A 55,440-nucleotide genomic window follows, 5' to 3' on the forward strand; every position below is an offset into this window, starting at 1 on the left:
CCGCGACAGTGTCAGCCCGTCCGCGACCGTGAGCAGCACGCTGTCCATCCGCCCGTCGGCGAGCACGTGGTCGTTGAACTCCCTGATGGCCGCCGCTCCCCCGGTGGCGTGCGGGTCCACGACCCCGCCGTGGAAGAGGGTGTTGTCGGTGGCGATCAGGCCGCCCGGCCGCATCCGGGGGACCAGCTCCTCCCAGTACGCGATGTAGCCGCCCTTGTCCGCGTCCAGGTAGGCGAAGTCGATGTGCGGCTCCTCGGGCAGGGCGCGCAGGGTGTCGAGCGCGGGTGCGATGCGCAGGTCGATGCGGTCCGCGACCCCCGCCTTCTCCCAGGCGGCCCTGGCGTACGCCGTCCACTCCTCCGAGACGTCGCAGGCGATCAGCCGCCCGTCCGGCGCCAGCGCCCGCGCCATCGACAGGGCCCCGAAGCCGGTGAAGGTACCGACCTCCACCACGAGCCGGGCTTCGGTCAGCCGTACCAGGAAGGCGAGCAGGGGGCCCTGTTCCTGGGCCGACTGCATGCCCGCGCGGTCCGGGAGTTCGGCGTAGGTGGTCGCGACGAGTTCGCGCTGGACGGGGTTGAGCGGCGGGTTGTGCGCGAGTACGTACGCGTACAGCTCGTCCGTCATACGGGTTTCGTTGCCCTTGGTCATCGTGCGCAACTCCTGGGGCCGGTGGGTGGTGCGGCGTCGTGCCGTTCGGGCCCAGCCTGCCCAATGGCCTCCTGGTTGCCCAAGACCCTTCTCGTCAGCCGCGCGTCGCTGCCAGGAACCTGCGCAGGATCTCCTCCCCGGCGAGGACGCCCTGCTCCTGGAGGGCGACGACGCCGCCGGTGTGCCAGCCGGTGTCGGCGAGTTCGCCGTGGCCGGGGCGCCAGGCGAGGTCGGTGCTGAGCAGCAGGTCGGCGTCGAGGAGGGAGTCGCCCGCGGAGAGGGTGAGTCCGGCCCCGGCGCGGCGGGCGACCTCGCGGACGGCCGCGCTCTTGGTGAGCGGCCGGGGTACCGCGTAGATCTTGCGGCCCTGGAGGGAGACGGTCCAGCCGCGCGGGTCGGCCCAGTCGACGAGCTCCTTCACCCAGCCGTCGGGGAGCCGGGAGCGTTCGACGACGAGGTAGGCGAAGAGGTCCTCGGCGACCCGGTCCTTCAGCAGCCAGGCGGGGTCGGAGACGGCGGCGAGGTGGGCGCGGACCTCGGCGAGCGGGGCGCACTCGGCGGCGATGCGCTCAAGGACCCCGGCGTGCCAGTCGGGGTCGGACTCGCCGTCCACGAGGATGTGCCCGCCGTTGGCGACGACGGCGTACGCCGGTGCCGGGCCGGGGAGGCTGATGCGGTGGTACTGCTCGCGGGTGCGGGTCGTCGTCGGTACGAAGACCGTGGTGCGGCCCAGCTCCTCCAGCAGGGCGCCGGCGGTCTCCGTGACGTAGGAGAGCGGCTTGCTGTCGTACGTCTCCACGCAGAGCAGCCGGGGTGCGTCGGCGTCCGGCATGGCGAGCTGGAGGGCGTTGGTGGAGTAGATGAGGGTGCGGTCGAGATCGCTGGCGACCAGCGCCACGGGGTTCGTCCCCGGTGCGGTCACTGTTCCGTCACCGCCTTGCCGTCGGCACCGGTCGCGCCCCGCGTGTACTTCGGGTGGATCAGTCCGACACAGCTGTACGGGAGTCCGTCGACCTCCTCGACGGGCACCCCGCGCTGCTCCGCGAGGAGCCGTACGTGGTCGAGGTCGGCGCCGGCGCCTCGGTCGGCGAGGATCTTCCAGGGGACGCGGCGGAGCAGCACGCGGGTGGTCTCGCCGACGCCGGGCTTGACGAGGTTGACGTCGTGGATGCCGTACTCCTCGCTGATGCGCTCGACGGCGGCCCAGCCCTCCCAGGTGGGGGCGCGGTCGGCGGCGAGCAGGGCCTTGGCCTCCTCGTCCACCTCGTCGGCGACCTCGTCGAAGCGGCCGGCGACGGTCTCCAGGAAGTCGAGGGAGACGTCCGAACCGGCCAGCTCGCGGTAGAACTTGGCGCCGTGGAAGTCGTCCGGGCCGACCAGGTCGGCGCGGAGCACGGTGCGCGAAATCAGGCCGGACACCGTGGAGTTGAGGCAGGCGGAGGGGATGAGGAAGTCCTCGCGGGTGCCGTAGGTGCGGACGCAGCCGCCGGGGTCGGCGAGGACCGCGATCTCGGGGTTGAACCCTTCGAACTCCTCCAGGGCGACGGCGAGTTCGCGGGTGATGGCGCCCTTGCCGGTCCAGCCGTCGACGAACACCACGTCGGCGGGGTCGTGGTGGGCGGCCAGCCAGCGCAGGGCGTTGGCGTCGATGCCCCGGCCCCGCACGATGGAGACGGCGTAGTGCGGGAGGTCGAGTCCGTGGCGGTGCTGGGCCCAGCGGCGCATCAGGACGCCGACGGGGGTTCCGGCGCGGGCGAGCGAGACCAGCACGGGCCGGGGTCCGCGTTCTTCGAGGACCGTCTCGGTGACGGTGCCGACGGCGCGGGCGATGCGGGCGGCGGAGGTCTCCAGGGCTGCCTGGAAGAGTGCCTGGTAGGCGGGGCTGGGCTGGTACTCCACGGGGAGCGATTCGGCGTAGTGCGCGCCACCGCTCTGTATCGCCTCCTCGCGTTCCTCCGTGGGGGCCTCCAGCTCGGTGTCCGAGAGGTCCTGGAGCAGCCAGCCGACGTCCTCGGCGGCGTACGAGGAGAATGCGGGGCCTCTGAGGGGCTCGGGCAGCATCGTGAATTCCTGCCGTTCGGGGGTGTACGAGGGAATGACCGCGAGGAGCACCTGGCCGGCATGGGCGGCGAGGCGGGCCAGCAGCCCTTCGGGGGCATGGAGTTCGGGTGTGTCGGCGTGCGAGTCGACCACCACGACGACGGCGTCGAAGCCGGCTCCGGCGACGTTGTACGTGTACCGGTCGCCGGGGCCGTCCGCCGGGGCGTCGTGGGCCGGGAAGACCAGCCGGCTGCGTATCGCGTAGCCGGGGTCGTCGACGGCGAGGACGGGTGAGCGGGTGGTGGTGGAGTAGCGGACCTCGGTGTCCGTCACGTCGTGGAGCTGTTCCAGGGCGGTGCCGAGGCGCAGCGGGGCGTACATGAGTTCCTCGAAGCCGAGGACGAGGACACGGCGGGGGCCGGCACCGCTTTCGGGGGCGCCGGAGCCGGAGGCGGCACCGCCGTACGGGTCGTGGAGGGCCGCCGCGATCCGGGCGGCCATGGCGGGGAGGGCGTGTTCCAGGGTGGCGCGGTGGGCGGGGGTGAAGCCGTGCCGGCCGCCGTCCGGCAGCCCCTCGGGCCAGCCGAGGTCGACCCGGACGGCCCGGGCGGCGGCAACCTCATCGGTCGCTGCGGACTCTGCTGCCTTCGCGGCCTCTGCGGCCTTCGCCGCCTCCACCGCCTCCTGTACGGCCACCAGGGCCTGTCCGCGTTCCAGTACCCCTTCGGGCAGCACGACCGTGCCGGTGCCGCGGGCGACCAGGTCGACGCGGGCGCCGATCCCGGCGGCGAACTCCGTGAGCCGCCCCCGGTCCTCGGCCGACCGCATGTCGGCGAGGGCGACGATGACGTACCGCTCGCGGGGGTAGAGGTCGTGCAGCGCGCGGATGGTGTTGAGGACGGTGTTGCCGGTGGAGAACTCGTCGTCGACGAGGACCAGCGTCCCGGGGCGGGCGAGCAGGGCCGGGTCCTCGGGGAGCAGCAGGTGGGAGGTGGCGTGCGAGTGGGATTCCTCGAAGCCGCCGGCGCGGACCACGCCGGGGACCGGGCGGCGGGTGGAGTGGAGGTAGGGCGCGGAGCCGATGCCGTCGGCGACCGAATGGCCGAGTCCGGTGGCGGTCTCGGCGTATCCGAGGACGATCGCCCGGTCGGCCTCGGGCCCGAGCAGGTCGCGAACCCGGCGGCCGAGGTCGACCCCGGCGCCGTGGACGACGGAGGGGAGCTGGGGCACGTGCTTGCCGAGGACGTGGGAGACCAGCAGATGGGCCCGCCGGGGGTTGCGCCGCAGGGCGAGCCCCAGCATGTCCCTGATCTCCTGGTCACCGGCGAGAGCGACTCCCAGCCGCTCGGCCACCCAGCTGCCCGACCACACCACGTCCACCGTCTCTTTCTCCGTCGCCCGCCCGCTCATCGGTACGCGCTCATTTCGCTCCGGCCGCGGCCAGCAGGTCCACGAAGCCGATGTCCTCGCGTGCGACGCCGAAGACCTCGGCACGCAGGAGGGTCCGTTCGGCCCACGCCCGGTGCGGTTTCACTTCATTCATCTTGTTCGTATACGCGGAACGCAGCACTCCGCCACCGCCGCGCTCGGGGCGCAGGATGTCCTGGGCGTCGCTGAATTCCTCGTGGCTGACGACGGACAGCGCGTGCACGGGGTCCACGTGCGAGGGGTGGATGCAGGTCTTCCCGAGGAGGCCGTTGGCCCGGTCGAGTTCGATCTCGCGGAGCAGCCCGTCCAGGTCGTGCTCGATGAGCGCGGTGCGCAGTTTCTCCGCCCGGCCCTCCTGGAAGGGGCTGCGGCGCAGCTGCGGCTTGAACATGCGTTCCTGGTTGCGGAAGTACTCCCATACGGGGCCGGTGATCGTGAATCCGGTGCCGTCGGCGCGGCCGAGGACGTTGACGACGTCGGCGATGACGGCACTGACGATCTGCACGTCGTACGCGGTCATGTCGGAGGATCTCCGCAGCCCGTAGGCGGAGCAGAAGTCGGTGACGCCGAGCCGCAGCGCGAGAATGTGCTCGCGGTGGGTCGCGACGACACGCGCGATTCCCTGGAGCGTTTCGGTACGGGTTTCCAGATGGAGGAGTTCCGGCGATTCGAGCACCGGCATGGCGAACAGCCGGTGTCCGCAGGCGGATTCCGCCTGACTGAGGGCCGCCAGGAAAAGCTCTCCGCGCTGTTCGGTGAATTTCGGCAGGACGAAGCCGGAGAGCAGCCGGACCGTGGCGCCGAGGCGGTCGACCAGGTCGGTGATCTGCTCGGGCTCACGCACCCGGATGAAGAGGAGCGGAATCGCCGCTTCGCGTTCGGCGAGGTCCGCGAACTGTTCGACCAGGTTCCTCTCGGCGCCTTCCACCTCGGTGTCGGCGATCGAGTCCTCCAGGCAGAGAACCATGGAGACGACGCCGCGCGCGGCCTGTTTGACGACGTCGTCCGCGAGCCGGGGGCGGGTGGCCGGAGCGTAGAGCGTGGCGCCCAGCGCGGCCGAGAGCACGCGGGCAGGAGCGTTCGCGTCGAATTCGCATGGTTCCTGGAAGAACAGTCCCTGCCGGGCAGCAGGCGAGATGTGCCCGAAATGACGCATGATTTTCCCCCGTACCGCCTGATCGATCGAACAACGCATGGCCGGTAATAGTACGTATGGACGGGTGTCCACAGTTCCCCGCATATGTGAACTTCGGGTAACTCGCCCGTGTCGGAGGACCCCGGCACGGTAGGGTGCTGCAGCTCAGCTCTACCGCCGGATACCGGTTCACGGCCCCCGCGTTGTCCGGGGGAGCCGCCAGCAGGCAGGATGACGGGCATGACGCAAGGGATGCTGAAGGGTTCGAACGTCCCCCTCGATGCCACGGCCGTAAGGGCCGTGCTGCGCTGGACTCCTGGGACGGGCGTCCCGGACGTGGACGCCTCCGCCCTGCTGCTCGGTTCCTCGGGCCGGGTGCGCTTCGACGAGGACTTCGTCTTCTACAACCAGCCCCGGCATCCCTCCGGCCATGTGCGCCGGCTGCCGAAGCGGAGCGTCGGCGACGGGCTGACGGACACGGTCGAGGCGGACCTGGCGGCGCTGGACTCCTCGGTGGACCAGGTGGTGATCGCCGCCTCCTCGGACGGCGCGAGCTTCGGGAGCGTCCACGACCTGCGGATATCGCTCTACGACGCGGCGGCCCCGGACGGCGCCCCGCTGGCCGTGTTCGAGGTCCGGCCCGAGACCGGTGAGGAGACCGCCATCATCTGCGGCGAGCTCTACCGGCGCGGTGACGGCTGGAAGTTCCGTGCGGTCGGCCAGGGCTATCCGTCCGGGCTGATCGGGCTCGCGACGGCCTTCGGCATCTCGGTGGACGACGGCGAGCAGCAGCCCGGGCCGTCCTCCGAGGGGCTGCCCGAGGCGCTGCCCGAACAGTCCGGGGCCGACGGAGAGCCGGAGAGCGCCCAGGCACCCGCGCCCGGCCGTCCCGCGCCGGAGCACGCCTCGGACCTCACCATTCCCCAGCCGCAGTCCGGGTACGGCTACCCGCCGCCGCCCGCGGCCCCGCCGGCGCCGGAGGGCGGGTACGGCTACCCGCAGCCCGCCACCACCGCTCCCGCGTACGGCTACCCGCAGCCCGCCGCCGCACCGGCCTACGGCTACCCGCAGCCCGAGACCAGCGCGCCCGCGTACGGGTATCCGCAGCCCGCCGCAGCCGCCGCGCCCGCACCGGACCCGCATTTCGTCCTGCCTCCGCAGGGCCCGCAGTTCGTCCGGTGATGAGCGCTCAGGCACGTGACTTGTAGCCGCGGCCCCACTGCATGCCGAAGCCGTAGAGCCGGTCGAGCTCGGACTGGAACCCGTAGACGAACTTGACCTCTCGGCGCACGATCAGCTCCTCCTTGACGTTCTCCACGGTGAACACGGCGCAGGAGCGGGCCTCGGGCGCGCGCTCGTCCAGCTCGATCTCGATCCGCGGGCCGTTGCCCGGGTACAGCGTGACCATGGCGTGCGTACGGTCGAACGCCGGCGTCTGGTCGTAGATGTAGACGAAGAAGAGCAGTCGTTTGATCTTGTCGCGGTGGTCCATGTTGACGTAGACCGTCTCCCCCGAGGGGGCGCCGAAGCGGTCGTCGCCGCTGAGCCGGATGTACGGCGGTTCGTTCAGGTCCCCGATGAGGTTGCCGAGGGGCTGCACCACGCCCTTGCTGCCGTCCATGAGCTCGTACATGCACCCGAGGTCGAGGTCGACGTTGACCATGCCCTGGGTGTGGGCCTGCACGACCTCGGGCTGGAAGAGCTTCAGCGGGTTGCGGAACAGGCTTCCCTGCCCCGAGCGGCCCTCTATGTCGGAGCTCCGCATCCGCCAGGAGAGGTTGACCCGAAGGTTCCCGGTGAGCGCTCCCTGTTTGGTCAGCGAGACCGTCGCGTTCCGCCGTGAGAGCTGAATCGAGTTCGACGCCGCGTTGCCCGACTCGAACTGTGCCGTACGTGCCGGCCACAGGCCGTCGAAGAAGCCCATCCCCCCACCCCACCCATCTGTCCGTGCGCCCTCGCGGGGCCGGGGTTCCGGCCCGCTCTCGCGCGTCCCGCACACCAGTGCGGGGCGGCCGGCGGACCGGCCCGGGTCTTTCCGGAGCCGTACCGCGCGGACCGCCCCGCAGAGAGCGTTCCCTCTTTGCTTACCGGGTCACACACCCGGCGGAGGAGACTTCTGGCCAGAACTTCAGCGGACTCCGCCGTCGCCCGCGTCGACCAGCGTGCTGCCGCCGTCGCCCGCCTCGGCGAGCGCCTTGTTCCGCCGGACCGACGACCAGAACGACCAGGCGATCAGCACCACGCCGACCAGGCCGGTGATGATCTCGTTGATCTCGTACTGGATGGTCACGAGGAGGATGACGGAGAGGGCGCCGATGGCGTAGTGGGCGCCGTGCTCCAGGTAGACGTAGTCGTCCAGGGTGCCCTGGCGGACCAGGTAGACCGTGAGCGAACGGACGTACATGGCGCCGATGCCGAGGCCGAGGGCCATCAGCACGATCTCGTTGGTGATGGCGAAGGCGCCGATGACACCGTCGAACGAGAAGGACGCGTCCAGGACCTCCAGGTAGAGGAACATGAAGAAGGCGGCCTTGCCGGCCAGCACGACCGGCGCGACGGCCTTGCCGCTCTTCTTGGCCTCTTCCTCGGCCTCGTGCTCGCGCTCCTCCTCCTCTTCGAGCTTGTTCTCGAAGAAGCCCGAGAGCCCGCCGACGACGAGGTACGTGATCAGACCCGCGACACCCGCGAGCAGCACCGTGGACGTCTTGTCCGCGTGCGCGCCCCCGTGCTGGTGGGCGTGGGTCGCGAAGGTCAGGGCGGAGACGAGCAGGACGATCAGCGCGACGCAGACCGACAGCATGTCGACCTTGCCGAGCTTGGCGAGCGGGCGCTCGATCCACCGGAGCCACTGGATGTCCCGGTCCTCGAAGATGAAGTCGAGGAAGATCATGAGCAGGAACATGCCGCCGAAGGCCGCGATCGACGGGTGCGCGTCGGTGACCAGCTGCTGGTACCGGTCCGGGTCGTTGAACGAGAGGTCGATGGCCTCGATGGGACCGAGTTTGGCGCTGATCGCCACGATCACGACGGGGAAGACCAGCCGCATACCGAAGACCGCGATGAGCACGCCGACCGTGAGGAAGATCTTCTGCCAGAAGGCGTTCATCTTCTTCAGGATTCCGGCGTTGATCACCGCGTTGTCGAAGGACAGCGAGATCTCCAGGACCGTCAGGATCGCGACGACGCCGAGAGCCTGCCACCCCCCGTAGAACACCGCTGCGACCAGGCCGAGCGCGGTAATCGCGAACGACCAGCCGAAGGTTTTCAGAAGCACTGGCTACCCCATCGTGTAAGTAACGGGTCTCCCCCGTAGTACGGGGCTCCCCCGCGCCGAGCGCGGCTTTACGAAACGTTGACCCCGAAGTCTAGAGCGATGCCGCGCAGTCCCGACGCGTACCCCTGTCCCACAGCGCGGAACTTCCATTCGCCGTTGTAGCGGTAGAGCTCACCGAAGATCATCGCCGTCTCGGACGAGGCGTCCTCGCTGAGGTCGTAGCGGGCGAGTTCCTGGCCGTCGGCCTGGTTCACGACCCGGATGAAGGCATTGCTGACCTGGCCGAAAGCCTGCCCCCGATTGTCCGCTTCATGAATCGAGACGGGAAAGACAATCTTGTCGCAGTGCGCCGGCACCTGGTCCAGGTGGACGATGACGGACTCGTCGTCACCATCACCCGCGCCGGTGAGGTTGTCCCCGGTGTGTTCGACCGAGCCGTCGGGGCTGGTGAGGTTGTTGTAGAAGATGAACCAGTCGTCCCCGAGCACCCGGCCGGACTGGCAGAGCAGCGCGCTGGCGTCCAGGTCGAAGTCGGCGCCGGTGGTGGACCGCGCGTCCCAGCCGAGGCCGACGAGCACCTGGGTGAGGTTGGGTGCGGCCTTGGAGAGGGAGACATTGCCTCCCTTGGCGAGCGTGACGCCCATGATGTGTCCTCCCCGATTCGTGATGCGTGTGCGGATTCTGTCCCGTCCGTGCGGTGCGAACCGTCCGGCGCGGGGTGTGCGGTACGGGCCGCCTGGCGGGCAAAGCACGCCCGGCGCCGCACGAGAGGTGCGGCGCCGGGCGCTCTGCTGCTGGTCCGGGCCCCTCGGGCCGGCCCGGCGGGTGGTGTCCGGCGGACACCACCCGGGTCTGACGTCGGCGTTGGACGTTGACGTCAGACGTTGACGCCGAAGTCCTGCGCGATGCCCCGCAGGCCGGAGGCGTACCCCTGGCCGATGGCGCGGAACTTCCACTCGCCGGCGTTGCGGTAGAGCTCGCCGAAGACCATGGCGGTCTCGGTGGAGGCGTCCTCGCTGAGGTCGTAGCGGGCCAGCTCGGAGTTGTCGGCCTGGTTGACCACGCGGATGTACGCGTTGCGGACCTGGCCGAAGCTCTGCTGCCGGCTCTCGGCCTCGTAGATCGAGACCGGGAAGACGATCTTGTCGACATCGGCCGGAACGGCGGCGAGGTTGACCTTGATGACCTCGTCGTCGCCCTCGCCCTCACCGGTGAGGTTGTCACCGGTGTGCTCGACGGAGCCGTCGGGGCTCTTGAGGTTGTTGAAGAAGACGAAATTGCCGTCGCTGCCGACCTTGCCCTCGGCGTTCGCCAGCAGCGCGCTGGCGTCGAGGTCGAAGTCGCCGCCGGTGGTCGTCCGGGCGTCCCAGCCCAGGCCGACGATGACAGCGGTCAGGTTGGGCGCGGCCTTGGTCAGCGAGACGTTGCCGCCCTTGCTGAGGCTGACTCCCACGAGTCCTCCCATAGGTATGTAGGGGCCGGCAGACACCAGCGTCCCCGTCTTGCATGTACCGGATCAACGAATGGATCCTAGTGACCGGTTCCCGGCCAAAGAAGGCTTTTGGGCGGGTGGGGCGGGTGTTCTCCGCGAGCGGAGGGCTCCCGGGCGGCGGCCGCCCGGCGTCCGGGGCCGGGAGCCCGGCCGCACCACCGCCCGGAGGGGACTCAGAGGGCTTCGAGCGCCTTGACGTACTCCTTCAGGTCCCGCGCGTCGGGCAGGCCGTTGACGACGCTCCAGCGCACCACGCCCTCCTTGTCGATGATGAAGGTGCCGCGCACCGCGCAGCCCTTGTCCTCGTCGAAGACGCCGTAGGCGCGCGAGACCTCGCCGTGCGGCCAGAAGTCGGAGAGCAGCGGGTACTCCAGGCCCTCCTGCTCGGCGAAGACCCGCAGGGTGTGGATGGAGTCGTTGGAGACGGCGAGGAGCTGGGTGTCGGCGTTCTCGAAGCGGGGCAGCTCGTCGCGGAGCGCGCAGAGCTCGCCGGTGCAGACGCCGGTGAAGGCGAACGGGTAGAAGAGCAGCACGACGTTCTTCTCGCCGCGGAACTCGGACAGCGTGACCGTCCGGCCGTGGTTGTCCTTGAGCTCGAACGCGGGGGCCTGGGAGCCGACCTCGATCGCCATGGGGTGTCCCTTCGCTTGCGTCACCGCCCCGGGCCGGTCCGCCGGGAGCCTCGGCCCAGCCTACGCAGCACCTCCCGGGGACGTACGAAGGCCCCCGGCGGCGCGATGCCGTCGGGGGCCTTCAGGGTGCTACGGGGTGGTGCGGGAGGAGCTCAGCGCTTGGCCTTGGCGGCCTTGGGCGTGACCAGACGGCTGCCCGTCCAGTCCTTGCCCGCGCTGATGCTCTTGGTCTGGGAGAGACCGGCGGTCTGAGCGGCATCGCTGATGTCGCTGGGTTCGACGTATCCGTCACGGCCGGTCTTCGGCGTCATCAGCCAGACCGTACCGCCGTCCTCGATCAGGCCGATGGCATCCACCAGCGCGTCCGTAAGGTCGCCGTCCTCGTCACGGAACCACAGCACGACGACGTCTGCGACGTCGTCGTAGTCCTCGTCGACGAGTTCCCCACCGATGGTGGCCTCAATACCCTCACGGAGCTCCAGCTCGACGTCGTCGTCGTAGCCGATCTCCTGGACCACCTGACCGGGTTCGAACCCCAGCCGTTCAGCCAGGTTGGTCCGCTCCTCCGCGTGGTCCGCGGTCGCGCTCACGGGTTGCCTCCTGATCATGTTTCGGAAAATGCTTCAGCCACGCGCGTACGCGCGGCGCTGGCCGTAGTCCACACGGGCTCGGCGAATCGCGCAAGTACCCGGCGCCCCAGACCGCCTAAACGGTGACGTTCCCTGCCACGTCGCCGCAACTTCCGGCCGGTCCGCGCCGGGGTGCCGATGGCACCGGTCCGTGTACGTCCTTCCTCAGCTTATGCCGTTTCGCTCCGGCATTCGCCGCCGTACAGCGTTTGGGAACGCTTGGACGGCTTGGGCGTATGGTTGCGATTTGGTCCGGCGCCCCTGTTCCGCCTTACGGCTACTGCCCCGGACAGGTGTCCGGTAACCCGCTGGTTACCGTGCGGTAGAGGTGACGTACGGGTCCCGGCGGTACACGATGGAAGGTGGCGATTCCGCGGACGTCGGAGACGCCGCGAGGTTGCGCGCCCCGACGGATCGGCCTCGCAGCAGACCCCGTAGCAGCACCGAACAGCGAAGGAACAGTGTGGCTTCCGGATCCGATCGCAACCCGATCATCATTGGCGGCCTTCCCAGCCAGGTCCCGGATTTCGATCCCGAGGAGACCCAGGAATGGCTGGACTCGCTCGACGCCGCAGTGGACGAGCGCGGCCACGAGCGGGCCCGCTATCTGATGCTCCGCCTCATCGAACGGGCGCGCGAGAAGCGTGTGGCCGTTCCGGAGATGCGCAGTACCGACTACGTCAACACGATCGCCACGAAGGACGAACCCTTCTTCCCCGGCGACGAGGAGATCGAGCGCAAGGTCCTCAACGCGACCCGCTGGAACGCGGCCGTGATGGTCTCGCGGGCCCAGCGCCCCGGGATCGGTGTCGGTGGTCACATCGCCACGTTCGCCTCCTCCGCCTCGCTCTACGACGTGGGCTTCAACCACTTCTTCCGGGGCAAGGACGAGGGCGACGGCGGCGACCAGATCTTCTTCCAGGGGCACGCCTCGCCGGGCATCTACGCCCGCGCGTTCCTGCTGGACCGGCTGAGCGAGGCGCAGCTCGACGCGTTCCGCCAGGAGAAGTCGAAGGCGCCGAACGGGCTCTCCAGCTACCCGCACCCGCGGCTCATGCCGGACTTCTGGGAGTTCCCGACGGTGTCGATGGGTCTCGGCCCGCTCGGCGCGATCTACCAGGCGCGGATGAACCGCTACCTGGAGGCGCGCGGCATCGCCGACACCTCGAAGTCGCACGTCTGGGCCTATCTGGGTGACGGCGAGATGGACGAGCCGGAGTCGCTCGGCCAGCTGTCCATCGCCGCCCGCGAGGGCCTGGACAACCTCACCTTCGTCGTCAACTGCAACCTCCAGCGGCTCGACGGCCCGGTGCGCGGCAACGGCAAGATCATCCAGGAGCTGGAGTCCCAGTTCCGGGGGGCCGGCTGGAACGTGATCAAGCTGGTCTGGGACCGCACCTGGGACCCGCTGCTCGCGCAGGACCGCACGGGCATCCTGGTCAACAAGCTGAACACCACGCCGGACGGCCAGTTCCAGACGTACGCCACCGAGACCGGCGCGTACATCCGCGAGCACTTCTTCGGCGGCGACCAGCGGCTGCGGGACATGGTCAAGGACATGTCCGACGAGCAGATCCTGCACCTGGGGCGCGGCGGGCACGACCACCGGAAGGTCTACGCGGCGTACGCTGCGGCCAAGGCGCACCAGGGCCAGCCGACTGTGATCCTGGCGCAGACGGTCAAGGGCTGGACGCTGGGGCCGAACTTCGAGGGCCGCAACGCGACCCACCAGATGAAGAAGCTCACGGTCGAGGACCTGAAGCGGTTCCGCGACCGGCTGCGCATCCCGATCACGGACAAGCAGCTGGACGAGGGGTACCCGCCCTACTACCACCCGGGCCGGGACTCCGAGGAGATCCAGTACATGCACGACCGGCGGGCGGCCCTGGGCGGTTACGTGCCGACCCGGGTGGTGCGCGCGAAGCCGCTGGCGCTGCCGGAGGAGAAGACCTACGCGGCTGCGAAGAAGGGCTCGGGCCAGCAGTCGATCGCCACCACGATGGCGTTCGTCCGCATCCTGAAGGACCTCATGCGGGACAAGGAGATCGGCAGGCGTTTCGTGCTGATCGCACCCGACGAGTACCGCACCTTCGGCATGGACGCGTTCTTCCCGAGCGCGAAGATCTACAACCCGCTGGGGCAGCAGTACGAAGCGGTGGACCGCGAACTCCTGCTCGCCTACAAGGAGTCGCCGACCGGGCAGATGCTGCACGACGGCATCTCCGAGGCGGGCTGCACGGCCTCGCTGATCGCGGCGGGCTCCTCCTACGCCACGCACGGCGAGCCGCTGATCCCGGTCTACGTCTTCTACTCGATGTTCGGGTTCCAGCGCACCGGTGACCAGTTCTGGCAGATGGCCGACCAGCTCGCGCGCGGTTTCGTACTGGGTGCGACCGCAGGGCGTACGACCCTGACCGGTGAGGGGCTCCAGCACGCGGACGGCCACTCGCAGCTGCTCGCCTCGACCAACCCGGCGTGCGTGGCCTACGACCCGGCGTACGGGTTCGAGATCGCGCACATCGTGAAGGACGGGCTGCGTCGGATGTACGGCGAGAACAGCGAGGACGTCTTCTACTACCTCACCGTCTACAACGAGCCGATCCAGCACCCGGCCGAGCCCGCCGACGTGGACGTGGAGGGCATCCTCGCGGGTGTCCACCGCTTCCGGCGCGGTGAGCGGGGGCAGATCCCGGCGCAGATCCTGGCGTCCGGTGTGGCGGTCCCGTGGGCGCTGGAGGCGCAGCGCGTCCTCGCCGAGGAGTGGAACGTCCGGGCGGACGTCTGGTCGGCGACCAGCTGGAACGAGCTGCGCCGCGAGGCCGTGGAGACGGAGCGGTACAACCTGCTCCACCCGGAGGAGGAGCAGCGCGTCCCGTACGTGACGCGGAAGCTCTCCGGGTCCGAAGGGCCGTTCGTGGCCGTTTCGGACTGGATGCGATCGGTTCCGGACCAGATTTCCCGCTGGGTGCCGGGCGCGTACCAGTCGCTGGGCGCGGACGGTTTCGGTTTCGCGGACACCCGCGGGGCCGCCCGCCGCTTCTTCCACATCGACGCGCAGTCGATCGTGCTGGCGGTCCTCACGGAGCTGGCCAAGGAGGGGCGGATCGACCGTTCGGCGCTGAAGACGGCGGTCGACCGGTACGAGCTGCTGGACGTGGCGGCGGCCGACCCGGGCGCGGCGGGCGGCGACGCCTGAGGCGGCTCCGGACACACCTGTGCCGGCCGGTCCCGGGTAGGCCCGGGGCCGGCCGGCGGTGTTCGCGGGGTCAGGCCCGCGGGTCTTTCCGTGGGGCTTTCCGTGCGTCTTTCCGTGGGTCTTTCCGTGGGCGCGCGGAGCAGACGGCGAGCTGCTCAGGCGGTGGGCTCAGGCGATCCGCTGCTCAGGCGGTGGGCTGCTGTTCCTTCCACTCCGCCTGGGCGTCGTTCAGCTCACCGGCCATCTTGTCGAGGAACGCCTTGGCCGAGGTCCGGCCGAGCAGGACCTTCTGCAGCTCGGGCTCGTTGTCGGCCTTGCTGATGCCGTTCCAGTCCGGCAGGTAGTACGGCAGCTGCACGGTGACGGTCGAGCCGTCGGTGAGGGCCTTCGCCGCGAGGGCGGTGGGCTCGGCGCGGGAGACCCAGGGGTCCTTGGCGGCCTCGTTGTTGGCCGGAATCAGTCCCGCCTGCTCGTTGAACTTCGAGTTGGCCGCGTGGGAGGCGGCGTACTCGATGAACTTCCAGGCGGCGGCCTTGTGTTCGGAGCTCTTGAAGAGGCCGAGTCCGTCGACGGGGTTGGAGACCTGGACCCGCTTGCCGCCCGCGCCGATCGGCTGCGGGATGCCCCGGAACTTGTCCGTACCGAGGGCGGTCACATGGTCCTGGTACGAGCCGAGGTTGTGGTTGACCATGCCGATGGTGCCGGAGTCGTACTGGGCGACCATCTTGATGAAGTCGTTGTTGAGGTCGGCGGAGGGCGTGACCTTCTTGTAGAGGGCCGCGTACTTCTCCAGGGCGGCCACGTTCCGGGGGTCGTTGAGGGTGGTCTTCTCGCCCTTGGCGTCCCAGAAGGACGTGATGCCGGACTGCCCGTACATGGCGTCCATGGCCTGGGCGATGGAGCCTGCGCCGCCCCGGATGGTGTAGCCGAAACGATTCTTCTTGGGGTCGCTCAGCTTGTCGGCCGCCTTGTAGAAGTCGTCCCAGGTGACCGGCGCGGCCAGGCCGGCCTTCTTGAAGAGGTCGGTGCGGTAGTAGAGCACCCCGTTGTTGGCGGAGATCGGGACGTTGTAGGTGTGCTCCTCGGAGCCGCCCGCCGCCTTCATCGCCTCGACCATGCCCGGGTTGAGCGCGCCGTCCAGCGAGGAGTCCGCGCTCCGGTCCTCCAGGGGCTCCAGCGAGCCCTGGGCCGCGAGCCCGGCGAGCATCGCCGCGCCGACCCCGCCGACGTCCGGAAGTCCGCCGCCCTGGATGGCGTTGTCGTACTTGGTCTGGATCTCGGTGGCCGCCACCCCGACGTACTGGACCTCGATGCCGGGGTTCTCCTTCTCGAAGTCGGCGATGATCGCCTTCCATATGTCGGTGCGCACACCGCCGTTGTTGTCCCAGAAGACGATCTTTCCCTTGCCGTCGCCCTCGGCGCCGCCGCCGCCGGCGAACCCGCTGCCGTCGTCACCGCAGCCGGTGACGGTCAGGGCGAGGACCGCCGTGAGGGACATCGCCGCCGCCGCGCGTGCCCTGTGCGTCTTCGAGATCTTCATCGTCGGCTCCACTCTCTCGGTACTTCGGTAGCGGTGTGACTCGGCATTGCGGAGAAGGCAGGGAAATCGGGAAAGGGGGTCAGCCCGTGGTCACGGGGCTCGGAACGGTGTGCGCGCCGGCGGGTTCGCCGGCCGGGAAGGCGCGGCGGACGAAGGACGCGATGTGGTCGTGGAGGGCGGCGGCCGCCCCGGCCGCGTCGGCGGCCAGCGCGAGCCGCAGGATCTCCCGGTGCTCGGCCGCCTCGCGCTCCCAGGACGGATCGGCCGCCCAGGCCACGGTGGAGACGAGCGCCGCCTGGTCGCGGACCTCGTCGAGCAGCCGGCCCAGCAGCGGGTTGCCGCAGGAGAGGTAGAGAGCGCGGTGGAAGTCCCGGTTGGCCAGTGAGCGTTCGGCCTTGTCAGGTGCCGAATCTGCTCGCTCCAGAGCCTCTTGGGCCGCTTCCAGGGAGGCCCGGCAGGTGATCGTGCGGCGCAGCGCCTCCGGTTCGAGCAGCAGCCGCACGTCGTAGACCTCACGCGCCATTTCGGCGTCCACCAGCCGGACGGTGGCACCCTTGTACTGGCTCATGACGACGAGCCCGGTGCCGGCGAGCGTTTTCAGTGCTTCGCGTACCGGCGTCTTCGACACCCCGAACTGCGCGGCGAGTTCGGTCTCGACGAGCGCCTGCCCCGGCCGCAGCCGGGCCGTCAGGATCGCGTGTTTGATCGCTTCCAGCACGAACTGCGTTCTGGACGGGATCGGGGTGGGCGCAAACGTCATGAAGGGCTCTCGCATCTCGCGTATCGCGTCTCATATATGACGTACGAAGTACGACGCGATGAAGCTAGATGTACCCCGAAGATTTCGTCAACGCATCTGACAGAACAACTTCGCAGAGCTACCGGGCAGATGGCCGGATCGCCGGGACCTCGGGCGCAGTCCTCGACCCCCGGTGACCGTGCGTCACGCAGGGGCTCCGGAGGGCGGCGGCAGCGTACGCCCCCGCCCTCCGGCCGAGTGCCGGGTCAGCCGGCCGGTCCGGCGCCCGCCCCGTGCAGTCAGCCCTCCCAGATCTTGAACGCCCGTACCTGGTAGGGGGAGCGCGGGACCCAGGTGCCCGGTCCGGGATAGGTCTCGAACTCCCCTGTCTCACCGCACTCGGCCGACTGGTACAGGGTGACGTTGCGGCCGGTGCGGTTGGCGAAGGACTGCGCGTCGCTTCCGGCGGGCAGCGGGACGCAGCTCTCGATGTCGACGGCGGACAGGTCCCTGTTCAGCCGCCCGCCGGTGAAGTCCGGCTTCTTCCAGAGACAGAGCTGGCCGGCCGCGCACTCCCCGAGCCGGACCCCCGAGGCCCTGCCGGGCGCGGCCGCGGCGGTGCCGGCGGCCCGGGCGGTGCCGGTGGTCGTCACGGTGGTGTACGTACCCCTGGACACGCCGGGTGTGGCGGCCGGGGCGACGGCCGAGGCGGCGGGAACGAGAGCGGTGGCGGCCAGGACGGCCGCGATGACGGTCTTGCGCATGGTGGATCAACCCCGTGGTCGTGCGGTTCTCTTGGCCCGACCTTGACCTGCCGCAACCTGCCCCGGGAAGAGGTTGGGAGCGGGACCACCCGGATAGGCGACAGCCCCGCCGGTTTGGACCGACGGGGCTCTGTGGGCGCGGTGTTGACGCGGTTGCGCCGGGGGCGGGAGGGGTCAGATGTGGCCGACTCCGGCACCGGCCTCGGCGTTGTCGCCGCGCTTGGTGAAGAGGGCGACCACCGCGGCGATGACCGCGACGCAGCCGGCCACCAGGAAAGCGGTGCTCATGCCTGACACGAAAGTGTCATGCGCGACCGCGGTGATCTTCGCGGCGATCTCCGGCGGGGTGTTCGGGGCGATGGGCGGCATGCCGACCTCGATGGCCGAGGACGCCTGCGAGAGCTGCTCCGCGGAGCTCTTCGGGAGACCGGCGTCCGCCCAGTTGCCCGGCAGCAGGGAGTCGACCCTGGCCGCCATCACGGCACCGAGGACGGCCGTGCCGAGGCTGCCGCCGACCTGCATGCCCGCCTGCTGGAGGCCACCGGCGACACCGGACAGCTCCATCGGGGCGTTGCCGACGATGACCTCGGTGGCACCGACCATGACGGGGGCGAGCCCGAGGCCGAGCAGCGCGAACCAGATCGACATGGTCAGCGTGCCCGTACCGATGGTCAGCTGCGACATGCCGAAACAGGCGACGGCGGTGCACACCATGCCGCCGACCAGCGGGACCCGCGGGCCGAACTTGGTGATCAGGGCACCGGCGAGCGGCGAGGCGACGATCATCATGGCGGTCAGCGGGAGCAGGTGGAGACCGCTGTCGACCGGGCTCATGCCGTGCACGTTCTGGAGGTAGAACGTGACGAAGAACAGGCCGCCCATGAAGGCGAAGGCCATCAGCACCATCAGGATCGCGCCCGCCGACAGCGGGATGGACCTGAACATCGCGAGCGGGATCAGCGGCTCGCGTACACGCGTCTGGACGAGCGCGAAGGCCACGAAGAGAACGACCGCCGCCACGAGGAAGCCGATCGTCTTGACGTCGCCCCAGCCCCACGCGGCACCCTTGATGAGCGCCCAGATGAGACTGAACATCGCCAGCGAGAGCAGGACGATGCCGCCGATGTCGAAGGAGCGGGGCGCGTTCTCGGCACGGTGGTCCTTGAGGATCACCACGCCGAGCAGGAGGGCGACGACGCCGACCGGCACGTTGATGAAGAAGACGGACTGCCAGCTGACGTGCTCGACGAGCACGCCGCCGAGGATCGGGCCGCCCGCGGTGGAGGCGCCGATGACCATGCCCCAGATACCGATGGCCATGTTGAGCTTCTCGGCGGGGAAGGTGGCGCGCAGCAGGCCGAGCGCGGCGGGCATCAGCAGGGCGCCGAACAGGCCCTGGAGCACCCGGAAGACGATCACGAACGTGACGCTGGAGGAGAGGCCGATGGCCCCGGAGGCGGCGGCGAAGCCGACGACGCCGATGAGGAACGTCTGGCGGTGGCCGAAGCGGTCACCGAGCTTGCCCGCGGTGATCAGCGAGACCGCGAGCGCCAGCATGTAGCCGTTCGTGATCCACTGGACGTCCGCGAGGGAGGCGTTGAGGTCCTTCTGGATGGCGGGGTTGGCGATGGCGACGATCGTGCCGTCGAGCGCGACCATCATCACGCCGATGGCCACGGCGAACAGCGTCAGCCATGGATGGCCACGAAGTCCCTTGGTGGGAGCGGGAACTGATATGTCCGCGGGCTCCCGCGAAGCCTTCTCGACGGAGGTCTGACTAGTCATGCCCGGCAGAATAGTGACAGCGACTGACAGTTGACCAACCAATTCACCAACCGGTAACTGTCAGGTGGCTCACAACGGAGCCGGTACGAGCGGGGCGACGGGAGAGGGACAGCACGTGACAGAAGGTCCGGCGAAGCGCCGACGGGTCGGGGCGCCGCGCGAGAACGCGCAGGCCACGGCGGTGACGCGCGAACAGCGCGGCAGGGCGGCCGGGTTGCTCCGTCGCCCGGAGTGCGCGGTCGGGTTGCGGGAGCGCAAGAAGCAGCGCACCCGGGACGCGCTGCTCCACGCCGCGCTCGAACTCTTCACCACCCAGGGGTACGAACGGACCACGGTGGACGGGATCGTGGAGGCGGTCAAGGTCTCCCAGCGCACGTTCTTCCGGTACTTCGCGAGCAAGGAGGACGTCGTCTTCGCCACCCAGGACCTGGTGGAGGCGCGTTTCCTCGCGGAGTTGCGGCAGCGTCCGGCCCAGGAGCCGCCACTCGAAGCGATGCGGCAGGCCGTGTTCCGCGCCTGGGACGCGCTGGAACGGTCCGACCCGTCCGAGGCCACGGTGGAGCTGCACGTACGGACGTTCCGGATGATCGAGTCCCAGCCGACGCTGCTGGCCACGCACATGCGCCGGTGCGTCGTCATGGAGGAGGAGGTCGCCGCGGTGATCGCCGGACGGGAGGGCCTGGACGTGGACGCCGACCCGCGGCCCCGGGTGGCGGTCGCCGCGTTCTCCGGGACGATGCGGGTCACCGGGCAGCTGTGGGGCCGCTCCGGCGACGGCACCCTGGCCTCGCTGCGCGCCATGGCCGAACGCCATCTGGACATGCTCGGTCCGACGCTCGCCGCCGGCTGGCGCGCGCCCGGCCCGGGGGACGGCAGCGTGCCCGGCCGCGCGTCCGCGGCCCCCGCACCCCTCGTACCCCCCGCGCCCCTCGTACCACCCGTACCCCTCGTACCCCCACCGCCGCTCACGGCCCCGGCGCCGCTCGTGGCCGTCGGTACGGTCCCGTCGGGGCGGTCCCGTCGGGGCGGCACGTGAGCGGGCGGCACGTGAGCGGGCGGCACGTGAGCGGGCGGCACGTGAGCGGGCGGTGACGCGGACCTCCCCGCCGGACGACTGCCGGGCAGAATCCGCCCCGCGCACCACCCTCGCGCACCGCCGAGGCGCACTACCGGAGCGCACCGACCCCGCGCCGATCCCGTGCACCACCAGAGCGCACGACCCGGCGCCCGATCCACGCTGCGCGCCCTCCGTGACTACGGAACGTCAGAAAATCGGTCTACAAACTCCTCCACCGAGTGAGGTATGTCACCCGGGCTCCGCTGCCCGGCACCCGTCTCCTAGGGTGTCCCGCAGTGAATCCCTCCTTCGACACCTCCCCCACTCTGACCGCATGGCGCGCACTGCTCGCCATAGCCGTCGTGTTCGTGATGCTGGCGACCACCGGGTGGACCGCCGTACGCCATCAGCCCTCCGACGAGCCACGCGAGCGGGCGTTGGCCGCTTGGGCGCACGCCCGGGCGAGAGGCCGGCCCGTTCCGGCGCTGGACGCGCCGGTGGCGGTGATCGCCCGTTTCTTCGCCTCGCTGTCCGCCGCGGACCAGCTCTCGCTGGCCGATCACCATCCCCTGGTGGTCGGCAATCTCAACGGAGTACCGGTCGCTCTGCGTTACCGCGCGAACCGGCACGCACTGCGGGACGCCGAGGCGGTGGAGCAGCGCCGGACGCACGATCCCGGGCTCTCCATCGACGGGCGTACCGGGGCGCGGCTGCGGCTGGAACGCTTCCGCGCGATGCTCTCCGGCGACCGGCAGATCCTCTCCTTCGACCCCTCGGGGCGGGGCCGCGCGGCCGAGGTCTTCGGCGATCTCGACCGGGCCCGGCGGGTCTCCGTCGTGGTCCCGGGCGTGGACACCCAGCTGACCACGCTGGAGCGGGAGAACCGCCCGTACAGCGCGCCGGTGGGTATGGCGAAGTCCCTGTACGCCGCGGAGCGGGACGCCCGGCCCGACGCGCGTACCGCGGTCATCGCCTGGGCCGACTACACCGCCCCGGCCGGGATCGGCATGGACGCCGTCCTCGGCGGGCTCGCCACCCAGGGCGCGCTGCGGCTGAACGCGCTGGTGGCCGCCCTGCCGGGGAAGGCCACCGTCTCGCTGGTCTGCCACAGCTACGGTTCCGTGGTGTGCGGGGTCGCGGCGCACCACCTGCCGTCCCGGGTCACCGACATCGCCGTGGCCGGGAGTCCCGGTATGCGGTCCGCGAGCGCGGCGGCGCTGGGCACGCGGGCCCGGGTGTGGGCGATGCGCGACGAGGACGACTGGATCGCGGACGTGCCCAACCTGGAGGTCGGCGGGTTGGGGCACGGTGCCGATCCGGTGGACCCGGAGTTCGGGGCGCGGATCGTCTCGGCGGGCGACGCGGTGGGCCACAGCGGTTACTTCGAGCCGGGTACGGAGAGTCTGCGCAACTTCGCGGCGATCGGAGTCGGCTCATATACGACGGTCGGCTGCGCATCGGCGGATCGCGCCTGTCTCAGCGGTATTTCCGGTGGAACAGGTGTCTGACGCGCGTAGATCATGCGGAAGCCCGGTGAATCGGGGCTGACACGAAGGGGCGACGTACGAGCGAGGGCCGCATACGATGAGGCGCATGGGTGATGTGCTGGCCGGAATTCATGCCACCTGGGAGTTCGACACCGACTCCGTGCTCATCCGCTTCGAACGGGGCATCCGTACGCCGAAGCTCTTCCAGAGCCTGCGGGAGCGACGCATTCCGTATGCGGCGCTGTCGGCGGTCGGTCTGTCTCCGGGCAAGCGGGGCACGGTGGTTCTGCACGCCTCGCCGAGACCGGGGGCCGACCCGCTGATGGAGGCGGCGGCCGGGCAGTTGAAGGACGGCTGCGATCCGTACCGCCTGGTCCTGCCCGCAGACCGGGAGACCCTCGCGGAGTACTACCGCGACGAGATGCGCGCCCTGCTCGGCCCCGAGGCCGGGGAGCCGGCGGACCGCTTCCTGGTCGCGGCACCCCAGGGGCCGCTGCAGTTCAAGGCGTACGACGGGCGGGCCAGTTTCGACGGGGAGCGGGTCTCCTTCCGCTGGTCGTGGACGGGTGCGTCCAGCGCCAAGTGGCGGGCGGGCGACCAGACGTTCCCGGTGGAGCGGGTGACCGGGGTGGAGTGGCGGTCCCCGGAGGCCTTCGAGGGGTATCTGCGGCTGCTGACGCGGCCGTCCGATACGGCGACGGCCGCCCCGGCGCAGCCGTGCGTCACCTCCCCCGGCCGCTCGGGGATCGGCGAGGTGCCCGGCGGCGCGGTCCCGGAGCGGCCCACGCAGGCGGACCAGGACCCGGCGGCCGTCCTCTTCGGCCTGGGGTACGGCCCGGTGCACGAGTCGCTGCCGTTCGCGGCGGCGGTTTTGGAGTCGGCGCGCCGCAGACCCTCCGTACCCGTACCGACCTCGCTGGTGCCGGTCGGCGCGGTGCGGAGCGATCCGGCGGACATCGCGGAGCGCATCCGGCACCTGGGCGAGCTGCATCAGGCGGGGCTGGTGACGGACGTGGAGTTCAGCGCCAAGAAGGCGGAGCTGCTGGCGGAGTTGTAGGTGCGGAACCTCGGGGCGGGGTCACGCCTCCGCCCCGGGGCCGGGGTGGGGTCATGCCTCCGCCCCGAGGCCTTGGGTCAGGTCACGCCTCCGCCCCGAGGTCGCCCTCCCGTACGGTCCGGGGGATCGGGGGCCGCCCGAAGAGGCCGAGGATCTCGTTGGCGAGGTCCACGACCGGCGGCAGGTCCGGCTGGTACCGCACCATGATCGCGGCGGCGAGGAGGCCGCGCGGTACGGCTCCGGCGTCGAGCAGGACGCGCCAGTCCGCAGGCCCCAGCTCCAGGAACTCCAGCGCGGTCAGCCCGGCGATCTCCAGCGGGTCGGCGAGCGTACCGGCGTAGGCGCTGAGGGTACGGAGCCGGGGCAGCCCGGCGACGGGGACGAGGGAGACCGGATCGTCGTCCTCCCGCACCCCGATGCTCAGGACCTCCAGCAGGGAGTGGGCGGCGGTCTCGACGTCCGGGAGGGCGGACCGGTTGACGTACGCGACGGCCGGTGTCGCGCGATCGCGGCGGCGGTTGGGCCGTTCCTCCCGGTGCCGGCCGCTCACCCAGTCGGTGAGGGAGTCGGCGAGCAGCTCCGCCCCGATGTTCTCCTCGTGGCCGATCATGATGATCTGACCGGCGTATCCGCGCGGTCCCGGGGTCAGGTCCACCGCGATACGGTCGCCGCCGCCGTTGTCGCCGAACACGATCCAGCCCGGTGAGCCCACGATGCCCTGGACGCGCGCGTCGGGCCCGGTGACGGCCGCTTCCATGGCGGCGAACTCCCAGCGGCACGGGCGGGAGGCCACGTCGGCGAGGTGGAGGCCGTCCAGGGGGAAGAGCTCGCAGTCGACCGCATCGAAGACGCGGTCCGCCGCCTCCGGGTCGTCCTTCCAGTCGTCCCAGCGCGCCCGCGTCACCCGGTAGAGCGCCTTGAGTTCGTCGGGCAGGGCCGTCCCGAGCCGCGCCTCGGCCGCGGCGATCTCCTCCTCCGTGGCGCCGACGGCGTCGGGCAGCGCCGTGCGGAGCGTGCGCTCCAGCAGTGCGGGATCGGCGGTCGGGGCCGGTACGGCGTCCGGTACCGGGTCGGGGAGTTTGTGCCAGGGGGCGGCCAAGGCGCCTTCCACCAGGAGCAGTTCTCCCGGGTAGGGCCCGCCGATGCCTGGCTCGGCGGCACCGCCGGGACCGAACAGGTCGAGCGTCGCCCGCCCGTCCGGGCCGACCCGCACCGCGAACGCGACGCTCTCCGCGCCGGACTCGGCGAGCGCGTCCCGTACCCGGTCCACGGCGTCGAACTCCGCCCGCATGTCATCGGCCCGTGCCGCCCAGCCGGGCTGGGCGGGCCGCCGCCGCAGGGGCAGGCTCCAGCTGCCGCGCCCGATCTGCCCGGCCACCTGGCCGCCCCCGGCGAGGGTCTCCGCGTTGCTCTCCTTCAGCAGCCTCAGTACGGGCACCCAGGTGGCGAAGTCGTGTATCGGGGACACCCGTCGGCCTCCAGTCGATCGGCGCGGGCTCCGCGCCCGTCGCGAGGACGATAGCGCCGCCGCCCGCCCGGCCCCGCCCCGGGGCGCGGCACCCCCTACCCCGGTACGACACGGCCCGCCGCACTCCGACACCCCGGTATGACGCCTGCGGGGCGGTCGGCTGCCTACGCTGGCCGGGCCATGTCCGAAACCCCTGAAACTCCCGGATCCCCGGGATCTCCCGATTCCCCCCGCCCGCCTGACGCCGGGACGCCGCCCGCGTCGCGCGCGGCCCGGAACCGTTTGCGCGCGCTCGTCGACCGGCTGTCGGCGCCTTCGCATCCGGCCACCCCGCTGCTGGCGGAGGCGCCGAGGCGCTGGCAGCGGATGATCCCGTACGTGGCCGTGCTCGCCCTGACCGCGGCGCTCCTGCCGATCACCGTCAACGTGCTCGCCCACGACCGGGGGCTGCCGGGCGCGCTCGCCGCCACCCTCGCGGTGGCCCAGACGCTGCCCCTGCTGTTCCTCGCCCACCGGCCCCTCCAGGTCTGGTGGGTCACCTTCCTCGCGTCGGTCGCCGGGGCACTGGCACTGCTGGCCGAGCCCCCGGGCCCGTACACCGTCTGGCCATGGCCGCCGACCGTCATCGTCGGCCAGCTCTTCGTGCTGCTCGCGCTGGGGCTGCGGGAGACCCGCCGGACCCTGGTGGCGGTGTGGCTGGCGACGGGCGCGGCGGGGCTGGTGCTGTACTCGCTGGCGCCGGACCGGGGGAACGCGAGCGCGCTGCTGCTCTCCGTCCTCGGTGCGGTGGTGCTGATGGCAGGAGCGGCCGTACGGGAACGGGGGGTTGCGCAACGGCGGCTGGTCGAGCAGGAGACCATCAGCGCGGAGGAGCGGGCCCGGCGCACGCTGCTGGAGGAACGCGCGCGGATCGCCCGGGAGTTGCACGACGTGGTCGCGCACCACATGTCGGTGATCACCGTGCAGGCGGACTCCGCGCCGTACCGGGTGGCCGGGCTTTCGGAGGAGACCCGGGAGGAGTTCGCGTCGATCGCGGCGAGCGCCCGGGAGTCGCTGGCGGAGATGCGGCGGCTGCTCACGGTACTGCGCGGCGACGGCACGTCGGGCGAGCGTGCCCCGCAGCCCGGCCTGGACCGGTTGCAGCAGCTGGTGGAGGCGACCGTACGCACGGGCCTGCCGGTGGAGTTGGCGCTCGCGGCGGACCTGGGCGAGGTGCCGCCGGCCGTGGACCTGTCCGCGTACCGGATCGCGCAGGAGGCACTGGCCAACGTGGTCCGGCACGCACCGGGCGCCCCGACCCGGGTGTCCGTACGGGCCGATGGCGGACATCTGACGGTGCTGGTGGTCAACTCACCTCCCCCGAAACCCGGTTCTCCGCTGGAGACCTCCGGGACGGGGCACGGCCTGGTCGGGATGCGGGAGCGGGTACGCCTGACCGGCGGCACCCTGGACACCGGCCCGCTGCCGGACGGCGGATTCCGGGTCGCGGCCCGGCTCCCGCTGGGGCCGGCCGCCCCCGGTTCCCCTCCCGCCGCCGGTTCCCCTCCCGCCGCCGCCCGCCCCGACCCGAAGCCGCCCACCGCCCCGGAGGATTCCCCGTGACCATCCGCGTGATCATCGTCGACGACCAGGCCATGGTGCGGGCCGGGTTCGCGGCCCTGCTGTCGGCACAGAGCGACATCGACGTGGTGGGCGAGGCACCGGACGGCCGCCAGGGCATCGAGGTCAGCCGCAGCCGGCGTCCCGACGTGGTCCTGATGGACGTCAGGATGCCCGAGATGGACGGACTCGCCGCCGCCCGCGCCCTGTTGGACCCGCCGATCGGCGTGGTGCACCGCCCGAAGGTCCTGATGCTCACCACGTTCGACGTGGACGACTACGTGTACGAGGCGCTGCGCGCCGGGGCGTCCGGGTTCCTCCTGAAGGACGCGCCCCCGGCCGATCTGATCGCGGCGGTACGGGTGGTGGCGGCGGGCGACGCACTGCTCGCGCCGTCCGTGACCCGGCGGCTGATCGCGGACTTCGCCGCCCAGCGCCCGTCCGGCGCCTCCCGCAGCGGCCAGGCGCTGCGGCTGAACGGGCTGACGCCCCGGGAGACCGAGGTCCTGGAGCTGATCGCGCGCGGGCTCTCCAACCAGGAGATCGCGGGCCGCCTGGTACTCGCCGAACAGACGGTGAAGACCCACATCGGGCGGGTCCTCGCCAAGCTGGACCTGCGGGACCGCGCACAGGCCGTGATCTTCGCGTACGAGTCGGGGCTCGTGACGCCGGGCAGTTGAGGCGGGCCGTCGCGCGGGCGGTGAGTGAGGCGTCCCGTGGGCCGCACCTGCTTACCGGCTCTGGGTCCAGCGCGGGGCCTCGTCGTCGGGGACGTGCGGGCTCGCGAAGTGGAAGGGTACGGAGAGGTGCGCGGCCAGGGCTCCGCCGAACCGTTCCGCGGCGGCTGCCGAGGGCTGGGCGTGCCCCTCTCCGATGAGCCGTACCGCCGTGGAGCGGTGGATGGTGGCCAGCCGGCGGTCACCGGCGGGGTCGGTGGTGATGGCCCGGAGCTCCACGAACCAGCCGTGGAAGGTGTCTCCGTCCCACAGGGCCTCGATCGCCACGATCCGCCCGTCGCACCCGGCGGCAAGGGCGGTCAGGGACTCCAGGTCGAGCGGGTCGTCGGGGGTGCGGGCGATCCGGTCGCCGTGGTGCAGGAAACGCCCGGAGACCACCGCCTGGGCCTCGCCGAGCCCGAGCCCCTGGGTGCGACCGGACTGCCAGACGGTGCGGATCGCCCGCATCGGGGCGTCCTGCAGGACGTATCCGTCGACCTGTTCGCGGACACCCGCCGGAAGCAGGTCCCACCACTCGCCCGCCGACCTCCCGGCCATGCCCGCCCTCCCCGTCCCGTGTGCCCGGCCGCCGCCGCGCGACCGGAGTGTACGCCGACGGCACGCGCGGCTCCGGCACCCCCGGGCGGCAGAATGCCCCCGTGACAGACACCGAGGACCCGCGTCCCACCCGTATACCCGGGTACGAGAGCGACGCGCTCACCCACCCCACCGACCTCCTCGACGACACGCTCTTCTGGCTGGGGCACCTCAACTCCTGTCCGGGGAACGAGGAGACGGAGGAGTTGCTGTTCGGCGCGGACCACGACGCTGCGCTCGTCTACGCGGAACAGCTGTGGAAGTACGCGGACTGGCCGACGTTCACCGTCCCCCTCGCCTCCGGCCACCGCCTCCACGTCGTCTACCGCACCTTCGCCGACGATCCCGGGGTCGACTATCTCCTCCACCACCCCGACTGGGAGCACGCGGAGCATCTCGCTTCGGACGAGGGGCACTTCATGGGTCCGGGCCTGTCCTGGCCGGAGCTGGTGGCGGCGGCCGACAGCGGGCTGCCCGGCGGCAGCACCACCGACCCGCACGCCCGACTGCTGCTCCTGCTGCCCGCGTTCGGCGACGAGGACGTGCCCGAGGACGCCGCCGAGCGGCTGACGGTGGCCCTGCGCGCCCGCACCGGGGTTGACGATCCCGAGGCGCTCGCGGTGGCGCTGCTGGACGACCAGGGTCCGTTCGGACCGGTGAACTGGCGGACCGGCCGTGACGGCGTCCGGGTCGATGACGGCACGCACTCCTACCGCAACCCCGCCAACCCCTTCGCACTGCCGCCGGACCGGATGGCCCGGGTGTCGGCCGCGCTGAGGCCCTGAAGCGGCCGGAGGGCCGGACGACTTCGGGCTCAGGGCGTATGGAGTTCGCATTCCTGGGCCGTGCTGTGGTCGCAGCGGCTCGGCGGCACCAGGGAGGCCAGGCCCCACAGCCCCAGCGCCAGCGCGCCCAGGACGACGAGGGCGGCGCCGGTCCGGAGGACGACGGCCCCCTTGGTCCCGCCGTCCGAACACTTCACGGCCAGGTACAGGGCCGCCGGTATCCATATCAACATGGCGGACATGACCAGGACGAACCATCCGTGGTAGCTCACCTCCGGACGATGCCCCCGTCGGCAAGCCCCAAAGCCCGGCGGTGGTTGGGGAACACGTCCCTCCGGCCCCTCCCGGACCACCCTCCGCAAGACTCCCTCCGTGCGCAGCCCCGCCCCCCCCCGGAGTCGGCCTCGGGTCCGGCCGTCGGAACCCTCGGAAAATACCGTGGCCGCCGCGCCGATCCCCTCTACGGTGGCCGGATGACGACTCAGGTGATCGTGTTGAACGGCGGCTCCAGCTCCGGCAAGTCCGGCATCGTCCGGTGTCTCCAGGCGGTGCTGGCGGAGCCGTGGCTCGCGGCCGCCATCGACACCCTGGTGGACTCGATGCCCGCGTCGATGCAGACGTCCGACGGCGGAATCGAGTTCACCGCGGACGGCGGGGTGAATGTGGGCGGGGAGTTCCGGCGGCTGGAGGCGGCCTGGATGGAGGGGGTCGCCGCGACGGCGCGTGCGGGCGCCCGGGTGATCGTGGACGACGTCTTCCTCGGCGGCGCGGAGTCCCAGGCGCATTGGCAGAAGGCCCTGGTGGGTCTGGACGTGCTGTGGGTCGGGGTCCGGTGCGCGAGCGAGGTCGCCTCGGGGCGGGAGATCGCGCGCGGCGACCGCACCCGGGGGATGGCGGCGGCTCAGGCGGAGTCGGTCCACGAGGGCGTGGTCTACGACCTGGAGGTGGACACCACGCGCACGGAGTCGCTGGAGTGCGCCCGGACCATCGCCGCCCGCGCCGAACCGACCGTCGCCGCAGCCGAACGCCCCTGATCCCCGCGGCGAACGGCCCTGTTCCCGTACACCCCCTACCCCGGTAGCACTTCGCACTTGGCTCTCCGGTGTGACGCCCGCCGGGGTGTCCCCTTCCTACCTTCTGCTCCGTCGCGCCGTCCGGGGCGGCGGAGCGGAAGGAGGGGCGGATGCGTCGGTACGCGAGGACCCTGGTGGCGGTCGCGCTGGCGGCCACCGTGGCGGCGGGGACCGCCGGCTGGGCGTCGGGGAGTGCGCAGCGGGCCGTGAGCGGGCCGCCGCCGGGAAGCGCGTCCTGGCGCGCCGACGAGGCGATGGGGCACCCCCTGCCCGATCCCGCGAGCGCCACGCCCGACCAGGTGGCGGCGTTCTTCGCCGCGTTGAGCCCCGCACAGCGTCAAGCACTGGTGGTGCGGCACCCGTCCGTCGTCGGCAACCTCGACGGGGTACCGCTGGAGCTGCGCTACCGGGCCAACTCCCTCTCGCTGAGGGCGAGTACCGATCCCCGGTACCGGCTGCTCGCCGAACAGGGGCGCCGGATACTCGCGTTCGACCCGCGCGGCCGCGGTCTGGTGGCCGAGGTGTTCGGCGATCTGCGGGCGGCCCGGCACGTGGCGGTCGTGGTGCCCGGGTCCGACATCGACGCGGGGACGTACGACCGGGACAGCGACCCGTACGGCGCTCCGGCCGGGATGGCCCGGTCGCTCCGGGACGCGACGGGTCCCGACACCGCCGTGATCGCCTGGGCCGGGTACACCACCCCGGTCGGGGTCGGGTGGGACGCGGCCACCGGCGAGCTCGCGGAGGTGGGCGCGGACCGGCTGACCCGGTTCACGGACGGGCTGGCGGCGGACGGCCTTCCGGCGCCCGCCGTGTTCTGCCACAGCTACGGCTCGGTGGTCTGCGGTCTCGCCGCGCACCGGCTGCACGTCGGCGACCTGGTGGTGCTCGGCTCCCCCGGGATGCGCGCCGACAGCGTCGCCGCGCTGCGCACCTCCGCCCGGGTGTGGGCGGCGAAGGATCCCACCGACTGGATCGACGACGTGCCGAACGTCGAGTTCGCGGGGGTCGGCCACGGCACCGACCCGACGGACCCCGGTTTCGGCGCCCGCCGGGTGCCGGCCCGACGGGCCGTGGGCCACACCGGCTACTTCGCCCCCGGCACCGACTCGCTCCGGACCTTCGCCGCCATCGCCGAGGGAATCGCGGGAGAGGGGGCGCTCCGATGAGTCTCGCCACCCTCGCCGCCCGGATCGAGTCCCGCACCCCGGCCCACCGCGACCGCGCGATCGACGGGATGCGCGCCCTCGCGCTGCTCGCCGTGCCGACCGGGCACTGGCTGCTCGGCGGGTTCATCCGCGACGGCGACGGCGCCCTGCACAACGCGAGCCCGCTCGCCACGTTCGGGGCGCTCGCCCCGGCGAGCTGGGTGCTCCAGATGCTGGGGGTGTTCTTCCTGGTCGGCGGGTACGTCTCCGCCCTCTCCTACCGGCGCCGCGCGTCCACCGCCCGCGCCTGGCTGGGCGGGCGGCTCGCCCGGCTGGGCCGTCCCGTCCTCGGGGTGACCGCCGTGTGGGCGGTGCTCGCTCCGGCGCTGCATCTCCTCGGGGTGCCGTGGACCACTCTGCGGACCGGGGCGACGCTGGTGGTCCAGCCGCTCTGGTTCGTCGGGGTCTACCTGGTGGTCACCGCGCTGACCCCTGTCTGCGTGCGGCTGGCCGAACGGCTCGGCGGATGGGCCGCCGCGCCGCTGCTGGGGGCGGTCGCCCTGGTCGACTTCCTGCGGTACGGGCCGTACGCGGACGCCGTGCCGTCCTGGCTGAGCCTGCTGAACATCCTGCCGGGGTGGCTCTTCGCGTACCAGCTCGGCGCGAGCTGGGGCGTGGGCCGGATCGGGCGGCGCGGTGCGCGGTTCCTGCTGGTGGGCGGCACGGTGCTCTTCGCCGCGCTGCTGCTGGTCTGGCACTACCCGGCGTCGATGGTCGGCGTACCGGGCGTGGCGCGCACCAACTCGCATCCGCCGTCGCTGCTGGTGCTGGCGCTGGCCGCCGCGCAGAGCGGCGCGGCGATCCTGCTGCGCGACCGGATCGGCCGGCTGCTGCGCCGCCCCGCGCTCTGGGCGCCGGTGGTGGTCGTCAACCTGTCGGCGATGACGATCCTGTGCTGGCACCAGACCGCGCTGCTGGCCGCCGCCGTCCCTGCGTCCCTCGTCGGAGGCGGGGCCGTACCGGGCCTGACCACGGCTCCCGACAGCGTCGGCTGGATCGTGGCGCGGGTGCTCTGGCTGCCGGTGTGCGCCGCCCTGCTGGTGCTGATCGCCCGCTTCACCCGCCGCTTCGAGGCCCCGTGGCGCCGTGGCACTCGTACCGCCCGGGCGCGCAACGCGGTGGTGGGGGTGCTCGCGGCGGGGTTCGCGGTGTTCGCCCTGGGGCTGGCGTGAGGCAGGTGGGACGGGCGCCCGTACGGCGTACGTACGGGCGCCCGTGACGTGCGGGGCCTACTTCTCCCGAGCCGTCGCCGTGTTGCTCATGTCCGGGTAGCGGTCGCCCGCCACCTTGCCGGCGATCGGCTCCAGCTCGGCCAGTTCCTCGGCGGTGAGGACGATCCGGGCCGCGCCGACGTTCTCCAGCAGCCGGGTGGGCTTGCGGGTGCCGGGGATCGGTACGACGGTGAGGCCGTGCACCTGGGCGCGCTGGTGCACCCAGGCGAGCGCCACCTGCGCGGGGGTCGCCCCGTGCGCCTCGGCGATCCGGCGGACCGGCTCCAGCAGGGCCGCGTTGTTCTTCGCGTTGTCGCCGGTGAAGCGGGGCTGGTACTGCCGGAAGTCGTCCTTGCCGAGGTCCTTCCCGGCGTCCGCGAACGCGCCGGTCAGGAAGCCGCGGCCGAGCGGCGAGTACGGCACCAGCGTGACGCCCAGTTCGGCCGCCGCCGGTACGGCGCTGTGCTCCAGGTCCCGGCTGAAGAGCGACCACTCCGACTGGAGGGCGGCGATCGGGTGCACCGCGTGCGCCTCACGCAGCTCCGGCCCGGTCACCTCGCTCAGCCCGAGCTGCTTGACCTTGCCCTCCTTGATCAGTTCCGCCATCGTGCCGACCGATTCGGCGAACGGGATCTGCGGGTCGCGGCGGTGCATGTAGTAGAGGTCGATCACGTCAGTGCCGAGGCGGGTCAGGCTCGCCTCCACCGCCTGCCTGATGTAGGCGGCGTCGTTGCGTACGCCCCGGTAGGCCGGGTCGTCGGTCCGCTCGATGGCGAACTTGGTGGCCAGCGTGATCCGGTCGCGGTTGGTCCCGACGAACGAGGCGAGGAACTCCTCGTTGGCGCCGCGCCCGTAGATGTCGGCGGTGTCGAAGAGGGTGACGCCCGCGTCCAGAGCGGTGTGCAGGGTGTCGTGGGCGGCCATTTCGTCGGTCGCGCCGTAGAACTCGCTCATGCCCATGCAGCCGAGTCCCTGCACGCCGACCTGCGGTCCGTCCGCCCCGAGCTGCACGGTGGGAAGAGTGTTCTCCGTCATCAGCCACACGGCCTTTCCGGCGCCCGTCGGGCGCTCGCGTAGAAGTCGATCTTGTAATCGAGGACGGTGAGCGTGTCGTGGAGCTCCGCGATCCGCGCCCGTACGTCGCGGCGGGTCGCCTCCAGCAGCTCCTGCCTCTGGTCGAAGGTGTGCTCGCCCTCGCGCAGCAGTTCCGCGTACCGGACCATGTCGGCCACCGGCATCCCGGTCAGCCGGAGCTTGCCGACGAAGGCCAGCCAGTCGAGGTCCTTGTCGGTGAACCGCCGCTGGCCGGTCTGCGACCGGTCGACGTGCGGCATCAGGCCGATCCGCTCGTACCAGCGCAGGGTGTGCGCGGTGAGCCCGGTGCGGGCCACCACTTCACTGATCGTGTACCGGACCGTCCGGCCCGGCGGGGAGACCTGCTGGGGTACGAGCCGTACCGGCGTGCTGTGCGTCACCGTCATGACCTCCACGTTAGATCGTTGGAGTGCACTCGAAGCAAGAGGAACCCGCGGGTGACGTCCGGCGGGTCCCGGCCGCGCCGCCGTATCAATGCCGCGTATGCGCTGTATCAGTGATCCGTCAAGTTCCCCGCGGGCGGACGCTGTTCCCGCCGTACGGGGCCGAAGCTGGGACCACAGGTTCCTTCGAGTTCTGCGAGGCATGTCATGAGGTCCGGCCTGCGGGACGTGGTCGCCGTGCTGTCCGGGGTACTGGCCCCGCTGCTCCTGGCGCTGGTCCTCATTCCCGTCCGTACCGATATCACCAACACGAACGCGGCGCTGCTCCTCGTCGTCGTGGTCGGGGCCGTGGCGGCGCTCGGGAACCGCCTCGCGGGTGCCGTCGCCGCGCTGTCGTCCGCCGCGTGGTTCGACTTCTTCCACGCCGAGCCGTTCCAGAGTTTCGACATCAACGACGGGTCCGACATCGCGACGGCGGTGCTGCTCCTGGTGGTCGGGCTGGTCGTGTCGCAGCTGGCCGCCCGGACCCTCGTCCTGCGGCGGTTCGCCTTCACCGAGGCCTCCCACCTGGACCGGCTGCACCGTACGACGGGGCTGGTCAGGACCGGCGCGTCCGCCGACGACGTGATGGACCGCGTCCGGCAGGAGCTGGTGGACGTCCTGGAGCTGAGCGGGTGCCGCTTCGAGTACGGCGCCGAACGCGCCGTCGAGCGCGACGTCGCGCACGGCCTCTCGGACGGTCTGGCCCATGACTTCGCGCACGACTTCGCGCACACGGAGCCCGCCGGGCAGCCGTCGATCCTCTCCCCGGACGGGAGCGTGCGGGTGCCGGGCTGGATCTGGGACGTGGACCGGCAGGGCTGGCCGGACGGCGAGATCGAGCTCCGGGTCACGGTGTTCGACCGCTGCCTGGGGCGGTTCGTGCTGACGCCCCCGCCGGGCGCCGTACCCCCGCCGCTGGAGGCACGCCTCGTCGCCGTCGACCTGGCCGCCCAGGCCGCCGTGGCGCTGCCGGCCGCCACCGGAGCCCCCGCGCCCGTGTCCCTGGTGGCGCACGGGGACCCGCGTCCCGCGACGGCAGCGGAGCGGTGAGCCGGGGAGCGGCGGGCGCCGGGGAGCGATGAGCCCCGGAGCGGTAGGCATCGGGATGCGGTGGGCCCCGGCCCCGCTCCGGGACGCGGGGCCGCTGCCTCTACCCTCGTAACCATGCAGAGCCTGGCGTTGATCGAGAACTGGCCCGTCCCCACCGCGGCAGCCGCCGTCGTACGCGCGGACGGCACCGTCCTCGGTACGCGCGGCGACACCGCGCACCGCTTCCCCCTCGCCTCGGTGACGAAGCCGCTGGCGGCGTACGCGGCGCTCGTGGCGTACGAGGAAGGCGCCGTGGAGCTGGACGAACCGGCCGGCCCCGAGGGCTCGACCGTCCGCCACCTGCTCGCCCACACCAGCGGCCTCGCCTTCGACGAGCACCGGGCGACGGCCCCGGCCGGTACCCGGCGGCTCTACTCCAACGCGGGCTTCGAGGTCCTGGGCGAGCACATCGCGAAGGCGTCCGGCATCCCCTTCGCCGACTACGCCCGCGAGGCCGTCCTCGAACCGCTGGGGATGGCCTCGACCACCCTCGACGGCTCGCCCGCCAAGGACGGCGTCTCGACCGTGGACGACCTGGTCCGGTTCGTCGCCGAGGTGCAGGCGCCCCGGCTGCTGGACCCGCGCACGGTGCTGGAGGCGCAGACCGTGGTCCACCCGGGGCTGAAGGGCGTACTCCCCGGGTACGGCCACCAGAACCCCAACGACTGGGGCCTCGGCTTCGAGATCCGCGACTCCAAGTCCCCGCACTGGACCGGCGCCACCTCGTCGCCGGCGACCTTCGGCCACTTCGGCCAGTCCGGCACGTTCCTCTGGATCGACCCGGTCGCGGGCGTCGCCTGCGTCGCCCTGACCGACCGCGCCTTCGGCCCCTGGGCCGCCGAGGTGTGGACGCCGTTCACCGACGCGGTGCTGGCCGAGGTCGGCCGGTAGGGAGCCAAGAACCGGCAGGGATCCGGACCGGGGTCCGGCAGGGGTCCGGACCGGCAGGACCGGCGTCCGGCCGGGGGTCACCCGACAGGCTCTCGGGTCCGGCGCGCCTCGGCCGGGCGGGCGGGCGCCTGTGGAGGATTCGGTGGGGCGGCGTCCTGGTTCCGCGGACGGGCCGCCCGCACCCGCCACCGCGTGGAAAGGCCCGGTCATGCCCCACCTTGCCGTCGACCCGTCGTCCCCTCCCCCCGCCGCCCGCCCGTCCCCGGAACCCGGCGGTGCCGTCGGTGCCGTCGATGCCGTCGGCCCTTCCGGCCCTTCCGGCCCTTCCGGCCCCGAGGCGCCCGGCCCCGCACGGGTGGCGGTGTGAACCCCGCACCGGAGGGCGGCCGTTACGGCGAGGCGTTCTTCCGCCCCGAGCAGGCGGGCGAGGGCGAGCGCATCGACTTCGGGGCCCTCGCCTACGACGACATCACCCTGGCGCGGCTGCGGGCGCTCGGCGTCGGCCCGGGGTGGCGCTGCCTCGACGTGGGAGCGGGCACGGGAACGGTCTCCCGCCGGCTGCTGGGCGAGGCCGGGGTGGAGAGCGTGCTCGCCGTCGACCGGGACGTACGGTTCCTCGGCGAGCGGCCGGTGCCCGGGCTCGACCTCCTGGAGGCCGACATCACCGCCCCGGGGTTCGTCTCCGGCACGTACGACCTCGTCCACGCGCGCTTCGTCCTGATGCACCTGGCCGAGCACGAGAGCCTGATCACCGCGTTGGCCGAACTCGTCGCACCGGGCGGCGTGTTGGTGCTCAGTGACGCGGTGGACCTGACGAGCGACCGTACGCCCGACACCCCGTACACCGCGGCGATGCGGGCGATGTGGCAGGGGCTGGGGGCGTCGATCGGCACCGATGTCTCCTGGGTGCCGTCGTACCCGCAGCTGTTGCGCGGGGCGGGACTTGAGCCCGTCGCCGCCGAGATCCACGTACCGCCGCTCCAGCCGGAGAGTCCCATCAGCCGCTTCTGGGCGGACACCTGGGAGCGCAGCAGGCCGGCGATGCTCGCCACCGGGCTGGTGGACGACGCTGCCGTCGACGCGGCGGTCCGCTACCTGGTCTCCGACGAGTGCGCCGCACTGTCGGCCGGGATGCTCACCGCGTGGGGGTGGAAGCCCGCGTAGGGGCCCGGCGCGGGCTCCCCGGGCTCGGGCCCGCCCCTGCGGGGTTCACACGGCCGGGGTTCAAGCGGCCGGGGGTTCACACGGCCGGGTTCACGCGGCCGGGTTTCGAGCGGCGCCGACCGGTGCCGGGTCGGCGGGGAGCCGCCAGTCGCCGCCGCGGTCTTCGTTCGAGAGGCGTGCGGCGAGTTCCGGGACGCGGAGGAAGCAGGCGAGTGCGGTGGTGGCCTGGAAGGCCTCGATCGCACCCCGGCTCATCGGCAGGCCCAGGCGCAGCAGGCGCGGGTTGACCTCGCCCTGGATCTCGTCGACGAAGGGGCGCAGCGTCCTGTCGTAGTTCACCAGGGCGGTCGGCAGGTCGCCGGGGTGGCGGTTGATCTCGCCGGCCAGGACATGGGCGCCGACCAGGCCGCCGGAGATGCCCATGCCGCTGTAGGGGGAGGCGCAGTGCGCGGCGTCCCCGGCCAGCACCACGCGGCCCCCGGACCAGGTGTCGGTACGCACCTGGGCGATCTCCTGGGAGTAGAAGAACGGGCTGGTCCTCATGGACTCGACGAAGCGTCCGGTCTGCCAGCCCGCGCCACGGAACCGGTCGGCCCAGAACTCCTGCTGGCGTTCGACGGGTGCGCGGTGGATCGCGGAAGCCTCCTCGGACTCCTCGCGCAGCACGAAGTACACCTGGGTCTCGGTCGGGTTGTGGCTGCGGCGCATGATCTGGCGGCCTCCCGGGGCCATGTAGGTGTCCCGGATGTTGCTGTCGGAGGCGATGCGCGGGACGAACCAGTAGGCCATGTGGATGCCGACGCGCCAGTACGGGTCGAAGCCCTGCGGCAGGAGCGCCCGCCGGATGCGTGATCCCTGCCCGTCCGCGCCGATGAGGAGGTCGAACTCTCCGGACGAGCCGTCGGAGAAGTGGGCGACGACCTTGTGCTCGTCCTGTTCGAAGCCGTCCACGCTCGTGCCGAAGACGTACTCGGTGTCGTCCTTCGTCGCGTCGTGGAGGATGCGCACCAGGTCACCGCGCATGATCTCGTACTCGGAGGTGAGGGTCTGCCGGCCCCTTCCGGACGTATTGGCCATGATCGTCGCCCTGGCCCTGCCCCGGGAGTCGACGAAGGCGACACCCGCCTCGTCCACGAGCGCGTCGCGCACGGCGCCGAGAAGGCCCATCCGGTCCACGGCCTCGACGCCCTGCCCCCGCAGGTCCACCTGGGCACCGGTGGCGCGCAGCGCCGGGAAGCGCTCGACGACGGTCACCCGGTGGCCGCCCCGTGTGAGCCAGAACGCGACGGCCTGGCCGGCGACCCCGCCTCCGGCGACGAGGACGCGCAAGGACGGTGTTCCCGATCGCGTGATCATGACCTCACCCCAAAATCTATCAGTGAATGGTTGCTTTTCAGCGTCATCTATCAGCGATAGATTGTCAACGTGACCAAGATGAACCGCGAGACCGTCATCACCGAGGCGCTCGGCCTGCTCGACGAAGTCGGGCTGGACGCCGTCAGCACGCGGCGGCTGGCGAAGCGCCTGGGCGTCGAGCAGCCGTCGCTCTACTGGCACTTCCGCACCAAGAAGGACCTCCTGACCGCCATGGCGGAGGCGGCGATGGCGCCCCACGCCTCGCAACCGCTGCCGGCACCCGGCGACGACTGGCGCGACTGGTTCCTGGAGAACACCCGCAGCTTCCGGCGCACCCTGCTGATGCGACGGGACGGCGCACGGCTCCACGCCGGGACGACCCCTGCGGGTGACCTCGACCGGATCCGCCGGAAGATGGAGTTCCTCCTCACCTCCGGCGTACCCGAGCGCGACGCGCAGATGGCGATGCTGGCCGCCGGCCGCTTCACGGTCGGCAGCGTCCTGGAGGAACAGGCGGACCTCGGCGCCGAGGCTGCCGCGCCGGGGGCAGACGTGCCGGCGGGCGACCTGTCGGCGGCCGACACGCCGGTGATCAGCCACGAGTCCGCATTCGAGGCGGGGCTCGCCCTGATCCTGGACGGTCTGGAGCTGCGCACCGCACAGGGGCGCGGGGCGCGCCCGTCGTCGAACGGTCGTTGACGACGGGCTCCGCGGTCAGACCCCATGGCGCCCGGTGCGGGCGCGGTCGGCGGCACCCGGACCGGCCCCGGCACCCGGAGACCGGCCCTGGCACCCGGACCGGCCCCGGCCCGGGTGCCGCGACCCGCACTACCGCGCGGTGACCTCGTAACTGCCGCGCTGCTTCACCTTCAGGTGGACGTAACCCGAGGTGAAGTCACCGCCGGTGACCCCGGCCGCCGCGGTGAAGGTGCCGTGGCGCCACACCACCTTGCCGTTGACGGTGACGGTGCGGTCCCGGCCGGAGACCGGGACGGCGATGGTGCCGCTGGTGCCCTTGGGGACGTCGACGGTCAGGCTGAAGCGGTCGCCGCCCTCCTTCGCCTTCTCCACGGTCCAGCTGACATCGATGTCACCATGCGGCGTGGGGACGGTACCCCGTGCCCAGGTGAGGTCGCCCGGGGTGGGCCGGACCGTCCAGGTGGCGTATCCGGCGGTGTCCGGACGGGCGCCCAGGACGTATGCGGAGAGCGCGGACGTCGGGGCCGTGGACCACCCGTGGGACAGGCTCGCCCCCGCTCTCAGGCCGGGGGTGCCGTCGCTGCCGGAGATGTTCTCCCACATGGTCCCGGTCTGGTCGGGGCCGGGGGCGATCATGTGACCCCACACGTCGTGCAGGAGCTCTTCCGCGTTCGCGGTGTCGCCGGCGGCCAGGCGCGCCTGGAGTTCGAACCCGCTGACGAAGGGGCTGACCAGGTCGCGGTTGCCGATCTCGGAGGAGAAGGGAAGCGGACCGTACGGGGTGGTCCACAGGGCCGACTTGAGCTTGGCGAGGATGTCCGCCCGCTTCGCGGCGGGCGCGACTCCGTACAGGACGGCCAGGGCGTTGGCGTCCTGCGCGGTTCCCACCTGGGTGTCGCTGATCCGGTAGAGGCCGCTCTCCGCGTCGTAGAGCCGCTCGTTGATGTGCGCCTTCAGCGCCTCGGCGTCCGCCTCGTAGGCGGCGGCCTGCGACGCGTCTCCTGCGGCGACGGCGAGTGACGCACCGTCAAGAAGGGTCTTGTAGTAGAGGATGTTGTACGCGGAGACCTCGCCGCCCTTGTCCCGGTCGTAGAAGTCCCAGTCCGCGCCGTCGACTCCGGCCCTGGTCGCGAACAGTCCGTTGGCGTCGAGCCGGGTCGCGTTCCAGGCGAGCTGGCGCTGGACGACGGGCCATTCGCGGGCGACGAATGCCTTGTCGCCGGTGTGCAGGTAGTAACTCGCCAGTCCGGTCACGAAGTACATGGAGTACGTGGCCGAGTAGGTGGTCGTGTCGCCCGGGGTGAGCGGCCCGAGGTGCGGCACGCTCGCCGGGTGCAGGGCGCCGGGGACGAATCCGCTGGTGAGCTGTCGGCTGCCCAGCAGGTCCAGGGACTGCTTGATGTACTCCGGGTCGTTCACCGAGTAGTAGTCGGTGGCGCCCTCCACCAGGATGTCACCGCTCCAGATGGCGCGGTCGCGCCGGGCTCCGTCAAGGACCGCCGCCTGCGCGTTGGCGCCCGGCTGCGTGAAGTCGGCGAGGGTGGCGGGGGCGATCAGCGGGTTGCTGTAGAGCGTCTTGCCCGCAGCGCTGACGACCTTGAGGTCCTTGAACGCCGCCTTCTCGTCGCCGAACTCGCGGAACCCCACGGTACCGCCGGAGTAGGCGGTGGCGCCGGAGGGCAGGGCCGAGGTGTCGAAGCGGTCGATCTCGCTGCCGTCCAGCGAGATCGCGACGCTGTTCCCGGACACGGTGGTGGCCACGTCGTGCCAGGTGCCCTCGTCCACCGAGGACGGCAGGGCGACGGAGCCGAGGCTGGTGTAGACGCCGTCACGGACACTGAGCTTCTGCAGCGTATTGGGGGCGCCGCCGGTGTCGGTGCTGTCGTCGAGGATGAACAGATAGCCGTTCTGCGCGTTCTGCGCGCGAACCATCCAACCGGCCTGGTCATGAACGACCTTGGTGCGGAAGGTCGTCGTGTAGTCGGTCCAGGAGGAGCCGCGGTTCAGGGTTCCCGCACCGTCGTTGGTCTTCGAACCACCGGCGGCCATCGCACCGTCCTGGATGGACCAGGTCCCGGGAAGGGAGTTGGCCGGGACGAGGTTGGTCTGCAGGGTGTAGGCACCCGCGTACCAGATCTTGTTCAACTCGTCGGAGCTGGAGAGGAAATGACCCCCGTACCCGTCCGCCTGGGTACGGTCGGCGATGAACTTGATACCGGCCTTGCTCAGCGTGATCCGGCCGGGTGTGGTGAGCGTGATCCGCTGGTACCGCTCGCCGCCCTGCGCGGACGGGTTGGTGATCGTGCCCGGCCCCGTGACCGGGTAGGAGTCGGTACGCGACGGGTCGCCGTCGGCCCAGGGCGGCGACCCGTCGCCGTCCTCGCCCATGTACTGCGCCCCCTCGCTGTACGAGGCCTTCAGCGTCGGGGAGCCGGAGGCGGCGGATACGGTGAAGTACGGCTGCCCGCCGACCTCTTGGCCGTAGTCGAGCAGGATGGTGGGCGGAGCCTCCCCTTCGACGTAGGTCAGCGTCGTCGTTCCGCCCGACCTGCCCGGCCTGCCGCCGCTGTTGCTGCCGCCGCCGCAGAGAAGGTTCTGAGCGCCTTCGACCGCGCCCGAGGTGCTGACCACGGACACCGGGCACACGTCGGAACTCTTCGGAGTCCGGACGTACTCCCGCCAATCGCTGTCGGCCCCGGGGGACTTCGGCCCGGCTGCGTGCCCCGCGGCGAAGAGAGCCGGGGTCGCCGCCGAGGCGGACGGCACCACCAGTTGAGCCAGGAGGAGGGCGAGCCCCAGCGAGACGGCCGCCCCGGCGGGACCGGCCGGACCGCGCTTGCGGTGGAGACGCCTTCTGCCGTGCGTGATCATGAGCACTCCGAGGGTGCGGGCACTCCCCCGACGGCCGCGCGAACACGACGATGTACCGCCGTGGGACGGGCAGGCCGGATCGGGCGGGTGACGGTGGGATGTCGCTTTGAAAGGATTCAACTCAGTGGCGCAACACGCAAGGTATGCAGCGACGGTGGGCGCGTCAACGGTTCGGACAGGAATGCGTGAGCAACTACCTTTACCACCAGGTAATTTGCCAGCTCCGGCCCAGGCTCCGAGCACCGGAAGGGCACGAGGGTGGGGCGGTGGCCGCACGGACTCCAAGGCTCGCGCCCGGGCGACTGAAACGTGACATTCCCTCATGCGGTGTGCGAACGGCGGACCGCTCCGCGGGATGCGGTCGCGCGACTCGCGGCCGTCGTGCCGGTCGGCCGACCGGCCGATCGCCCGGGCGTGCGAGGGTGTCGTCATGCTGATCGCGATGGCGGGGCTGCCAGGTGCGGGGAAGAGTTCGGTCGCCGAGGCGCTGGGGCGCGAGCTGACCGCTCCGGTCGTGTCCGTGGACCCGATCGAGGCGGCGATGTGGCGTGCGGGAGTGGCCCGCGACCAGCCCACGGGCCTGGCGGCGTACACGGTGGCCGAAGCCGTGGCGGACGGCGTGCTCGCCATGCGCCGGACCGTGATCGTGGACGCGGCCAACGCCGTGGAGGCCGCGCGGGAGCAGTGGCGGGCACTGGCGGGTCGCCACGGTGCGCCGGTGGTCTTCATCGAGGTGGTGTGCTCGGACCCCGCCGTGCACCGCCGCCGCCTGGAGAGCCGGTCCCGCGCGATCGAGGGGTTCACCGAGCCGTCATGGGAGGCGGTGCAACGCCTGCGGGAGGAGTTCGCACCGTGGCCGGCCGATCGCCGCTTGGTGCTGGACGCGGTCACCGGCCTGCCGTCGAACGTCGCGAAGGCCCTCGGGTTCCTCTCCGCGACACCCTGATCGAGGAATGGGCCGAGGGGCGGAGCGCCTCACGTGGCAGAAGCCACGACCCCCGCGGACTCCAGCAGCGCGACCGTCTCCGGCCAGGGCCCCCTCCTCGCCCATTCGAGTGGCGTCATCCCCGTCCCGTGGTCCTCGCGGAGGTGCGGGTCGGCTCCCGCTGCCAGGAGTACGCGTACGACGTCCACGTGCCCCCAACAGGCGGCCGCGCACAGGGGTGTTCCCTCGTCGCCGTGACCGCTCTCGGTGTCCGGGGCGGCACCGGCCCGCAGGAGGGCTTCGGCGGCGTCCGTGTCGCCCTGGACCGCGGCCGAGTAGAGCGGGGTGGTGCCGTCCTGGTCGGGTGCCTCCGGATCGGCGCCGGCGCGCAGGAGCGCGTGGACGCGCGCGGTGTCACCGGTCAGGGCCGCGCCGACCAGCTCCCTCGACAGCTTCTTGGACCGCCTTCGGTTCATGGGTGCGGAGCGTATCCCCGCAGCCGGTCGACGATGACGTCAAGGGGCTCAACTTCCTTATGACATAAGACACTTCACGGCACACGGTGCGGTACGTAGAGTGCGAGCGCGGCCCTGGATCCGTAGCGGCGGTGCGGAGAGCGGGGCCGCAGGCCGAGCCCCGGGCCCAGAACCGGGACCGGGGCGGGAAACCGGCGGCAGGGCGGGAAACCGGGGGCGGACATGACGGACGAGTCGGACTCGGAGCGGCAGGCGGAACGGACGGGGAGGACCGAGAAGACCTCGGTGGCCGGCCCACCCGTCGGGCCGCTGGACCGAAGGGTGTTCGTCGTCGCGGGCGTGGTCTTCGCCGTACTGATGGCGTTCTCCACGCGCTACGGCTTCCACGCCGACGAGCTGTACTTCCTCGACAGCGCCCGGCACCTCCGGGCGAGCTATGTGGACCAGCCGGTGCTGGCGCCGCTGCTGGCCCGGGTCTCGTTGTCGCTGTTCGGCGTCTCGGAGGCCGGCCTGCGCCTGTGGCCCGCGCTGGCCGCGGCGGGCACGGTGGTCGTGGGCGGGCTGACCGCGCGGGAGTTCGGCGGGGCGCGGCGGACCCAGTTGTTCGCGGCGGTCGCGACCGGCATCATGCCCGTGCTGCTCGGCGGGGCTCACCTCGCCAACACCACCGCGTACGAGGTGCTGGCGTGGGCGGCGATCGCGCTCGTGGTCGTACGGATCGACCGCACCGGCGACACGCGGTGGTGGCTCGCCGCAGGGGTGCTGGTGGGTGTCGGCGCGGAGTTCAACCACCTCGCGGCCGTCTTCGGGATCGTCCTGCTGGCCGCCGTACTGCTCGGCCCGGCCCGCCGGACCGTGGCCGACCGGTGGCTGCTCGCGGGCGCGGCGGCGGCCGTCCTGCTCGTGCTGCCGGACCTGTGGTGGCAGGCCCATCACGACTGGGCCATGTTCCCGATGACGCGGGCGCTGAACGCGAAGAACGGCGGCCCGGGCAACATCCTCACCTGGATCGTGGGGCAGGTCGTCATCGCGGGCCCGGTGGTGCTGGCGGTGTGGGTGGCGGGCCTGCGGTTCCTGTGGCGGTCCGGCCGGCCGCTGTGGCGGTGCCTGGTGATCTCGTACGCCGTGCTGTTCGTGGTGTTCGCCGTGACGACGGGGGCGCAGATCTACTACCTGGGCGGGCTGTACGTGTGCCTGCTGGCGGCGGGCGCGGTCGCGCGCGACGGGTGGCTGTACGAGCTCCCGGACCGGCTGCGCGGCCTGCGGCTGGGCATGGCCGTCTCCGCCGCGTTCATCGCCGTGGTCGTGCTGCCGGTGCTGCCGCCCTCACAGGTGGGCTGGACGTACGGCATCAGCACCAACTCGGGGGAATCCGTGGGCTGGCCCCAACTCGTGGGCACCGTACGGCAGGTGTGGAACGGGCTGCCGCCCGGGCAGCGCGCGGACGCGGTGATCTTCACGGCGGACTACGGCGAGGCCGGCGCCATCGACGAACTCGGGCGCGGCACCGGACTGCCCACCGCCGTGAGCGCCCACAACACCGCCTGGTGGTGGGGCCCGGGCAACCCGCACGCCACGACCGTGGTGGCCGTCGCCCCCGGCCCGGACCACGCCCCCGGGTACGCCGCCCAGCTGCGCCGGTACTTCCGTGACGTCCGCGTGGCGGCCACCCTCTCCAATCCCTACGGCGTGCACAACACCGAATGGGGTGGCCACGTCTACGTCTGCACGGGCCCGCGCCGCCCCTGGGGCGAGCTGTGGCCGGAGCTGCGGCACTACGGGTGAGACACGCCGGGGGCGGCCCGGCGGCCGGTGACTCGCTCCGAACGGGGAACTCCCGCCCCGGTAGCGCGATACCGCCCGCGGGGCGTTACTCCCCCGCGGCGACCGCCTTGAGCTCGCCGAGCGCCTCCCGCAGGAAGTGCAGCAGGGGGGGGCGCTCCTCGTCCTCGGCGCCGCCCACCCAGCGTTCGAAGCCGACCTTGAAGACGGCGATGCCCGCCTCCGCGGTGAGGCTGGCGGCGGGTTCCGGGACGCCGCGTTCGCGGAGCGTCCTCGTCAGTGCGGCGGCCAGCCCGGCGAGCTTGATGAGTTCGCGCTCGTGGAGATCGGCGCTGGCCATGATGACGGCCTGGCGCTGCCGGGCGAACGCGCGGCGGTCCGCGAAGTACCCGGCGACGCCCTCCAGTGCGGAGGCCATCGCGTCGATCGGCGCGGCCGTCGTCGGGGTGGCGTCGAGCGCGTCCACGAAGGCCTGTTCCAGCAGGTGCGCGCCGCCGAAGAGCACCTCGCGCTTGTCCGCGTAGTGGCGGAAGAAGGTCCGTTCGGTGAGCCCGGCGCGGGCGGCGATCTGCGCGGCGGTGGTCTGTTCGAAGCCGTGCTCGCCGTACAGCTCCAGCGCCGCCTGCCCCAGACGTTCACGTGCGTTCGGTTGCCATCGACCCATGGCCCGATCCTACGTGATGACAGTTCCTGACATCAGGTGTACGTTGAAGAGCGTTACGACAGTCACTGACATCGACCCCTCGGGCGTCGCGTTCCGTGACCGGGGTCTCCGTCGCCCCGGGCTCCCCGGTGCGCGCGACGACGAAGGCGGCCGACCCTCTCTGGAGGTTCTCCCATGCGTGTATTCGTCACCGGCGCGTCCGGCTGGATCGGCTCGGCGGTCGTTCCGGAGCTCATCGCCGCAGGTCACCAGGTGGTCGGGCTCGCCCGCTCGGACGCCTCCGCCGCCGCGCTCACCGAGGCGGGCGCCGAGGTGCGGCACGGCTCGCTCGACGACCTGGAGGTGCTGCGCGATGCGGCGGCCGCGTCGGACGGCGTGATCCACCTCGCCTTCAAGCACGATCTGGCGTTCAGCGGCAGGTTCGACGCCGCCGCCGAAGCGGACCGCCGCGCCATCGACACCTTCGGCGAGACGCTCGCCGGTTCGGGCCGCCCGCTGGTGATCGCCTCCGGGATTCTCGGGCTGGCGCCCGGCCGGACCGCCACCGAGGAGGACGGGCAGCCGGCCGGCCGGAGTGACGAGGCGGGTACGGGCGTCCCCGCGACCGGCCCGGCGAGCCGGCTGGCCAACGCCCACGCGACGCTCGCCTTCACGGACCGCGGCGTCCGGGCCTCGGTCGTACGGCTGCCCCCGACCGTGCACGGGGACGGGGACCACGGCTTCCTCGCGACGGTGGTCGCCATCGCCCGCGAGAAGGGCGTCTCCGGCTACATCGGTGAGGGCGCCGCCCGCTGGCCCGCCGTGCACCGGGACGACGCCGCGCGCCTCTTCCGCCTCGCGCTGGAGAACGCCCCGGCCGGTTCGACCCTGCACGCCATCGGCGACCAGGGTGTGCCGATCCGGGCGGTCGCCGAGGTGATCGGGGAGCACCTCGGAGTGCCGGTGGCCTCCGTCGACCCGGCCGACGCCCCCGGACACTTCAGCTGGCTCGCCGACCTCCTCGCCCTCGACAGCCCCGCCTCCGCCGATCGCACCCACGCCCTGCTGGGGTGGCGGCCGACCGGGCCGGGCCTCCTCGACGACCTCGGCAAGGGGCACTACTTCAGGGAGCCGGCCGCCTGAGCGGAACGGCCCCGCCCACGCGGACCCGACCGGCCGGGCGAAGCTGCCCGCCGGCCTTCCGCGGACACCTCGGAGGCCGGTGGGCCGAAGGGCCCCTCAGCCCGCCAGCTCCCACACCAGCACCTGCGCCCCCGCCCCCGCGGCCCGCAGCTCCAGCCCCTCCGCCCCGGTGATCCGGGCCGAGTCCCCCGGCCCGAGGTCCTCGCCGCCGAGGGCCACCTCGCCTGCGACCACGTGGACGTACGCGCGCACCGCGTCCGGGACCGCCGCGCGCTCGCCCGCCGTGAGCCGGCGGACGTGCAGCATCGCCCCGGCGGCGGGCAGGGCGTACGGGGTGGAGTCGGCGATGCCGGGGACCACGGTGTACGCGGGCTCGCCACCGGCCTCCAGCGGGGCCAGCCACATCTGGAGGAAGGTCAGGGGCGCGTCGCCGTCGTTGCGTTCGACGTGCCGCACCCCGGCCGCCGCACTGAGGTGCTGTACGTCGCCGGCGCGCACCACCCGGGTGTGACCGGCCGAATCGCGGTGGGTGAGCTCGCCCTCCACCACCCACGTGACGATCTCGGTGTGGCTGTGCGGATGCTCGTCGAACCCCGCACCGGGGGCGAGGCGCTCCTCGTTGCAGGCGAGGACCGCGCCGAAGCGGAGGTTGTCGGGGTCGTAGAAGGAACCGAAGGAGAAGGCGTGCCGGGACTCGATCCCCGCCGCCCGGTCCCCGCCCTCGTACCGGCTCTGCGCGCGGTGTACGGACATCACGCCCCCACCGTAGACCCGCACCCGGCGCGTGCCCCGCCCCGGAACGGCCGGAACCCGCCCCCGCGACCCCGACCGCCCGCCCCGCCCCTCCGCCCCTCTGCCCGGATAAGGCAGTCTTGTCTCCGTGCCCCGACCCGATCCCGCGCAGCGCGCCGCCAAAGACGCCCATCTGCATGCCGCGACCCTGAAACGGCTGGAGCAGTCCTCCGGCCGGCTGTCGGCGAACGCCATCGCCCGCATGGACGAGACGCTGCCCTGGTACCGGGCCATGCCCCCGGAGAACCGGTCGTGGATCGGCCTGGTGGCGCAGGCGGGCATCGCCGCGTTCACCGAGTGGTTCCGGCATCCGGAGACCCCGCAGGCGATCTCCACCGACGTGTTCGGCACCGCCCCGCGCGAGCTGACCCGGGCGATCACGCTGCGGCAGACCGTGGAGATGGTCCGTACGACGATCGAGGTCATGGAGGCGGCGATCGAGGAGGTCGCCGCTCCGGGCGACGAGTCCGTACTGCGGGAGGCCCTGCTCGTCTACGCCCGGGAGATCGCCTTCGCGACCGCCCAGGTCTACGCGCAGGCCGCCGAGGCGCGGGGCGCGTGGGACGCCCGGCTGGAATCGCTCGTGGTCAACGCCGTGCTGTCCGGCGAGGCGGACGAGGGGGCGGTGTCCCGGGCCGCGGCACTCGGCTGGAACTCCCCCGAGCACGTCTGCGTGATCCTCGGCACCGCCCCCGACGGTGACAGCGAGCTGACGGTCGAGGCCATCCGGCGGGCCGCACGCGGCTCCAAGGTGCAGGTACTGACCGGCGTGCTGGGCAACCGCCTGGTGGTCATCGCCGGCGGCAGCGACAACCCGCTGCAGGTCGCGCGGGGTCTGATCGGCCCGTACGCGGCCGGGCCGGTCGTCGCCGGGCCGGTGGTCCCGGACCTGCTGGCGGCGACCCGGTCCGCGCAGGCGGCGGCGGCCGGGCTCAAGGCGTGCATCGCGTGGCAGGACGCACCCCGCCCGGTGCTGGCCGACGATCTCCTGCCGGAGCGCGCGATGGCCGGAGACCCTGCCGCGCGGGACCAACTGGTGGAGGAGATCTACAGCCCTCTGGAGGAGGCCGGGTCCGCACTGCTGGAGACGCTGAGCGTCTACCTGGAGCAGGCGAGCAGCCTGGAGGGCGCCGCCCGGATGCTGTTCGTGCATCCCAACACCGTGCGCTACCGGCTACGACGTGTGACGGACGTCACCGGCTGGTCGCCGTCCGACGTGCGCTCCGCCTTCACGCTCCGGATCGCGCTGATCCTGGGGCGCTTGGCCGCCAGGGATGGCCAGTCCTAGACTTTTGTCGGACTTCAACAATTCCCCTGACGGTTCTTCGTCCCTGTCCCCACGGGCGCACGGGACCGTCCGCAAGAGAGAGTGTGAGGGTGCTCGTACTCGTCGCTCCCGGCCAAGGCGCTCAGACGCCCGGCTTCCTGACTCCCTGGCTCGACCTGCCCGGTGCCACCGACCGCATCGCGGCCTGGTCCGACGCCATCGGGCTCGACCTTGCCCACTACGGCACGAAGGCCGACGCCGACGAAATCCGTGACACGGCGGTGGCCCAGCCCCTGCTGGTGGCCGCGGGTCTCCTCTCCGCGTCCGCGCTGAACGCCTCGCCCGCCGTCGTGGCCGGGCACAGCGTCGGTGAGATCACCGCCGCCGCCTTCGCCGGTGTGCTCGGCGACGAGGCCGCGCTGCGCCTGGTCCGTACCCGCGGTCTCGCGATGGCCGAGGCCGCCGCGGTGACCGAGACCGGCATGGCCGCGCTGCTCGGCGGCGACCCGGAGGTCACCGTCCCGTTCCTGGAAAGCCTCGGGCTGACCCCGGCCAACGTGAACGGTGGCGGCCAGATCGTCGCCGCCGGTACGGCCGCGCAGATCGCCGAGCTGACCGAGAACAAGCCGGAGGGTGTGCGCCGCGTGGTGCCGCTCAAGGTCGCCGGGGCGTTCCACACGCACCACATGGCTCCGGCCGTGGAGCGGCTGCGCGAAGCGGCCCGGGGCCTGGAGATCGCGGACCCCTCCGTGACGTACGTGTCGAACAAGGACGGCAAGGCCGTCGCCACCGGTACCGAGGTCGTCGAGCGCCTGGTCGGGCAGGTCGCGAACCCGGTCCGCTGGGACCTGTGCATGGAGACGTTCCAGGAGCTCGGTGTGACCGCGCTCATCGAGGTGTGCCCCGGGGGCACCCTCACCGGGCTCGCCAAGCGCGCGCTGCCCGGCGTCAAGACCCTCGCGCTCAAGACCCCCGACGACCTCGACGCGGCCCGCGCGCTCATCTCCGAGCACGCGTCCGCCTAAGGAGCACGAGCATGTCGAAGATCAAGCCCAGCCAGGGCGCCCCGTACGCACGCATCATGGGGGTCGGTGGCTACCGCCCCACCCGTGTGGTGCCGAACGAGGTGATCCTCGAAACGATCGACTCGTCCGACGAGTGGATCCGCTCCCGCTCCGGCATCGCCACCCGGCACTGGGCCTCCGACGAGGAGACCGTGTCCGCGATGTCCGTGGAGGCCGCCGGCAAGGCCATCGCCGACGCGGGGATCACCCCGGAGCAGATCGGCGGTGTGATCGTCTCCACCGTCTCGCACTTCAAGCAGACCCCGGCCGTCGCCACCGACATCGCGCACAAGATCGGCGCGGGCAAGCCCGCCGCCTTCGACATCTCGGCCGGCTGCGCGGGCTTCGGTTACGGCCTGACGCTCGCCAAGGGCATGATCGTCGACGGTTCCGCGGAGTACGTCCTCGTCATCGGCGTGGAGCGGCTCAGCGACCTCACCGACCTGTCGGACCGGGCCACGGCCTTCCTCTTCGGCGACGGTGCGGGCGCGGTCGTCGTCGGCCCGTCGAAGGTGCCCGCCATGGGCCCGACCGTCTGGGGCTCCGAGGGCGACAAGTCGGACACCATCAAGCAGACCGTGCCGTGGGACCAGTTCCACGCCGAACGCCCGGAGAAGTTCCCGGCCATCACGCAGGAGGGTCAGGCGGTCTTCCGCTGGGCCGTCTTCGAGATGGCGAAGGTGGCCCAGCAGGCGCTGGACGCCGCCGGGGTCGCTCCGGAAGACCTGGACGTCTTCATTCCGCACCAGGCCAACATGCGGATCATCGACTCGATGGTGAAGACCCTCAAACTGCCGGAGAACGTCACCGTCGCCCGCGACGTGGAGACCACCGGCAACACCTCCGCCGCCTCGATTCCGCTCGCGATGGAGCGGCTCCTGGCGACCGGGCAGGCGAAGAGCGGCGACACCGCGCTCGTCATCGGCTTCGGGGCGGGTCTCGTCTTCGCCGCGACGGTCGTTACTCTCCCCTAAGGCTTTTCGCCCGGTCCGAACGAGGACATCCAGCTCCATCGGAGTTCTCGGTCCGGAGTTAAGAACCCCAGAAGACAACCACTGAAGGAGCGCCGACATGGCCGCCACCCTGGAAGAGATCGTCACCGGTCTCGCCGAGATCGTCAACGAGATCGCCGGTATCCCGGTCGAGGACGTCCAGCTGGACAAGTCCTTCACCGACGACCTGGACGTCGACTCGCTGTCCATGGTCGAGGTCGTCGTCGCCGCCGAAGAGCGCTTCGACGTCAAGATCCCGGACGAGGACGTCAAGAACCTCAAGACGGTCGGCGACGCTGCCGACTACATCCTGAAGAACCAGGCCTGATCCCAGGCCGGTTCGTGTGTCGCCACCCGGCGGTGGCGCCGCTGATTCACGACCCTCTACACGTGGAGAAGATTTTCCAGTGAACTCGACCAATCGCACCGTGGTCGTCACCGGTATCGGCGCAACCACTCCGCTGGGTGGCGACTCCGCATCGACCTGGGAAGGGTTGATGGCCGGCCGCTCCGGCGTCAAGCCTCTCGAGGGCGAGCGCTTCGCCGAACTGCCCGTCCGGATCGCCGCGCTGGCCGCGGTGGACCCGGGCGAGGTACTGCCCCGCCCGCTCGCCCGCAAGCTGGACCGCTCGGCCCAGTTCGCGCTGATCGCGGCCCGCGAGGCGTGGGCGGACGCCGGCTTCACCGGCAAGGCCGGTGAGGACGACAAGATCCAGCCCGAGCGGCTGGGCACGGTCATCGCCTCCGGCATCGGTGGTGTGATCACGCTGCTCGACCAGTACGACGTGCTGAAGGAGAAGGGCGTACGCCGCGTCTCCCCGCACACCGTTCCCATGCTCATGCCGAACGGCCCGTCGGCCAACGTCGGCCTCGAGGTCAACGCCCAGGCCGGTGTCCACACCCCGGTCTCCGCGTGTGCTTCGGGTGCCGAGGCCATCGGGTACGCCGTCGAGATGATCCGTACCGGCCGTGCCGACGTGGTCGTCGCCGGTGGTACCGAGGCGGCCATCCACCCGCTGCCCATCGCGGCCTTCGCCAACATGATGGCGATGTCCAAGAACAACGACGAGCCCCAGAAGGCCTCGCGTCCGTACGACACGGGCCGTGACGGCTTCGTCCTCGGCGAGGGCGCGGGCGTCGTGATCCTGGAGTCGGCCGAGCACGCCGCCGCGCGCGGCGCCAAGGTCTACTGCGAGGTGCTGGGCCAGGGTCTGTCGGCCGACGCCCACCACATCGCGCAGCCCGAGCCGACCGGCCGGGGCATCGCCGCCGCGATGCGCAACCTGCTGGAGACCACGGACCTCAAGCCGTCCGAGGTCGTCCACCTCAACGCGCACGCCACGTCCACGCCGCAGGGCGACGTGGCCGAGCTGAAGGCGCTGAGCGCGGTCCTGGGCGACGACCTCGACCACGTCGCGATCTCCGCGACCAAGTCGATGACGGGTCACCTGCTCGGTGGGGCGGGCGGCATCGAGACCGTGGCCACGGTCCTCGCGCTGCACCACCGGATGGCCCCGCCGACCATCAACATCGAGAACCTCGACGACGACGTGACGGCGAACATCGTCCGCGACAAGCCGCAGCCGCTGCCGGAGGGTTCGATCGCCGCGATCAACAACTCCTTCGGTTTCGGCGGCCACAACGTGGTCCTGGCGTTCCGCAGCGTCTGATCGTTTCTGCTCGGTCCGTACGGTTCGGTCCGGTCCTTGCGGATCGTTCCGTACGGTGATGCCCGCCCCCCGGTTCTCCGGGGAGGCGGGCATCGGCGTGTCCGGTCCGGGACCTCACACCCGCCCGGGTTCGACGATCGCCTCGCTGCCGATCGGTACGAACCCGGCGGCGAGGAAGCCGCGCAGGGAGCGGGCGTTGCCGGGGGCGACGGCGGCGAAGACGGGACTGCCGGGCGGTACGAGGGTGAGGGCGTCGGCCAGCAGGCTCCGGCCGCGCCCCGGGTGGGCCGCCGGAACGGGGGCGTCCGGGTCGTGCAGCTCGATGCTGAGCTCCGTGCGGCCCGCGAGCCCGTCGGCGAGGGTGATCAGGCCGCGCCCGTCCCCGTACACCGTCACGTTCCGGCGGAGGTGGCGGGCGTGGAGGACGCGGGGGTGGTCGTCGTACCCGTCCAGGCGGCCGAGGCGCGGCGGGCCGCCCCTGCCGGCTGCGGTGAGGGTGGCGTCGGTGACGCCGACCGTGCCCCGGGGGCCCGCCAGCAGCCGCAGGAAGTCCGGCGCGAGCGAGGCGCCGAAGCCGTCCGGCCCGGCGGCCAGGATCTCGTCGGCGGGCAGGGCGGTGGCGACGACCGCGTGGCCGGTGAACGCGACGGAACACTCCAGCCCGCCCGGCAGCGGCGGAACCACGGTCACCTTGCCGTCGACCGGCGGGAAGCGTCCCTCGGCGGCTGCCAGGAAGAGGCCGAGCAGGGGGTGCGGGCCGGTCACCGTGCGTCCGCCACCTGCGTGCCCAGGAAGTCGAGCAGGACGGCGTTGAACCGCTCGGGCTGCTCGACGCCCGGCAGGTGGCCGGCGCCCTCGATCACTTCGAGCCGCGCGTGCGGGGCGTGGCGGCGGAGCTCCTCGGCGTCGGCGGGCGGGGTGTACACGTCGTCCGCACCGACCACGACGAGTACGGGGACGTCGGTCGCGGCCAGTACGGGCCGGAGGTCGGGGCGTTCGGCGCGGCCCCGGAGCGCGGCGGCGGCGCCGCGCGGGTCGGTGGTCCGCATCATCGTCAGCACCCGGTCCGCGACCTCGGGCAGGGCGGTGACGTTGTACTCCGCGAGCATCTTGTCGATGACCTCGGCGGCGTACCCGTCCATGCCCTCGGCGAGCAGCCGGTCGGCGAGCGTGTTCCGGTACGCCCTGCCGTCCTCGGTCTCCGGCGGCGCCGAGGTGTCGGAGAGGACCAGGGCGCGGACCCGCGCCGGGTGGAGCCGGCGGAACTCCAGGGCGATCTGACCGCCCATCGAGACACCGCCGACGACCGCGTCCGCGAGGCCCAGATGGTCCAGGAGCGCGGCGAGGTCGTCGGCGAAGTCGGAGAGGTACACCGTCCCCTCGGTCACCCCGCTCGCGCCGTAGCCGCGCAGGTCCGGGGTGATCGCCCGGTACCCGGCCACCGCCAGGGCGGCTGTCTGCGGGGCCCAGAGCGAGCGGTCGAAGGGGTGGCCGTGGATCAGGACGACGGGTATTCCGTCGCGGGGGCCGATGTCGTCGTGGTGGAGGGTGGCGCCGCGCACCTCGTGGAAGGTCATGCGTGCGCAGCGTAGTGAAGCCGCGTTCCCCGGTCGCCGGTGATTCACCATGCGGAACGGAACTCCCGACGGCACGAGGGCTCTTGGGCGCGCCCGTGCCTCAGACCACCTGGTGCAGCCAGCGGACCGGGGCACCCTCGCCCGCGTGCCGGAAGGACTCCAGCTCGTCGTCCCAGGGTTTGCCGATGAGCCCGGCGACCTCCGCCTCCAGGTCCGACTCGCCGCGCAGGGAGCGCGTCAGGGCGGCCCGCAGCCGGTCCTCGGGGACGAGGATGTCGCCGTTCATGCCGGTGACGGCGTGGAAGATGCCGAGCGTGGGGGTGGAGCTGTAGCGCTCGCCCTCGGCCGTGGCACACGGCTCGGCGGTCACCTCGAAGCGGAGGAGGTCCCAGCCGCGCAGGGCGGAGGCGAGCTCCGAGGCGGTGCCGGCGCGGCCCCGCCAGGAGAACTCGGACCGCCAGGTGCCGGGCGCGGCCGGCTGTCTGATCCAGTCCAACTGGACCCGCACCCCCAGCACGCCCGCGACCGCCCATTCGATGTGCGGACAGAGCGCGCGCGGTGCGGAGTGTACGTACAGGACTCCACGTGTCGTCACCGGAACCTCCCGTGTGGGACGAGGTACGCCTTCCCCAGCGGCCTCGCGCCCGTACCGCCTGTTCCCGGCCGGCTCCCGAGGTTGTCATCAGTAAACAGCATCGGGAGATAATCTCCAGAAAACGGACAGTATGTGACGTGAGGTAACTTACCGGACCTCCCGTGCGGGAGCGCGGGTGGGCGGGCGTCACTGTTCTCCGGGAAAAAGCTACCGTGCGCCGGGGCCGGACGTGTGACGTACGGTCGGTCCCGAGCCCCTCGTCCGCCTGCTTTCACCCGGCGGAGCGCGCCCGGCGCACGCCTGCACGCACCAGGTGTGCCAGGGGCCATGACCAGGGGCATAGGCCAGGGAAGACGGAGGGTTGAGGATGCCGGAGCGCATGCGGTCGGGTCACCGTTCACGTACCACCGTCACCGGTTTGGCGGCATGGGCGTGCGCCGGCGCACTCGTGCTGGCCGGCTGTTCCGGCGGAGCGGACGGGGGCGCGAAGAGCGCGCCGAAGGGTGCGGGTCACGCCTCCGCCGCCGCGCCCGCCGGTCCGGTGTGGAACCGTCACCCGGGCTCGGTCGCGGCGGTCGGCGATTCGATGACGCGGGGGTTCGACGCCTGTTCGGTGCTGGCCGACTGCCCCGAGGTCTCCTGGGCCACCGGGACGGACAGCGCGGTGCGCAGTCTCGCCGCCCGGCTCCTCGGCCCCTCCGAGGTGGCGGCGCACAGCTGGAACCACGCCGTGTCGGGGGCCCGGATCGCCCAGTTGCCGGAGCAGATGGCCGAGGCGGCGCGGGAGCGGCCGGAGCTGGTGACGGTGATGATCGGCGCCAACGACGCCTGCCGGGGATCGGTGGCCTCCATGACGCCGGTCGAGGACTTCCGGTTCTCCTTCGACCTCTCGCTGCGGCAGCTGCGGGCGGCCGTCCCGGAGGCGCAGGTGTACGTGGCGAGCGTGCCGGACCTGTGGCGGCTCTGGTCGACCGGGCGCCGCAGCCCGCTGGGCAAGCAGGTGTGGAAGCTCGGGATCTGCAAGTCGATGCTGGCCGACGCCGACGACATGGGCACGGCCGCCACCGCCCGGCGGGCCGCCGTGCGCGCGCGGGTGGTGGAGTACAACAAGGTGCTGCGCGAGGTGTGCGCCGAGGACGACCTCTGCCGGTACGACGGCGACGCGGTCTACGACTATCCGTTCACCGGCACCCAACTCAGCCCGTGGGACTGGTTCCACCCGGGGCGCGACGGTCAGGCCCGGCTGGCGGAGATCGCCTACCGCAATGTCACGGCACCCGCCCCACCAGCGTAAAGTCCGATCATGAGTACGAGTGCGACGACGATCAGCAGCGAAGCGTTCGGCACCCTCCCGGACGGCA

51 protein-coding genes and 1 pseudogene (2 of these 52 only partly in view) are annotated in these 55,440 nt (G+C 71.9%); 25 read left to right on the forward strand and 27 right to left on the reverse strand.

Going from position 1 to position 55,440, the window contains the following annotated elements:
- The 4 genes from ACWCWD_RS26390 to ACWCWD_RS26405 form a co-directional block, all read right to left on the reverse strand.
- Window positions 1-651 carry the 5' portion of an O-methyltransferase gene (locus ACWCWD_RS26390; RefSeq protein WP_450776296.1) on the reverse strand. The gene continues 9 nt to the left of window position 1, outside the view, so only the first 651 of its 660 coding nucleotides appear in the window; the start codon lies at window positions 649-651; the stop codon falls past the left edge of the window.
- A 94-nt stretch (window positions 652-745) separates the two neighbouring features.
- The gene (locus ACWCWD_RS26395; RefSeq protein ID WP_450776404.1) at window positions 746-1,543 is read right to left on the reverse strand and encodes an HAD family hydrolase; all 798 of its coding nucleotides are present in this window, start codon (window positions 1,541-1,543) and stop codon (window positions 746-748) included.
- Window positions 1,544-1,569: 26 nt separating this feature from the next.
- Entirely contained in the window at window positions 1,570-4,101 is a 2,532-nt protein-coding gene (locus ACWCWD_RS26400) for a phosphoribosyltransferase (protein ID WP_450776298.1), read from the reverse strand.
- A 10-nt stretch (window positions 4,102-4,111) separates the two neighbouring features.
- Window positions 4,112-5,275, reverse strand: a complete 1,164-nt coding sequence (locus tag ACWCWD_RS26405; RefSeq protein ID WP_450776300.1) for an HpcH/HpaI aldolase/citrate lyase family protein — start codon at window positions 5,273-5,275, stop codon at window positions 4,112-4,114.
- 210 nt (window positions 5,276-5,485) lie between these two features.
- On the opposite strand from ACWCWD_RS26405, the gene ACWCWD_RS26410 reads away from it, so the two are divergent.
- Entirely contained in the window at window positions 5,486-6,436 is a 951-nt protein-coding gene (locus tag ACWCWD_RS26410) for a TerD family protein (RefSeq protein ID WP_450776302.1), read from the forward strand.
- A gap of 7 nt (window positions 6,437-6,443) precedes the next feature.
- On the opposite strand, the gene ACWCWD_RS26415 is transcribed toward ACWCWD_RS26410, so the two are convergent.
- From ACWCWD_RS26415 to ACWCWD_RS26440, 6 genes are all read right to left on the reverse strand, one after another.
- Entirely contained in the window at window positions 6,444-7,178 is a 735-nt protein-coding gene (locus ACWCWD_RS26415; RefSeq protein ID WP_450776304.1) for a TerD family protein, read from the reverse strand.
- Window positions 7,179-7,382: 204 nt separating this feature from the next.
- Window positions 7,383-8,528 carry a DUF475 domain-containing protein gene (locus tag ACWCWD_RS26420; protein ID WP_450776306.1) on the reverse strand — a complete coding sequence of 382 codons (1,146 nt, stop codon included), beginning with the start codon at window positions 8,526-8,528 and terminating at the stop codon, window positions 7,383-7,385.
- Window positions 8,529-8,596: 68 nt separating this feature from the next.
- Window positions 8,597-9,172: a TerD family protein gene (locus tag ACWCWD_RS26425; RefSeq protein ID WP_390965188.1), complete on the reverse strand. Its 576-nt coding sequence runs from the start codon at window positions 9,170-9,172 to the stop codon at window positions 8,597-8,599.
- A gap of 233 nt (window positions 9,173-9,405) precedes the next feature.
- Window positions 9,406-9,981: a TerD family protein gene (locus ACWCWD_RS26430; protein WP_275494434.1), complete on the reverse strand. Its 576-nt coding sequence runs from the start codon at window positions 9,979-9,981 to the stop codon at window positions 9,406-9,408.
- A gap of 212 nt (window positions 9,982-10,193) precedes the next feature.
- On the reverse strand, window positions 10,194-10,652 hold the full coding sequence (locus ACWCWD_RS26435; RefSeq protein WP_390965186.1) for a peroxiredoxin: 459 nt from the start codon (window positions 10,650-10,652) through the stop codon (window positions 10,194-10,196).
- A 152-nt stretch (window positions 10,653-10,804) separates the two neighbouring features.
- Window positions 10,805-11,242, reverse strand: a complete 438-nt coding sequence (locus ACWCWD_RS26440; RefSeq protein ID WP_386888330.1) for a DUF3052 domain-containing protein — start codon at window positions 11,240-11,242, stop codon at window positions 10,805-10,807.
- Between the two features lie 502 nt (window positions 11,243-11,744).
- Between ACWCWD_RS26440 and aceE the strand changes: the two genes are divergently transcribed.
- The gene (aceE, locus tag ACWCWD_RS26445; RefSeq protein WP_450776309.1) at window positions 11,745-14,477 is read left to right on the forward strand and encodes a pyruvate dehydrogenase (acetyl-transferring), homodimeric type; all 2,733 of its coding nucleotides are present in this window, start codon (window positions 11,745-11,747) and stop codon (window positions 14,475-14,477) included.
- 184 nt (window positions 14,478-14,661) lie between these two features.
- On the opposite strand, the gene ACWCWD_RS26450 is transcribed toward aceE, so the two are convergent.
- From ACWCWD_RS26450 to ACWCWD_RS26465, 4 genes are all read right to left on the reverse strand, one after another.
- Complete coding sequence (locus ACWCWD_RS26450) at window positions 14,662-16,017, reverse strand: ABC transporter substrate-binding protein (RefSeq protein ID WP_450776311.1); 1,356 nt, start codon at window positions 16,015-16,017, stop codon at window positions 14,662-14,664.
- Window positions 16,018-16,096: 79 nt separating this feature from the next.
- Window positions 16,097-16,777, reverse strand: coding sequence for a GntR family transcriptional regulator (locus ACWCWD_RS26455; protein ID WP_450776313.1), 681 nt, complete (start codon window positions 16,775-16,777; stop codon window positions 16,097-16,099).
- Window positions 16,778-17,055: 278 nt separating this feature from the next.
- Window positions 17,056-17,520, reverse strand: coding sequence for a peptidase inhibitor family I36 protein (locus tag ACWCWD_RS26460; protein ID WP_450776315.1), 465 nt, complete (start codon window positions 17,518-17,520; stop codon window positions 17,056-17,058).
- Window positions 17,521-17,694: 174 nt separating this feature from the next.
- The gene (locus ACWCWD_RS26465) at window positions 17,695-19,305 is read right to left on the reverse strand and encodes an MFS transporter (RefSeq protein WP_450776317.1); all 1,611 of its coding nucleotides are present in this window, start codon (window positions 19,303-19,305) and stop codon (window positions 17,695-17,697) included.
- Window positions 19,306-19,519: 214 nt separating this feature from the next.
- Between ACWCWD_RS26465 and ACWCWD_RS26470 the strand changes: the two are divergent.
- The 3 genes and pseudogenes from ACWCWD_RS26470 to ACWCWD_RS26480 all read left to right on the forward strand — a co-directional run.
- Window positions 19,520-20,158, forward strand: a pseudogene (locus tag ACWCWD_RS26470) (TetR family transcriptional regulator); the annotation flags it as partial.
- Between the two features lie 500 nt (window positions 20,159-20,658).
- Window positions 20,659-21,870 (forward strand): alpha/beta hydrolase, encoded by a 1,212-nt coding sequence (locus tag ACWCWD_RS26475; RefSeq protein ID WP_450776319.1) that lies wholly within the window; start codon window positions 20,659-20,661, stop codon window positions 21,868-21,870.
- Between the two features lie 85 nt (window positions 21,871-21,955).
- Window positions 21,956-22,906 carry a DUF4429 domain-containing protein gene (locus tag ACWCWD_RS26480; protein WP_450776321.1) on the forward strand — a complete coding sequence of 317 codons (951 nt, stop codon included), beginning with the start codon at window positions 21,956-21,958 and terminating at the stop codon, window positions 22,904-22,906.
- A gap of 82 nt (window positions 22,907-22,988) precedes the next feature.
- Here ACWCWD_RS26480 and ACWCWD_RS26485 read toward each other — a convergent pair whose 3' ends face one another.
- On the reverse strand, window positions 22,989-24,374 hold the full coding sequence (locus tag ACWCWD_RS26485; protein ID WP_450776323.1) for an SMI1/KNR4 family protein: 1,386 nt from the start codon (window positions 24,372-24,374) through the stop codon (window positions 22,989-22,991).
- A gap of 180 nt (window positions 24,375-24,554) precedes the next feature.
- On the opposite strand from ACWCWD_RS26485, the gene ACWCWD_RS26490 reads away from it, so the two are divergent.
- The gene (locus ACWCWD_RS26490) at window positions 24,555-25,976 is read left to right on the forward strand and encodes a histidine kinase (protein WP_450776325.1); all 1,422 of its coding nucleotides are present in this window, start codon (window positions 24,555-24,557) and stop codon (window positions 25,974-25,976) included.
- Window positions 25,973-26,653 carry a response regulator gene (locus ACWCWD_RS26495; protein ID WP_450776327.1) on the forward strand — a complete coding sequence of 227 codons (681 nt, stop codon included), beginning with the start codon at window positions 25,973-25,975 and terminating at the stop codon, window positions 26,651-26,653. The genes ACWCWD_RS26490 and ACWCWD_RS26495 overlap by 4 nt, the downstream gene beginning before the upstream one ends.
- Window positions 26,654-26,704: 51 nt before the next feature.
- Here the strand turns inward: ACWCWD_RS26495 and ACWCWD_RS26500 are convergent, their stop codons facing one another.
- Window positions 26,705-27,247 (reverse strand): hypothetical protein, encoded by a 543-nt coding sequence (locus ACWCWD_RS26500; RefSeq protein WP_450776328.1) that lies wholly within the window; start codon window positions 27,245-27,247, stop codon window positions 26,705-26,707.
- A 101-nt stretch (window positions 27,248-27,348) separates the two neighbouring features.
- On the opposite strand from ACWCWD_RS26500, the gene ACWCWD_RS26505 reads away from it, so the two are divergent.
- Window positions 27,349-28,071 carry a hypothetical protein gene (locus ACWCWD_RS26505; RefSeq protein WP_450776330.1) on the forward strand — a complete coding sequence of 241 codons (723 nt, stop codon included), beginning with the start codon at window positions 27,349-27,351 and terminating at the stop codon, window positions 28,069-28,071.
- A gap of 29 nt (window positions 28,072-28,100) precedes the next feature.
- Here the strand turns inward: ACWCWD_RS26505 and ACWCWD_RS26510 are convergent, their stop codons facing one another.
- Window positions 28,101-28,343, reverse strand: a complete 243-nt coding sequence (locus ACWCWD_RS26510) for a hypothetical protein (protein WP_450776332.1) — start codon at window positions 28,341-28,343, stop codon at window positions 28,101-28,103.
- Between the two features lie 201 nt (window positions 28,344-28,544).
- Here ACWCWD_RS26510 and cpt point away from each other — a divergent pair, with 201 nt between their 5' ends.
- The 3 genes from cpt (at window position 28,545) to ACWCWD_RS26525 (ending at window position 31,524) form a co-directional block, all read left to right on the forward strand.
- Window positions 28,545-29,105, forward strand: a complete 561-nt coding sequence (gene cpt, locus ACWCWD_RS26515) for a chloramphenicol phosphotransferase CPT (RefSeq protein WP_450776334.1) — start codon at window positions 28,545-28,547, stop codon at window positions 29,103-29,105.
- A 149-nt stretch (window positions 29,106-29,254) separates the two neighbouring features.
- On the forward strand, window positions 29,255-30,313 hold the full coding sequence (locus ACWCWD_RS26520; protein WP_450776336.1) for an alpha/beta hydrolase: 1,059 nt from the start codon (window positions 29,255-29,257) through the stop codon (window positions 30,311-30,313).
- A complete protein-coding gene (locus ACWCWD_RS26525) occupies window positions 30,310-31,524 on the forward strand; it encodes an acyltransferase family protein (protein WP_450776338.1) in 1,215 nt (404 codons plus the stop codon). The genes ACWCWD_RS26520 and ACWCWD_RS26525 overlap by 4 nt, the downstream gene beginning before the upstream one ends.
- Before the next feature lie 57 nt (window positions 31,525-31,581).
- Here the strand turns inward: ACWCWD_RS26525 and ACWCWD_RS26530 are convergent, their stop codons facing one another.
- Both ACWCWD_RS26530 and ACWCWD_RS26535 read right to left on the reverse strand, forming a co-directional pair.
- Window positions 31,582-32,598, reverse strand: coding sequence for an aldo/keto reductase (locus ACWCWD_RS26530; RefSeq protein WP_450776340.1), 1,017 nt, complete (start codon window positions 32,596-32,598; stop codon window positions 31,582-31,584).
- Entirely contained in the window at window positions 32,598-33,044 is a 447-nt protein-coding gene (locus ACWCWD_RS26535; RefSeq protein WP_450776342.1) for a MerR family transcriptional regulator, read from the reverse strand. The genes ACWCWD_RS26530 and ACWCWD_RS26535 overlap by 1 nt, the downstream gene beginning before the upstream one ends.
- A 204-nt stretch (window positions 33,045-33,248) precedes the next feature.
- On the opposite strand from ACWCWD_RS26535, the gene ACWCWD_RS26540 reads away from it, so the two are divergent.
- From ACWCWD_RS26540 to ACWCWD_RS26550, 3 genes are all read left to right on the forward strand, one after another.
- The gene (locus tag ACWCWD_RS26540; RefSeq protein ID WP_450776344.1) at window positions 33,249-34,133 is read left to right on the forward strand and encodes a DUF4118 domain-containing protein; all 885 of its coding nucleotides are present in this window, start codon (window positions 33,249-33,251) and stop codon (window positions 34,131-34,133) included.
- A gap of 114 nt (window positions 34,134-34,247) precedes the next feature.
- The gene (locus ACWCWD_RS26545; RefSeq protein WP_450776346.1) at window positions 34,248-35,063 is read left to right on the forward strand and encodes a serine hydrolase domain-containing protein; all 816 of its coding nucleotides are present in this window, start codon (window positions 34,248-34,250) and stop codon (window positions 35,061-35,063) included.
- A gap of 363 nt (window positions 35,064-35,426) precedes the next feature.
- Window positions 35,427-36,227: a class I SAM-dependent methyltransferase gene (locus tag ACWCWD_RS26550; protein WP_450776347.1), complete on the forward strand. Its 801-nt coding sequence runs from the start codon at window positions 35,427-35,429 to the stop codon at window positions 36,225-36,227.
- A 90-nt stretch (window positions 36,228-36,317) separates the two neighbouring features.
- Here ACWCWD_RS26550 and ACWCWD_RS26555 read toward each other — a convergent pair whose 3' ends face one another.
- Window positions 36,318-37,583 (reverse strand): FAD-dependent monooxygenase, encoded by a 1,266-nt coding sequence (locus tag ACWCWD_RS26555; RefSeq protein WP_450776349.1) that lies wholly within the window; start codon window positions 37,581-37,583, stop codon window positions 36,318-36,320.
- A 78-nt stretch (window positions 37,584-37,661) separates the two neighbouring features.
- Between ACWCWD_RS26555 and ACWCWD_RS26560 the strand changes: the two genes are divergently transcribed.
- Window positions 37,662-38,282: a TetR/AcrR family transcriptional regulator C-terminal domain-containing protein gene (locus tag ACWCWD_RS26560; RefSeq protein WP_450776406.1), complete on the forward strand. Its 621-nt coding sequence runs from the start codon at window positions 37,662-37,664 to the stop codon at window positions 38,280-38,282.
- A 129-nt stretch (window positions 38,283-38,411) separates the two neighbouring features.
- Here ACWCWD_RS26560 and ACWCWD_RS26565 read toward each other — a convergent pair whose 3' ends face one another.
- Window positions 38,412-41,153: an alpha-L-rhamnosidase-related protein gene (locus ACWCWD_RS26565; protein ID WP_450776351.1), complete on the reverse strand. Its 2,742-nt coding sequence runs from the start codon at window positions 41,151-41,153 to the stop codon at window positions 38,412-38,414.
- A gap of 430 nt (window positions 41,154-41,583) precedes the next feature.
- Between ACWCWD_RS26565 and ACWCWD_RS26570 the strand changes: the two genes are divergently transcribed.
- Window positions 41,584-42,099, forward strand: a complete 516-nt coding sequence (locus ACWCWD_RS26570; RefSeq protein ID WP_450776353.1) for an AAA family ATPase — start codon at window positions 41,584-41,586, stop codon at window positions 42,097-42,099.
- A 29-nt stretch (window positions 42,100-42,128) separates the two neighbouring features.
- On the opposite strand, the gene ACWCWD_RS26575 is transcribed toward ACWCWD_RS26570, so the two are convergent.
- A complete protein-coding gene (locus ACWCWD_RS26575; RefSeq protein WP_450776354.1) occupies window positions 42,129-42,554 on the reverse strand; it encodes an ankyrin repeat domain-containing protein in 426 nt (141 codons plus the stop codon).
- Between the two features lie 222 nt (window positions 42,555-42,776).
- Between ACWCWD_RS26575 and ACWCWD_RS26580 the strand changes: the two genes are divergently transcribed.
- On the forward strand, window positions 42,777-44,339 hold the full coding sequence (locus ACWCWD_RS26580; protein WP_450776356.1) for a glycosyltransferase family 39 protein: 1,563 nt from the start codon (window positions 42,777-42,779) through the stop codon (window positions 44,337-44,339).
- 85 nt (window positions 44,340-44,424) lie between these two features.
- Here the strand turns inward: ACWCWD_RS26580 and ACWCWD_RS26585 are convergent, their stop codons facing one another.
- Window positions 44,425-45,000: a TetR/AcrR family transcriptional regulator gene (locus ACWCWD_RS26585; protein ID WP_450776358.1), complete on the reverse strand. Its 576-nt coding sequence runs from the start codon at window positions 44,998-45,000 to the stop codon at window positions 44,425-44,427.
- A 174-nt stretch (window positions 45,001-45,174) separates the two neighbouring features.
- Between ACWCWD_RS26585 and ACWCWD_RS26590 the strand changes: the two genes are divergently transcribed.
- Window positions 45,175-46,122 (forward strand): SDR family oxidoreductase, encoded by a 948-nt coding sequence (locus ACWCWD_RS26590; RefSeq protein ID WP_450776360.1) that lies wholly within the window; start codon window positions 45,175-45,177, stop codon window positions 46,120-46,122.
- A gap of 96 nt (window positions 46,123-46,218) precedes the next feature.
- On the opposite strand, the gene ACWCWD_RS26595 is transcribed toward ACWCWD_RS26590, so the two are convergent.
- Entirely contained in the window at window positions 46,219-46,878 is a 660-nt protein-coding gene (locus tag ACWCWD_RS26595; RefSeq protein WP_450776362.1) for a pirin family protein, read from the reverse strand.
- Between the two features lie 124 nt (window positions 46,879-47,002).
- Here ACWCWD_RS26595 and ACWCWD_RS26600 point away from each other — a divergent pair, with 124 nt between their 5' ends.
- The 5 genes from ACWCWD_RS26600 to fabF all read left to right on the forward strand — a co-directional run bounded on the left by ACWCWD_RS26600 (window position 47,003) and on the right by fabF (window position 51,907).
- Window positions 47,003-48,202: a PucR family transcriptional regulator gene (locus ACWCWD_RS26600; RefSeq protein WP_450776363.1), complete on the forward strand. Its 1,200-nt coding sequence runs from the start codon at window positions 47,003-47,005 to the stop codon at window positions 48,200-48,202.
- Window positions 48,203-48,291: 89 nt separating this feature from the next.
- Window positions 48,292-49,206, forward strand: a complete 915-nt coding sequence (locus ACWCWD_RS26605) for an ACP S-malonyltransferase (RefSeq protein ID WP_450776365.1) — start codon at window positions 48,292-48,294, stop codon at window positions 49,204-49,206.
- Window positions 49,207-49,217: 11 nt separating this feature from the next.
- Window positions 49,218-50,219 (forward strand): beta-ketoacyl-ACP synthase 3, encoded by a 1,002-nt coding sequence (locus ACWCWD_RS26610; RefSeq protein ID WP_450776367.1) that lies wholly within the window; start codon window positions 49,218-49,220, stop codon window positions 50,217-50,219.
- Between the two features lie 97 nt (window positions 50,220-50,316).
- Window positions 50,317-50,565, forward strand: coding sequence for an acyl carrier protein (locus ACWCWD_RS26615; RefSeq protein ID WP_450776369.1), 249 nt, complete (start codon window positions 50,317-50,319; stop codon window positions 50,563-50,565).
- 79 nt (window positions 50,566-50,644) lie between these two features.
- The gene (fabF, locus tag ACWCWD_RS26620) at window positions 50,645-51,907 is read left to right on the forward strand and encodes a beta-ketoacyl-ACP synthase II (RefSeq protein ID WP_386888362.1); all 1,263 of its coding nucleotides are present in this window, start codon (window positions 50,645-50,647) and stop codon (window positions 51,905-51,907) included.
- Window positions 51,908-52,021: 114 nt separating this feature from the next.
- On the opposite strand, the gene ACWCWD_RS26625 is transcribed toward fabF, so the two are convergent.
- From ACWCWD_RS26625 to ACWCWD_RS26635, 3 genes are all read right to left on the reverse strand, one after another.
- Window positions 52,022-52,672 (reverse strand): hypothetical protein, encoded by a 651-nt coding sequence (locus ACWCWD_RS26625; RefSeq protein ID WP_450776371.1) that lies wholly within the window; start codon window positions 52,670-52,672, stop codon window positions 52,022-52,024.
- Window positions 52,669-53,484 (reverse strand): alpha/beta fold hydrolase, encoded by an 816-nt coding sequence (locus ACWCWD_RS26630; RefSeq protein ID WP_450776373.1) that lies wholly within the window; start codon window positions 53,482-53,484, stop codon window positions 52,669-52,671. The genes ACWCWD_RS26625 and ACWCWD_RS26630 overlap by 4 nt, the downstream gene beginning before the upstream one ends.
- Window positions 53,485-53,584: 100 nt before the next feature.
- Entirely contained in the window at window positions 53,585-54,079 is a 495-nt protein-coding gene (locus ACWCWD_RS26635) for a DUF3145 domain-containing protein (protein WP_450776374.1), read from the reverse strand.
- A gap of 367 nt (window positions 54,080-54,446) precedes the next feature.
- Between ACWCWD_RS26635 and ACWCWD_RS26640 the strand changes: the two genes are divergently transcribed.
- Together ACWCWD_RS26640 and ACWCWD_RS26645 are read left to right on the forward strand one after the other, a co-directional pair.
- Window positions 54,447-55,373, forward strand: coding sequence for a GDSL-type esterase/lipase family protein (locus ACWCWD_RS26640; protein ID WP_450776376.1), 927 nt, complete (start codon window positions 54,447-54,449; stop codon window positions 55,371-55,373).
- A 9-nt stretch (window positions 55,374-55,382) separates the two neighbouring features.
- Window positions 55,383-55,440, forward strand: partial view of an aldose epimerase family protein gene (locus tag ACWCWD_RS26645; protein WP_450776378.1) — the 5' end (the start) only. It continues 944 nt past the right edge of the window; only the first 58 of its 1,002 coding nucleotides appear in the window; its start codon is at window positions 55,383-55,385; the stop codon falls past the right edge of the window.

The organism is Streptomyces sp. NPDC001493, assembly GCF_053597235.1.

What these genes read in the sequence shown, in the direction of transcription:
- ACWCWD_RS26400 (WP_450776298.1), bottom strand. Translation starts at nt 4,101, where the DNA reads ATGAGCGGGCGGGCGACGGAGAAAGAGACGGTGGACGTGGTGTGGTCG.
- ACWCWD_RS26405 (WP_450776300.1), bottom strand. Translation starts at nt 5,275, where the DNA reads ATGCGTCATTTCGGGCACATCTCGCCTGCTGCCCGGCAGGGACTGTTC.
- ACWCWD_RS26410 (WP_450776302.1), top strand. Translation starts at nt 5,486, where the DNA reads ATGACGGGCATGACGCAAGGGATGCTGAAGGGTTCGAACGTCCCCCTC.
- ACWCWD_RS26415 (WP_450776304.1), bottom strand. Translation starts at nt 7,178, where the DNA reads ATGGGCTTCTTCGACGGCCTGTGGCCGGCACGTACGGCACAGTTCGAG.
- ACWCWD_RS26425 (WP_390965188.1), bottom strand. Translation starts at nt 9,172, where the DNA reads ATGGGCGTCACGCTCGCCAAGGGAGGCAATGTCTCCCTCTCCAAGGCC.
- ACWCWD_RS26435 (WP_390965186.1), bottom strand. Translation starts at nt 10,652, where the DNA reads ATGGCGATCGAGGTCGGCTCCCAGGCCCCCGCGTTCGAGCTCAAGGAC.
- ACWCWD_RS26450 (WP_450776311.1), bottom strand. Translation starts at nt 16,017, where the DNA reads ATGAAGATCTCGAAGACGCACAGGGCACGCGCGGCGGCGGCGATGTCC.
- ACWCWD_RS26455 (WP_450776313.1), bottom strand. Translation starts at nt 16,777, where the DNA reads ATGACGTTTGCGCCCACCCCGATCCCGTCCAGAACGCAGTTCGTGCTG.
- ACWCWD_RS26460 (WP_450776315.1), bottom strand. Translation starts at nt 17,520, where the DNA reads ATGCGCAAGACCGTCATCGCGGCCGTCCTGGCCGCCACCGCTCTCGTT.
- ACWCWD_RS26465 (WP_450776317.1), bottom strand. Translation starts at nt 19,305, where the DNA reads ATGACTAGTCAGACCTCCGTCGAGAAGGCTTCGCGGGAGCCCGCGGAC.
- ACWCWD_RS26480 (WP_450776321.1), top strand. Translation starts at nt 21,956, where the DNA reads ATGGGTGATGTGCTGGCCGGAATTCATGCCACCTGGGAGTTCGACACC.
- ACWCWD_RS26490 (WP_450776325.1), top strand. Translation starts at nt 24,555, where the DNA reads ATGTCCGAAACCCCTGAAACTCCCGGATCCCCGGGATCTCCCGATTCC.
- ACWCWD_RS26500 (WP_450776328.1), bottom strand. Translation starts at nt 27,247, where the DNA reads ATGGCCGGGAGGTCGGCGGGCGAGTGGTGGGACCTGCTTCCGGCGGGT.
- cpt (WP_450776334.1), top strand. Translation starts at nt 28,545, where the DNA reads ATGACGACTCAGGTGATCGTGTTGAACGGCGGCTCCAGCTCCGGCAAG.
- ACWCWD_RS26520 (WP_450776336.1), top strand. Translation starts at nt 29,255, where the DNA reads ATGCGTCGGTACGCGAGGACCCTGGTGGCGGTCGCGCTGGCGGCCACC.
- ACWCWD_RS26525 (WP_450776338.1), top strand. Translation starts at nt 30,310, where the DNA reads ATGAGTCTCGCCACCCTCGCCGCCCGGATCGAGTCCCGCACCCCGGCC.
- ACWCWD_RS26530 (WP_450776340.1), bottom strand. Translation starts at nt 32,598, where the DNA reads ATGACGGAGAACACTCTTCCCACCGTGCAGCTCGGGGCGGACGGACCG.
- ACWCWD_RS26535 (WP_450776342.1), bottom strand. Translation starts at nt 33,044, where the DNA reads ATGACGGTGACGCACAGCACGCCGGTACGGCTCGTACCCCAGCAGGTC.
- ACWCWD_RS26540 (WP_450776344.1), top strand. Translation starts at nt 33,249, where the DNA reads ATGAGGTCCGGCCTGCGGGACGTGGTCGCCGTGCTGTCCGGGGTACTG.
- ACWCWD_RS26545 (WP_450776346.1), top strand. Translation starts at nt 34,248, where the DNA reads ATGCAGAGCCTGGCGTTGATCGAGAACTGGCCCGTCCCCACCGCGGCA.
- ACWCWD_RS26555 (WP_450776349.1), bottom strand. Translation starts at nt 37,583, where the DNA reads ATGATCACGCGATCGGGAACACCGTCCTTGCGCGTCCTCGTCGCCGGA.
- ACWCWD_RS26560 (WP_450776406.1), top strand. Translation starts at nt 37,662, where the DNA reads ATGAACCGCGAGACCGTCATCACCGAGGCGCTCGGCCTGCTCGACGAA.
- ACWCWD_RS26565 (WP_450776351.1), bottom strand. Translation starts at nt 41,153, where the DNA reads ATGATCACGCACGGCAGAAGGCGTCTCCACCGCAAGCGCGGTCCGGCC.
- ACWCWD_RS26570 (WP_450776353.1), top strand. Translation starts at nt 41,584, where the DNA reads ATGCTGATCGCGATGGCGGGGCTGCCAGGTGCGGGGAAGAGTTCGGTC.
- ACWCWD_RS26575 (WP_450776354.1), bottom strand. Translation starts at nt 42,554, where the DNA reads ATGAACCGAAGGCGGTCCAAGAAGCTGTCGAGGGAGCTGGTCGGCGCG.
- ACWCWD_RS26580 (WP_450776356.1), top strand. Translation starts at nt 42,777, where the DNA reads ATGACGGACGAGTCGGACTCGGAGCGGCAGGCGGAACGGACGGGGAGG.
- ACWCWD_RS26585 (WP_450776358.1), bottom strand. Translation starts at nt 45,000, where the DNA reads ATGGGTCGATGGCAACCGAACGCACGTGAACGTCTGGGGCAGGCGGCG.
- ACWCWD_RS26590 (WP_450776360.1), top strand. Translation starts at nt 45,175, where the DNA reads ATGCGTGTATTCGTCACCGGCGCGTCCGGCTGGATCGGCTCGGCGGTC.
- ACWCWD_RS26610 (WP_450776367.1), top strand. Translation starts at nt 49,218, where the DNA reads ATGTCGAAGATCAAGCCCAGCCAGGGCGCCCCGTACGCACGCATCATG.
- ACWCWD_RS26615 (WP_450776369.1), top strand. Translation starts at nt 50,317, where the DNA reads ATGGCCGCCACCCTGGAAGAGATCGTCACCGGTCTCGCCGAGATCGTC.
- ACWCWD_RS26630 (WP_450776373.1), bottom strand. Translation starts at nt 53,484, where the DNA reads ATGACCTTCCACGAGGTGCGCGGCGCCACCCTCCACCACGACGACATC.
- ACWCWD_RS26640 (WP_450776376.1), top strand. Translation starts at nt 54,447, where the DNA reads ATGCCGGAGCGCATGCGGTCGGGTCACCGTTCACGTACCACCGTCACC.